We start from the raw sequence: 56,666 nt of genomic DNA, 5'->3' as shown, positions 1-56,666 counted from the left end.
CGGCACGGCCCGGCGATCGGGCCGTCAGCGCGCCGACCACCCGACCGTCCACGCCACCGGGGCTACGCCGTCGCGGCCTCGCCCCACTGCTTCGATGCACCGGCGGGCGCCACCGTCGCCGGGATCCCGACGGCGTCGCTGCGCAAGACCGCCGGGAGGAAGCGGTCCGGCATGTTCTGGAAGGCGACCGGCCGCAGGAAACGGGTGATCGCCGCCGTCCCGACCGAGGTGCTGGAGTCGTTCGTCGTGGCCGGCCACGGTCCGCCGTGCTGCATGGCCGGCGTGACGGCCACACCGGTCGGCCATCCACCGAAGAGCACCCGACCGGCGTGGGCCGACAGCTGTCCGACGAGCTCCACGAGGTCGTCACTTGTCTCCTCTGCACCGGCGTGCAGGGTCGCGGTGAGGTTGCCCTCGCAGAACTCCGCCACGAGCGGCGCGAGCGGGGCGCCTGCCGGGATCTCGACGAGGATCGACAGCGGCCCGAACGCCTCGTCGAGCAGCCGGTCCCGGCCGTCCCGCAAGGCGTCGACGGACACGGCCACGATCGTCGGGGTGGCCCAGCCGTCACCGTCGGCATCGATCCGCAGCGAGCCCTCCGCGATGACGCGGACACCGGGGGTGCCGAGGATCGTGTCGCGGCGCTCGGCGTATCCGGCGGTGATCCGGTCGTTCAGGAGACGGTGCTCCGGCACGGCCTCGGCCGTGGTCCGGATCGTGTCGTCGAGGCCCGCGGCCTCCGGCAGGTAGACGAACCCGGGCTTCGTGCAGAGCTGTCCAGCCGAGCCCGCGACGCTCCCGACGAACCCCGTCGCGATCGCCTCACCCGACTCCTCCACAGCCTGCCCGGTGACGAAGACCGGGTTCACGCTGCCGAGCTCGCCGAAGAACGGGATCGGGTCCGGCCGTGCGGCGGCGATGTCGGCGAGGATGCGCCCGGCGCGGAGGGACCCGGTGAAGGAGCCCGCGCGCACCCGCTCGTCGCGCAAGGCGGTCACGCCGGCGTCCTGGCCGACGATGGTCTGGAAGACGCCGTCCGGTGCGCCGCTCGCCCGCAGGGCGTCCTCGACGACGGCGGCGGTCGCGAGCGAGAGCCCGGGGTGCCCGTCGTGGACCTTGAGGATGACCGGGCAACCGGCCGCGAGGATCGCCGCGGTGTCGCCGCCCGCCACCGAGAAGGCGAACGGGAAGTTGCTCGCGGCGAAGTTCAGCACCGGACCGAGCGGGACGAGCACGCGCCGCAGCTCGGGACGCGCGCCGAGGGCGAAGTCGGGGTCGGCCTCGTCGATCCGGACGTCGAGGTACGAACCGTCGACGACGGTGTCGGCGAAGAGGCGCAGCTGCACGGCCGTGCGCAGGAGTTCTCCGCGCAGGCGCGCCTCGGCGAGACCCGTCTCCCGCATCCCGACGGGGACGAGGTCGTCGGCGTGCGCGAGCAAGGCGTCCGCGACCGCGACGAGCGCCCGGGCTCGGGTGGCCGGCGGCGTCGCGGCCCAGGCCGGTGCGGCGGTCGCAGCGCCGGCCAGCACGGTCTCGAGCTGCTCGGGGGTCGTCTCGGTGGCGGGGGTGGGGGTGGTCGACATGTGATCCTCCGGGATCGTGGAGCGGGTCAGAACTGGAAGCCTGTCGGGAACGGATCGGCGGGGTCGAGCAGGTACGAGCCGATGCCCGTGACCCAGGCCCGACCCGAGATGGTGGGGATCACCGCCGGCCGGCCCGCGACCGTCGTCTCGGCGATGAGGCGGCCGGTGAAGCGGCTGCCGATGAAGGACTCGTTGACGAAGTCCTGGTGGAGCGGCAGCTCGCCGCGAGCCCAGAGTTCGGCCATGCGCGCCGAGGTGCCGGTGCCGCACGGGGAGCGGTCGAACCACCCCGGGAAGATCGCCATCGCGTGGCGGGAGAGCACGGCGTCGGAGCCCGGTGCGATGAACTCGACGTGGTGGCAGTGGTCGAGCCCCTCGATCTCCGGGTGCACGGGCGGCGCCTGCTCGTTGATCGCGGCCATGATCCGCAGGCCGGCGTCGAGGATATCCTGCTGCCGGTCGCGGTCGAATGGCAGACCGACGGCGTCGAGGTCGACCATGGCGTAGAAGTTGCCGCCGAAGGCGAGGCTGTACGGCACGGTGCCGAGCCCGGGCACCTCGATGACGGCGTCCAGGCGCTCGACGTAACTCGGCACGTTCTCGAGGGTGACCCGGTCGGCGTGACCGTCGCTCACGTCGACCCGGGCGATCACGAGCCCGGCGGGGGTGTCGAGCCGGATCGTCGTCACCGGCTCGACCACCTCCACCATGCCGGTCTCGACGAGGACCGTGGCGACCCCGATCGTGCCGTGCCCGCACATCGGCAGGCACCCGGACACCTCGATGTACACGACTCCCCAGTCGCAGTCGGCGCGCGTCGAGGGCTGCAGGATCGCGCCGCTCATCGCCGCATGACCGCGCGGCTCGTTCATGAGGAACAGCCGGAGGTCGTCCAGGTGCTCCATGAAGTGCAGCCGCTTGTCGTTCATCGTCGCACCGGGGATCACGCCGACCCCGCCGGTGACGACGCGGGTCGGCATGCCCTCGGTGTGCGAGTCGACCGCACTGATCATGCGGGAGGACTTCATCGGGTGCTCCTCGGTGCTCGGGTGTCCGGGTGTTCGGCGCTCGGTTAGCGGGCGGCGAGGTAGTCGAGCGCGCGGCGCGTCTGCGTCGTCACCTGCTCCGTCTGCAGCGCGCTGAGCGGTCCGCGCGGCGGCCGCGTCGGTCCACCGTAGCTCTCGCCGGCGATGTCGATCGACAGCTTGATGGCCTGCACGAACTCGGTCTTCGAGTCCCACCCGAAGACGGGCACGAGCTCGCGGTACAGGGTGCGGGCCTCGTCCACCCGGCCGGAGGTGACGAGCGTGTACAGCTCGACCGCTTCGCGCGGGAACGCGTTGGGGTACCCGGCGAACCAGCCGACGGCACCGGCGACGAGGGACTCGAAGAGGAGGTCGTCGGCTCCGGCGATGACGTCGAGGTCGGTCTTGTCCTGGATCTCCAGCACCCGACGGATGTCCGCCGAGAACTCCTTCACCGCGACGACGTGCTCGAGCTTCGCGAGCTCGACGAGGAGGTCGGGCGTGAGGTCGACCTTGGTGTCGATGGGGTTGTTGTAGGCCATGATCGGCAGGCCGACCTCGTTCACGCGGCTGTAGTGCTCGATGACCTCGTCGTCGTTGGCCCGGTAGATGGTGGGCGGCAGGAGCAGGACACCGTCGGCGCCGTCCTCCTTGGCGTACTCGGCCCACTGCTGCGCCTGGTGCCAGCCCACGCCGTGCACGCCGGCGACGACGAGTCCGCGGTCACCGACGGTGTCGACGGCGACCTGGATCACCTTGCGACGCTCCGCGTCCGTGAGCGAGGAGTACTCGCCGAGGGAACCGTTCGGGCCGACGCCGCGGCAGCCGTTCTCGATGAGCCAGTTGCAGTGCTCGGCGAAGCGGTCGTAGTCGACGGCCAGGCCGGCGGGAGCTGACGCGTCCTCCTTGAACGCGAGGGTGGTCGCGACGATGACGCCGCCGAGGTCGAACTGCTGGGCCATGGGTGGTTCCTTTCCGAGGGTGTGACGCGGCGACCGGTCGGTCAGCCGAGGGGTTCGGTCGACGGGGTCGACGTCGGTTCATGCGGGACGGGTTCCGGCCCTTGCGGGGCGAGTTCGCCGATGCGGATCGGGGAGGCGATGGGCCGGCGGTCGCTCGAGACGCCGTCGATGAGCCCGTCGCCGCCGGACTCCCGGGCGACGCGGTGCAGCAGCTCCTCGACCGTGCGGCCGCACATCCGGCCCTGGCAGATCCCGAGGCCCGCGCGGGTGCTGAGTTTCAACGAGCGCAGGCCGGTCGCGCAGGTGGCGGTCGCCGTGCCGCGGAGGGCGCCGTGGTCGACCTCCTCGCAGCGGCAGATGGTGGTGTCGTCCTCGAGCCAGTCACTCCACCCCTCGCGGATGCCGTGCGCCCGTTCGAGGCGTTCGGTGAAGGCCAGGAAGGTGTCGCGACGGCCCACGGCGGAGCGGATGCCGGAGGCTCCCGGCAGACCGCCGGCAGCCGCGTGTCCCGCGATCGCCCCTTCCGCGAGCGCTGCGTCGACCCCGCCGATGCCGGTGATCTCCCCGGCGGCGAAGACGGTCGGGACACTCGTCCGCTGCTCGGCGTCGACCTCGACGAACCGGGTCGGGGTGAGCGCGCATCCGGCGGCGATCGCGAGTTCGAGTCGTGGGGTGAAGCCGTGGCTCACGCAGACGGCGTCGGCCTCCACGGTGCGCTCGGTGCCGGGGATCGGCGACCAGTCGGCGTCGACGGCCGCGATGGTGACCCGTTCGACCCGCTCGGTGCCGTGCGCGGCGACGATGGCGTGACCGACGCGGTACGGGATCCGGTGCCTGAGGTGACCACCGACGTAGCCGATGAGCTCGCCGACCTTCCCGGTGACGCCGAGCAGCTGCCACGGCTTCGGGAGCCAGCCGGCCGCGAGCCCGCCGACGGTCGTGGCCTCGTAGACGCCGAGGACGCGCGATCCGGTCGCGGTGAGGGACGCGGCGACCGGCAGGAGGAACGGTCCGGCTCCGGCGACGACGACCCGCTGACCGACGGCCACGCGCTCGCCCTTCGCGAGGGCCTGGGCGGCACCGGCCGAGAACACGCCGGGGAGGTCCCAGCCCGGGAACGGGAGCGTGCGGTCGTGCGCGCCGGTCGCGAGGACGAGCGCGTCCGGCCGGAGGGTGAGCGGCGTGCGGTCCGCGCCGTCCGGCGGGCCGACGAGGACGTGGAGGCGCAGCCCGGTCGCTGCGGCGTCGGCGGGGACGTCTCGGTCGACGTCGATCGCCCACACCTGGGCCTCGGTCACGACCGTGCAGCCGGTGTCGGCGTCGAGCGCGGCGCGCATGGCGAGGAAGCGCTCGAAGCCGTGGTGCAGGGACGCCTCGGCGGCGGACGGACGACTCGCCGGCAGGTGCCGCCAGTACTGACCGCCGAGTTCGTCGGAGGCGTCGAGCAGTGTCACCGACGCGCCGAGCGCCCGGGCGGCGAGGGCGGCCTGCAGCCCGGCCGGGCCGGCGCCGACCACGACGACGTCGCGCTGCCGGGCGCTCATGATCGACCCTCGAGCGGCTCGGGCTCGGGTGCAGGTTCGGACACCGGCCGTGGCAGGGCGTCGTGCTGGGTCTCGATGCGGTCGCCGTCGCTCGCCCGACGCTGGCACGCGCGCACGTCCCGCTGGCCGTTCACCGTGACGATGCAGTCGAAGCACACGCCGATGCCGCAGAAGACGCCACGGGGTTTCCCGGAACCGCTCGTACGACGCCAGGCGAGGACGCCGGAACCGAGCAGGACGCCGGCGATCGTCTGGCCGCGGAGCCCGTCGACGGGAGTGCCGTCGAGCTCGATGCGCACCGCGTCCTCCGTACCCGGCACGATGCGGTCGCTCGTGGCCGGCAGTCGTCTCGAGACCATCAGGCGACCTCCGCCGCTCGGTCGACGCCGAGGTGGGCGGCGAGCCCCTGGCGGTCGAGTTGGAAGGGGGTGTCGTCGAGGGCCGCGGCTCCGCCGAGCAGCCGCGCGGCGATGAGTTCCGCCGTCGCGAGGGCGAGTCCGATGCCGGCGCCCTCGTGGCCGGTGGCGTGCCAGAGGCCGGCGACGCGGTGGTCCGGGCCGATGACCGGGAGGTGGTCGGGCATGTACGGACGGAACCCGCCGTAGCTGCGCATCACCGAGGCGTCGCGGAGGAACGGGAAGAGGCGCAACGACTTGCCGGCGACCTCGCGGAGCACGTCGACGTCGAGTCGGGCGTCGAAGCCGATCTGCTGCCGACTCGAGCCGATCAGGACGGTCCCCGCGGCCGTCGACTCGACGACACTCGAGGTCTGGAGTGACGCGTCGCTCGACTGGGAGGCGCCGAAGTAGTCGCCGTCGTAGACCTTGTGGTGGACGCGGTGTGGCATACGCGTCGTGACGAGGACCATGCCGCGGCGGGGGCGGACCGGGACGGGCGCGCCGAGGACCGCGCCGAGCTCCGCCGACCAGGGGCCGGCACAGACGAGGACCACGTCGGCCGACACGTCGCCGGCGGAGGTCCGGACGCCCGTGAGCCGACCGGTCACGCTGCGCAGGCCGCCCGTCACCGTGACCCCGGTCCGGACGATCGCGCCCGCCAGCCGCGCCGACGCCAGCAGGGCCTCGGTCGCGATGACCGGCTGGACCTGGGCGTCCTCCGGGTAGTGGACGGCCGCGGTCGACGCCCGGGTGATCGACGGTTCGGCAGCGAGGAGGTCCGCCTCGGTGAGCGGCCTGGCGTCGACCCCGGCGGTGCGCTGCGCGGCGGCGAAGTCGAGGAGTGGTTGTGCTCCGGCCTCGGTGGTGGCGACGACGATCCCGCCCTTGCGCTCGAACTCGACGCTCGGGAAGGTCGGTCCCAGTTCGTCCGTGAGCTCGGCGGTGACGACGGGCCAGAGTCGCGACGCGTACCGGGCGAGGTCGAGTTCGGGGCCCGGTCCCTTGTCGGAGACGAGGAGGTTCCCCTCGCCGGCACCGCTCGTCCCGCCGGCCGCGGCCGACCGGTCCAGCACGATCACCTCGGCGCCGCGCCGGGCGAGGATCCGCGCGCAGGCCGCACCGACGATGCCGGCGCCGACGACGACGATGCGGGTCATGGGCGGTCCTTTCGGTCGATACGGGGAAGGCCTGCTCAGTAATGTGTCACACATTCATCGGCTGGGCAAGCGTGCTCTGCGGCGGATCCGGTCCGGACCACGCGGGGTCGTCGCGTTACTCGGCGTCGGACTCCGGCTTGCCGGCCCACCAGCCCGTGGTGTGGCCGATGTGGCGGTGCATGAGGTCGCGGGCTGCCGCACCGTCGCCGCTTTCGAGGGCGTCGAGGAGCTCGTGGTGTTCGGCCGCCGAGCGGTCGAGCTGCTGGGAGTCGAGCATGGCCGCCAGCCCCACCAGTCGGGTGCGCCCGCGGAGGTCCTCGACGAGTTCGACCAGCAGCGGGTTGCCGAGCATGGCCGTGAGCGCGAGGTGGAAGGCCTGGTCGGCCTCGAGGTAGCGGGTCAGGTCGCCATCGCGTGCACCGGCCACGATGTCGTCGGCCTGACGACGCAGCTCGGGCAGGGACGACGGCTCGAACGTCCCGGCGAGCCGCTCCATCGCCGGCGGCTCCAGCAGCTGCCGGATCTCGGCGGTGTTGCGGAGGGCCGCCTCGCTGACGACCGTGACCCGGAAGCCCTTGTTCCGCACGGCCTCGACGAAGTCGCGCTTCTCGAGGTCGAGCATGGCCTCGCGGACGGGCGTCGCCGAGACGTTGAACTGCACCGCGAGGGTCGGCACCGAGAGCATCGTCCCCGGTGCGAGCTCCCCCGAGATGATCGCCGCCGACACCGCGCGCTCCACCTGTGCTCGCAGGCTCAACCGCTGCTCGGCCGGCCGGATCGCCGTCATGCTCATCGCGACTCCCATCCTTCGTCTCCCACCGTCGTCGCCTCAGATTAGTGGGCGCGCATCCACGCTTCGATGCCCGACGCGTCGATGGGCAGGGCGTCCGACAGCACCTCGGCACCGGTCGCGGTCACGAGGAGGTCGTCCTCCAGCCGGACCCCGATACCGCGGAGCTCCGGCGGCACCGTCTCGTCGAAGGCGTGGAAGTACAGGCCCGGTTCGACCGTGAGCACCATGCCCGGAGCCATCGACCCGCCCTGATAGGCCTCGTAGGAGGACATCGCGCAGTCGTGGACGTCGAGCCCGAGGTGGTGTCCGATGCCGCACACGAGGTACCGGCGATGCTGCTGGCCGGTCGCACTCAGCGCCTCGTCGACGGACACCGGGAGCAGCCCCCAGTCGTGGAGGCCCTGCGCGATGACCTCCATGGCCGCGTGGTGGAAGTCGGTGAAGTCACGCCCTGGCCGCACCGCCGCCATGCCGGCCCGGTGAGACGCCTCGACGAGGTCGTGCACGCTGCGCTGTTCCGGGCTGAACGTCCCGGACACCGGGAAGGTGCGGGTCACGTCCGCCGTGTAGAAGGCCCGCGTCTCCACGCCCATGTCGAGCAGGATCGCGTCCTCCTCCCGGACGGGGCCGTCGCAGCGCACCCAGTGCAGGGTCGGTGCGTGGGCGCCGCTGCCGACGATGGTGGAGTACCCGGGTCCGTTCCCGGTCGTCCGGGCGTGGCGGCCGAAGGTGCCCTGCAGCCACCGTTCCCCGCCGCCCGCCACCGCGGTGGGCAGCTCACGGATCACCGCGGAGAACCCGCCGACCGTCGCGTCCACGGCCCGGCGCAGCTCGGCGATCTCCCACTCGTCCTTGATCATCCGGAGCTCGGACAGGACGCGACCGAGTTCCGGCGAGAGGGTCAGCAGCGCGAGCGCCTCGTGCCGCGACGTCAGACTCCCCGCGAGGAGCGGCCGCTCGGCACCGCGGAGGGCGTCCGGGAGAGCCGACAGCAGCTCGACCCGCAGGTCGAGGACGGCCGACCAGTCGGACGGCCCCGGGGCGGACCCGACCCACAGCTCACCGTGGTTGGCGTCGGCGAAGAAGCCCGTCTCGCCCGGGTGCGCCGGAGCGGGGATGTAGAGCGTCGCATCGTGCCCGGAACCGCTCGGTCGCAGGACCACGACGGCGTCCTCCGCAGAGCACCCCGTTGCCCAGAAGAAGTCGCTGTTCGGCCGGAAGTCGTAGTTCGAGTCGTTGGCGCGGACGGGGGCCCTGCCGGACGCGATCACGAGGGTCCGACCGGGGAAGGCTGCGCTCAGCCGCTCCCGATGCGCTGCCGCCGCCGCGGCGATCCCCGGCTCCACCGGGGGCGTGCGGTCGGGCGTGCCCCACCCGGTGCTGAGGAACTCGCGGAACGCGGACACCTCGGTCAGTCGGGGCAGCCGCGGGTCCGGGGTCGCCGGCTTCGGCATCGAGGCGGCCGGCGCCTCAGCGGTCGCCGGGGCGATACCCGCCACCTGCGCGGTCGTGTCGTCGGGGTCGATCATGCGTGCTCCTCGTCATCGCGACGTCCGCCGCGTTCGTCCACCATCGCGAACAGGCGCCGCACCACGGCGGCGTCCTGGATCCCGTCGTGCTCGTACTCGTTCGTCACCCAGGCTGTGGCGCCTCCCACGGCTTCGACCGTCTCCAACTGGAGCTGGGCGTCGACGTACATGTCGTCGTAGTACACGGCCGCGGCGACGGGCACCGTGCTCGCACGCAGGGCGTCGGGGTCGTACAGCGGATCCCAGTCGGACTTGGTGGCCAGGAGCTCGACGGCGTCCCGGAACGGCCGGAGCGCACGGATCTCCTCGAACATCCACGGGTAGACCATCTCGCCCGTGAAGCGGAGCGGTCTGGCCGTCTCGGCGAAGGCGGGGCGGGCATCGCGTTCGGCCTGCGCGGCCCATCCGGTGGCACCGAAGCCCGCCGAGCCGTAGATGCTCTCCTGCAGGGCGATGAACAGGGGGTTGTCGATGTACGAGGTCCTCCCCCACACCTGGGCGAGGAAGGTGTCGCTCAGACGGTCACCGGCGTCGAACGCCTCGTCGAGCAACCAGTGCAGTCGCTCGTACCCCGGCTTCATGCCGAAGTCGATCCCGAGGTTCTGGAAGCGACGGACCGTCAGCCGGTCCCCGTCGGGCAGGAGCACCTCCTCCTCGGCGAGTCGGTCGGCGATCCGGGAGACGGTGTCGACGTCCTGCGGGTAGCGCTCGGCGAACGCCAGGTTCTTCCGCTCCGTGCGCGGGTAGGTGCGTCGATACACCTCGGCGGCGGAGGGCTGGACGCTCGCGAGACCGCCGGTGACGTAGCAGGCCGCCAAGGCCTCGGGGGCACGGGACAGATAGGTGAGGGTCAGGAATCCGCCGTAGCTCTGCCCGAGTGTCGACCATCGACGGCCGCCGAAGACGGTGCGACGCAGGTACTCGGCGTCGTCGACGATCGAGTCCGCCCGGAAGCGCTCGAGGTACGCGGCCTGCTCGGTCGCGTCGCCGATCGCCGCGATGGCCCGACCGTCGATCCTGGCGCTCCGGCCGGTGCCGCGCTGGTCGAGCAGGAGGACGCGATGGGAGCGGAGCGCCTCCGCGATCCAGCCGTCGCGCGACACCGGACGCGGGCCCTTGCCGCCTGGACCGCCCTGGAGGAACACCAGGACGGGCAGCTCCTCGCCGCGCCGGACGGGGTCGACGAGCTCGCGCGCGAACAGCGAGATGGTGCGCCCGTCGTCCGGGTGTCGCCAGTCGAGCGGGACGTCCACGGTGTGGTCGGTGACCGCGATCCCCGGGAGCAGGTACGTGGTGGTGCGGTGGGTCATGCGTCGGTCCTTCCGGCGGCGCCTGTGGACGTCCGCTCCTGTTCGAGCATGGTGGCACGGGCGGCCTCCCAGCTCGGGTCGATCGTGGGCACGGCGGCGAGCAGGGTCTTCGTGTACTCGTCCTGCGGGTCGTCGAAGATCGCTTCGCGGCTCCCCTGTTCCACGACCCGGCCCCGGTGCATCACGGCGACGTCGTGGGCGATCTGCCGCACCACGGCGAGGTCGTGGGCGATGAACAGGTAGCTGAGTCCGCGTTCGGCCTGCAGGTCGCGGAGCAGGTCGATGATGCGCGCCTGCACCGAGACGTCGAGCGCCGAGACCGCCTCGTCGCAGATGACGAGCTTCGGGGAGACGGCGAGCGCGCGGGCGATCCCGATGCGCTGGGCCTGCCCGCCGGAGAACTGCCGGGGGTAGCGCTGGAGGTGGTCGGGGTTGAGGCCGACCCGGTCGAGGAGGTCCCGCACGAGGGCGCGTTTGCCCTGCTTCGGGGTGATGCCCTGGTAGTCGAGTGGCGCCGAGACGATCCGTTCGACCGTGTGCCGCGGGTTCAGCGAGGAGAACGGGTCCTGGAAGACGACCTGCACCTTGGTGCGGAACGCGGCGAGCGCCGACCCTTTGGCCGTGGTGACGTCCTCACCGTCGAAGGTGATGGTGCCGGCGGTCGGCTCGATGAGTTTGGCGATCATGCGGGCGGTCGTGGACTTGCCGCTGCCCGATTCGCCGACGATGCCGAGCGTCTCGCCGGAGCGCACCGAGAACCCGACGTCGTCCACGGCACGGAACCGGGTCGTCCGTGCGCGGATCGCTCCGTCGCCCTTCGTCGTGAAGTCCTTCGTGAGCCCCTCGGCGCGGAGGAGCACCCCGGTGTCGTTCATGCTCGTGCCTCTCCGGTGGTGGTGGTCCTCGCGGGCCGTTCGGTGAACGCGTCGTCGATCCGCGGGAGGGCGTCGAGGAGGGCGCGGGTGTACGGCTCCCTGGGGTGCGAGAAGATCTCCTCCGCACTGCCCGTCTCGACGGGGTCGCCGCCACGCATGACGAGCACGTCGTCGGCGACCTGGCTGACCACCGCGAGGTCGTGGGTGATGAAGATCATCCCGGCGCCGGTCTCCCGTTGCAGCTCCGAGAGCAGCTCGAGGATCTGGGCCTGGACCGTGACGTCGAGCGCGGTCGTCGGCTCGTCGGCGATGAGGAGGTCGGGTTCCAGACACAGCGCCATCGCGATCATGATGCGTTGCCGCATGCCGCCGGAGAACTGGTGCGGGTAGTGGTCGACGCGTCTGGCGGCGTCCGCGATGCGCACCCGTTCGAGCGCGTCGATCGTGACGGCTCTGGCGGCCTTCCGCGACCCCCCGCGGTGGGCGCGGTACGCCTCCTCGATCTGCAGCCCGACCGTGTAGTACGGATTGAGCGAGGAGAGCGGGTCCTGGAAGACCATCGCGATCCGGTCGCCGCGCACGCGACGCATCTCACGGTCGCTCCGCCCGACGAGTTCGTGACCGCTCAGCCGGACGCTGCCGGTCGTCCGGCCACCGCTCGGGAGCAGGCCCATGATGGCGAGCGACGTCATCGACTTGCCGGAGCCGGATTCGCCCACGATGCCGAGCGTCTGCCCGTGTTGGACGGAGAACGACGCCTTCCGCACCACGTCGACGTCGCCGGCCGTGGTGGGGAAGGTGACCGTGAGGTCGTCGACCTCGAGGAGCGACGCCCCGGGGACGGGCAGGGAGATGGTCCTGGTGACGGTGGGGCTCATGCGCTCTTCACTCTCACTCTCGGGTCGAGGACCGTGTACACGACGTCGACCACCACGTTGCCGATGACGACGAAGAACGCCGCCAGCAGGGTGACGCCCATGATCACGGGCTGGTCGTTCTTGGCGATCGAGTCGGCGGCCAACTTGCCGACGCCGTTCAGGCCGAAGACCGTCTCCGTGATGAGCGCACCGCCGAGGAGTCCGGCGAAGTCCATGCCGAACAGGGTGACGACGGGGGTGAGCGCCGGTCGCAGGGCGTGGCGGCGCAGGATGAGCGGCGCCGGCAGGCCCTTCGCGCGGGCGGTCCGCATGAAGTTCTCACCGAGTGTGTCGATGACGTTGGCGCGGACGAGCCTCGCGTACATCGACGCGTAGCCGAGGGCGAGCACGATCCACGGCATCAGGTAGTTCTGGAACCAGCGCACGGGGTCCTCGGCGAAGGGGACCGCCTGCGGGAACGGCAGGATCTGCAGTTGCACCACGAGGACGTACTGCAGCAGGAGCGCGAGGAAGTAGTTCGGCAGGCTGATGCCGGCGAGGGCGACCATCATCGCCCCGCGGTCCCAGCCGGTGCCCTGCTTGACCGCGCTGAGCAGGCCGCCGCTGACGCCGACGAGCAGCCACAGCACCGCGGCGCCGACGGCGACGGTCACGGTCACGGGGAAGCGCGCGACGATCATGTCCATGACCGACTCGTTGGTCTGGAAGCTGAAGCCGAGGCACGGTGCCGCGCAGGACACGGCCGAAGCACCTTCGCCGTAGCTCCGACCCATGACGAGGCCCCGCAGGAACTCGAGGTACTGCTGCCAGAACGGCTGGTCGAGCCCGAGCTGCGCACGGATCTGGTCGATCCGGTCCGGCGTGCAGGTCTTGCCGCAGATCTGCACCGCCGGGTCCGGCGAGAGCAGGAAGAAGATCATGTAGGTGAAGAGGCTGATGAGCAGGAGGATGCCGATCGCCGAGGCGATGCGACGCAGGAGGTAGAGGGTCATGAGGCGGCGTCTCCCGAGTCGAGGGCCTTGCGCAGGTGGTCGCCGAGCACGGTGAACGACAGCACGGTGAGGAACAGGAAGGTACCGGGGATGAGGAAGTACATCGGGTCGACCGCGTACCAGCCGACCGCGCTGGCGATCATCTGGCCCCAGCTCGGTGTGGGCGGGGTGACACCGACGCCGAGGAAGGACAGGCCGGCCTCCGTGCCGATGAAGCCGGGCACGGCGAGCGTGGCCAGGACGATGATGGTGCCGCGGAGGTTCGGCAGGATCTCGCGGAACACGATGCGGATGCCCCCGGCACCCGAGGCGCGCGCCGACTCGACGAACTCGCTCGTCCGCAGCGACATCGCCTGACCGCGCACCACGCGGGCCGTGTACGGCCAGCCGAAGATGCTCAGCACGACGACCAGGAGGACCGGCCGGTTGCCTGCCGGCAGGGCCGACAGGAGCGCGATCATGAAGATGAGCGACGGGAACGCCATGAGGAAGTCCATGACGCGGGAGACGACCTGGTCGACCCACCCGCCGTAGAAGCCGGCGAGCATGCCGAGCACGACGCCGAGCACGGTCGTGACGATCGTCGCCGAGACGGCGATCGACAGCGACACCTGCGCACCGAAGGCGATGCGCGCGAAGATGTCGCGTCCGTTCCCGGGTTCGACCCCGAACCAGTGCTCGCCGGAGATCCCGCCGAGCGCACCGACCGGCACGCCGCCGAGGTCGGAGTCCACCGCCGACTTGTCGAAGGTGTACGGACCCCAGCCGCTGATCGCGGTGATCAGCGGGGCGAGGATCGCGAGCAGCACGACGAGCACGATGAAGGTGACGCTGAGCAGCACCGGGGGGCTCTTGCGGAGGATGGCGATCACCCGCCGCGCGGGGGTGGGCGCACCGGCCGGTGCACCCACCTCCTCGGCGACGGTGGTCAGCTCACTGGGAACGGACGACGACATCTGCGGCTACCGGCCTTCCGACTACTTGCCGGCCGAGGACAGGCCGACGGACACGTAGTCGATACCGCCGGAGTAGCCGGCGTGGGAGTACGCACCCGCGACGTTGGCGCCGACGACCATGACCGTCTTCTCGAAGAGCAGCGGCACGGTCGGGACGAGCTTCTGGATCTGCTCGTCGAGGGCGCCCCAGGCGGCGTTCGCCTCATCGGTGTCGGTCATCGCGCGGATCTCGGCGATGCGCTCGTTGACGGCCGGGTCGTTCAGCTGGGCGATGTTCGAGTTGCCCTTCGGGAAGATCTGCGAGCCGTCGAACAGCGGCGGCAGGAAGGTCGAGCCTGAGGCCCAGTCCGGGCACCAGCCGGTGATGGCGGCGTCGTTCTGCTGCGACGTCGTGCCGATGACCTCGTAGTAGGTCGAGGTGTCGATGAGGTTGAAGTTCACCGTGATGCCCGCCTTCGCGAGCGCCTGCTGCACCGCCTCGGCCTGGGCCTGCATCTTGGGCTGGCTGCGGATGTCGAGGGTGAAGGAGAAGCCGTCGGGGAGGCCCGCCTCGGCGAGGAGTTCCTTGGCCTTCTCCGGGTCACCGGCGTTGTCCTTGCTCGGGTACAGGTCGAAGTCGGTCTGACCGGCGACGGTCGGCGGCAGCATGGTGGTCGCGATGTCCGCGAGCTGCGAACCGCCCGAGGCGTCCTTCACCGACTCGCGGTCGATGGCGTAGGCGATGGCCTGGCGGACGAGCGGGTTGTCCATGTTGGGCTTCGTGGTGTTCAGGCCCATGTACGTGGTGCAGCCCTGGAGGCCGGAGATGGTGCGCGCCTTGAGCGCAGGCGTCTGGATCCGGGAGATGGAGGCCGCCTGCACGGAACCGGCGATCGCGTTCGCGTCGTCACCCTGGCCGGCGATCATGCGCTCGTCGATGGTCGAGGCGTCGAGCCCGAAGGTGAAGTCGAAGCCGTCGGGGTAGGCCTTGCGGACGTCGTCCGTCTTCGCGTCCCACTCGTCGTTGCGGACGAGCTTCAGTTGCGAACCGCGCTCGTAGCTCTCGACCTTGTAGGGGCCGGAGGAGATCGGCATCTTGTCGAGGCTCGTGGTCGTCACCCGCTCGGTGTCGGCCGGGAACGGGACGAAGCTGTTCTGCCCGACGACGCTCGCGAAGTCGGCGAAGGGTTCCTTGAGGGTGAAGACGATGGTCTTGTCGTCCGGCGTCTGGATGGACGGCAGGTCACCGGTGATGTACGGACCCTCGTACGTGTCCGCGCCGGCGATGGTGAGGCGGGCGTAGGGCGAGCCGACGGCGATGGCCGGGTCGAAGGAGCGCTCGACGCCGAACTTGACGTCGGCGCTCGTGATGGGCGTTCCGTCCTCGAACTTGAGGTCGTCCTTGAGCGTGAAGGTCCACTGGAGGCCGTCGTCGCTCACGGTGCCGAGGTCGGTCGCGAGGTCGGGGACCATCTCGGTGCCCTTGGCCCCTTCGCCCGTGGACTGCGTCGTCAACGTGCGGTAGATGAGGCGGTAGAAGTTGTTCACGCCACCGTCGAAGCCCTGGACCGGGTCGAGGTGGGAGAAGTCCGCGTTCAGGAGGACGTCGACGGTGCCACCCTTGACCGGGGTGCTGGAGGGGCCCTCACCCGCCGAGCCCGAGCCCGCGGAGGTACACCCCGCAAGGAGGAGGACGGCCGCCGCCGCGAGGGCGGGGATGGAGAATCGTTGCTTCATGACGCTCTGCTTTCGTGTGGATCGGGCGGATGCCCGCGGATGGAGAGGGTGGAGCGGTGCGAGGGGAACGGGTCGAGGAAGGTCAGCGAGTGCGGAACCACACGCGCATGGCGCCGGGTCCGCGGTTGCCCCACAGGGCGTAGGGGATGAGGGTCGCGGTGGTCTCGCGCATCGGCTCCGCGGGCGGTGGTGTCGCTCCGGCGGGCGTCGAGCCGCCGCCGGTGAGCGCCGGGTAGAGCACGGCCGGTGCCGGGGCGTCCGCCATGGCCGGGAGGAGGAGCGCGACGGCGTCGATGCGCTCGGTCTCGAGGATGCGGCGGTGCTCGACCACAGCGCGATCGGCGTCCGCCGGTGAGAGGCGGAGCAGGTCGAGGTCGGTCGTGCCGTCCTCCTGCTCGGCGCAGTAGACGACCGGTCCGCGCGCGAACGCCAGTGATCCGCGGAGGGCGTCGACCGAGGGGTGCGCGCCGTGCGCCCGGACCGGCATCGGGAGGTCGAGTTCGACCCGCTCCCCCGCCGTCCATCGGCGGGTGAGGCGGATCCAGCCGTCGACCGGTCGGGCGTCCACGGACTCACCGGCGACACGGACGGTGGCGTCCGTCGCCCAGCCGGGCACCCGCAGGGCGAGCTCGACCTCGGCGGCGTCGGCGGCGTCGACCGTGACGACGACCGAGCCGTCCCACGGGTAGGCGGTGTCGACCGTGCAGCTGAAGCGCTCGGTCTCGACGGTCGCCGCGGTGTACTGGGCGAGCTCGATCCCCACCGGGGTGACCACGGCGAGGTGGTCCTGGAGCTCGGCGGTCCAGCGCACGATGTTCGGCGGGCAGCACGGGCAGCCGAACCAGCTGCGACGGAGCAGTCCGCCGTCGGGCTCCGCCCCGGAACGCTGGAGGTGGTCGGGGCGGCGCTGCAGCGGGTTGTCGTAGAAGAACGCGGTGCCGTCGGCCGAGAGTCCGGCGGCGTAGGCGTTGTAGAGGACGGTCTCGAAGGTGTCGAGCACGGCTGCCGAACCCGTCGCGAGGTACATCCGCCAGGACCACTGCATGACCGCGATGGCGGCGCAGGTCTCGCTGTACGAGCGCTCGGAGGGGAGCTCGTACCGGTCGCCGATCGCCTCGTCGGAGTGGCGACTCCCGAGCCCGCCGGTGAAGTAGAGCTTCGTCTCGACCATGTCGTCCCAGAGACGCTGCAGGGCTGCGAGGAGGCCGTCGTCGCCCTGTTCGAGCGCGACGTCCGCGGCACCGGCGGCCAGATAGGCCATCCGGACGGCGTGGCCGGTCACGGAGTCCAGCTCGCGGAGCGGCGCCGAATCCTGGAAGTACTCCGCCGGGAAGACCCGGAGTTCGACGGTGCCGTGGCCGCGACGGTCCACGAAGGCGGACGCCAGCTCGAGGTAGGACCGCTCGCCCGTCTCACGGAACAGCTCGACGAGCGCCATCTCCACCTCGGGGTGCCCGCACACCTGTGGGTCGCCGTCCGGTCCGAACCGTCGGACGGCGAGATCGGCGAACGCCCGCGCGACGTCCAACAGACGCCCGTCGCCGAGCCTCCGCTGTGCGGCCACGGCTGCCTGGATGAGGTGGCCGAGGTTGTACAGCTCGTGCCCCCACGCCAGGTCCTCCCACGGCTCCTTGTCGATCTCGGGCGCCTGGAAGTAGGAGTTCAGGTAGCCGTCCTCCCGCTGGGCGGCCTGGATGACGCCGACGGCCTCCTCGTAGAAGTCGCGGACCGTTCGGGTGACGTCGTCCTCGGCGTCGTCTGCTGCGAGCAGGTAGGCGAGCCCCTCGAGGGTCTTGAACACGTCGGTGTCGAGGAACGGGTAGCGGCCCCGGAAGGCACCCGTCGCGTCCTCGGGATCGGCGACCCTGGCGAGGTTGTCGAGGTTGCCGGCGAGTCGGAGCTGCTCGATCGCGTGCGGCGCGGTCGCCCGGCGGTTCCGCCGCTGCCACGCGCCGAGTTCACCCTCGCCCAACCGGACCCGTCCGGCGGCCACGGGAACACGGTGTCCGGCGACGGGGTGGACGGCACCTGCCTCGCGATCCGCGCGCACGGCGGCGCTCGCTGTTCGGGCGTCTTCATCGAAGCTCATGGGCGACAGGCCTTTCTGTACCGTGTGACACAGTACACCGATACCGGTTTGTGGTGGGTGACACATTACTCACCCGCTCCGGCGGACTGTCAAGCGCCGACGACCGATCCCAGGAGATGGAAACACCGCCGTAACGCAGGCCACTCAGCGAGTGCGGAGCCTCATGCGCTAGGGTTGAGCCACTTGCGTTCGATCGCACCATCCGGTGCGGGGTTCGCTTGCGTCGTAGAACGCTCCCTCTCTCCCCTACATGACATCCCAGCGGTGCATGCCAGGGTCGATGACACTTCATACGGCGAACGGATGCGCGACCCTGCGCCTTCGCCACCTCCCACCAGCGACGACGCCGACGGAAGCACGCCGTATCACCCATGCGAGAACTCGTGTGAGCGATGCAGCCCGTGAGGAATCACGACGGCCGTGCCCGCCACTGCAGCACTTGTGCGCCCGGCAGCCGTCATCGAAGCTCGTGGCCGTGCCTGAAAGAGACACACACCCATGACCGAAGCAGCCCCCATCACCTTCGACGCCCTCGGCGTCCCGGCACCACTCGTCGCCTCCCTCGCGAAGGACGGCAAGACGAGCGCGTTCCCCATCCAGATCGACACGCTCCCCGACACCCTCGGCGGACGCGACGTCCTCGGCCGCGGCAAGACCGGCTCCGGCAAGACCCTCGCGTTCAGCATCCCGATGGTCGCCCGGCTCGGCGGCGCACTCGCCGGCGGCAAGCGCCGCCCGGGTCGCCCGCTCGGCCTGGTCCTCGCGCCGACGCGTGAGCTCGCCACCCAGATCGCGGCGGTCATGCAGCCGCTCGCCGACGCCTACTCCCTGAAGACCACGACGATCTTCGGCGGCGTCTCGCAGAAGCGTCAGGAAGAGGCCCTCCGCGCCGGCGTCGACATCGTCATCGCCTGCCCCGGTCGCCTCGAGGACCTCATGAAGCAGGGCTTCGTGAACCTCGACGCCGTGGAGATCACCGTCCTCGACGAGGCCGACCACATGGCCGACCTCGGCTTCCTGCCGGTCGTCACGCGCATCCTCGACAAGACGCCTCGCGGCGGACAGCGCCTGCTGTTCTCGGCGACGCTCGACAACGGCGTGGACAAGCTCGTCCGCAAGTTCCTCCAGAACGAGGTGCTCCACTCGGTGGACGAGGCGAACTCGCCCGTCGCCGCGATGACGCACCACGTCTTCACGACCCCCTCGGTGGAGTCGAAGAAGGACCTCATCCAGGCCCTCGCCTCCGGCAGCGGCCGTCGCATCCTCTTCATGCGCACGAAGCACCACGCGAAGAAGCTCGCGAAGCAGCTCACCGACTCCGGCATCCCCGCCGTCGACCTGCACGGCAACCTCTCGCAGGTGGCCCGCGACCGCAACCTCGCCGCCTTCAGCGCCGGGACCGCCAAGGTCCTCGTCGCCACCGACGTCGCCGCCCGTGGGGTGCACGTCGACGACGTCGAGCTCGTCATCCACGTCGACCCGCCGACCGAGCACAAGGCGTATCTGCACCGTTCGGGCCGTACGGCTCGCGCGGGCAGCGCCGGTGACGTCGTCACCCTCGCGATCCCCGGCCAGATGGACGACCTCAAGAAGCTCCTCCGCAAGGCCGAGATCAACGTCACCCCGCAGGCGGTCACCGCGACCTCGCCGGCGGTCCTCGAGCTCATCGGTGATGTCGCCGCCTACGTGAAGCCCGCGCCGCGCGCGGCCGTGCAGCCGCAGGGTGGTGGCGGCGGTGGTCGCTCGCAGGGCGCCAACGCGCAGCGCAAGCGCGCCGCGCGCGACGGCAACGGCCTCGGCAACGGTCACCGCGACCGCGATGGTGCCCGTGCCGGCGCGAGCCGCGACGGCGCTCCTCGCGAGGGCGGTCAGGGCGGCGGCGGTCGTCGTGGCGGTCGTCCCGCAGGCGGTCAGGGTGGCCAGGGCGGTCAGCGCTCCGGCGCCGGCCGTTCCGGTGGCGCCCGCGCCGGAGCCGGTGCAGCCACCGGTGGCAGCCGGACCCACTACAGCACCGGCTACGCCGCGAACTCGGGCGCTCCGGCGGAGTCCTCGCGTCCGCGCACGAACCGCCGCGCGTCCAGCAGCAACTAGCAGCGACCCGCTCGATCGAAGCGCCGTCCCCCTCCGGGTGGGCGGCGCTTCGCCGTTCCCGCGGCCCCGATTTCGTCGGACGGGTGCTGTCGGGATACGGTTCCACCATGAACGCCACCGCAGTCGTCCGCCCGATCCGAGACGTCGACGCCGAGTCCCTGGGCCGTGTACACGCCACGACCTGGCACGAGACCTACGACCACCTGATCAGCTCCGCCACCCTCGCGAACCTCTCTCCTCGCCGCATGGCCGAGCTGTGGACCCATTGGGCCGCGCAGGGCCCCGAGTACACGCACTTCGCCGCGCTCGTCGACGGCGAGATCGTCGGCTTCTCGGGCTCCGGCCCCGGCCGCGACGACGACATGCCGCGCGAGCGTGAGCTGTACTTCATCTACCTGCTGGACGCCTGGCATGGCACGGGCATCGGGCAGCAGCTCTTCGACGCCGCGATCCCCGACGGCCAGCCCGCCTACCTGTGGGTCGCCGCGGACAACCCGCGCGCGCACCGCTTCTACGAGCGCAACGGGTTCCACGCCGACGGCGCGGCGCGGACCGAGCCGTTCCTCGGCGAGACCATCGACGAGGTCCGCCTCACCCGCTGACCCCGCCCGGTCCCTGGCCCTTGAGCCTGTACCGGTCCCTGAGCCGCCCCTCCCGGTCCCTGAGCTTGTCGAAGGGTTAGCGCAGGCGACCGACGGAGGCGAGGGCCGCGCGCAACAGGGCGCCGCGGCCACCCTCCATCTCGGCGGCGATCGCATCGGAGGACGCCGCCTCGGGCGTCATCCAGGTGAGTTCGAGCGCGTCCTGACGCGGCTCGCACGTCCCCGTCACCGGGACGACGTACGCGAGCGCGACGGCGTGCTGCCGGTCGTCGGAGTACGGCGAGAGCCCGGGGAGCGGGAAGTACTCGGCCACCTGGAACGGCACGGGCGACGCCGGGAGCAGCGGGAACGCCATCGGACCGAGGTCCTTCTCGAGGTGGCGGAAGAGCGCGTCGCGGATGGTCTCCCCGTACATGACGCGACCGGAGACGAGCGTGCGCGTCATCTCGCCGAGGGCGGTGGCGCGCAGCAGCACGCCGACCTCCGTCACGACGCCGAAGCCGTCGACCCGGACGGGCACGGCCTCGACGTAGAGCAGCGGGAGGCGGCGTCGGATCTCCTCGAGTTCGACGTCCGACAGCCAGCCCGGATTGGAATTGCCGGGGAGATCGGGTTCCGGGTTGGGATCTGGGGTGCGAACGCTCATAGCTCCTTCATACCGCATGGAGCCGAACGGCGATCCAGGCGGGCGGCGGTTCGACACGGCGTCCCCGGTGGACGCCGCGATCATAGGGGCCCCGCCCAGCGGACGCGATGCCGGTCACGGTGTCGGTGGTGTGCTGGATGATGGAACCCATGACCGAGGTGCTCGAGCGCTTCTCCCCCGCCACGCGCGACTGGTTCGAGGGGGCGTTCGTCGCGCCCACGCCGGCTCAGGCCGGCGCGTGGGAAGCGATCTCGCGCGGGGCGAACGCGCTCGTCGTCGCGCCGACCGGGTCGGGCAAGACCCTGTCGGCCTTCCTGTGGTCGATCGACCGCCTGCTGTCCGAGGCGATCGCGGAACACGGGGCGAAGCGGCGGACGGGCGTGCCGCTCAGCGGGCTCGAGGCCGACGAGGCGGAGGCGGCCGAGGCCCAGCGAGAGCGCTCGCGCGGCACCCGCGTGCTCTACATCTCCCCACTGAAGGCGCTCGGGGTCGACGTCGAGCGCAACCTCCGCACCCCGCTCGTGGGCATCGCCCAGGCGGCACGACGTCTCGGCACCGAACCGCCGACGATCAGCGTCGGCGTCCGCTCCGGCGACACCCCGTCGGCCGACCGCCGGGCCATGGCCAAAGAGCCACCCGACATCCTCATCACCACACCCGAGTCCCTGTTCCTCATGCTGACGAGCGCGGCCCGGGAGACCCTCCGCACGGTCGACACCGTCATCATCGACGAGATCCACGCCGTCGCCTCGACGAAGCGCGGCGCACACCTCGCGGTCTCGCTGGAGCGGCTCGACGCCATGCTCGACAAGCCCGTCCAGCGCATCGGGCTCTCGGCCACCGTGCGCCCGGCCGAGGAGGTCGCACGGTTCCTCGGCGGCCGGGCACCCGTGGAGATCGTCTCGCCGCCGGCGGCGAAGACCTTCGACCTCCGGGTCGTGGTCCCCGTCGACGACATGACCGATCCCGACGCCGGCATGCGGACACCGGGCGAGGCCGACGACGACGGCAGTGGCGGCGGCTTCACGGGCTACACCCCGAACAGCGACGGCGGCGGCGAGGACCGCGTCGGCAGCATCTGGCCGCACGTCGAGGAGGCCATCGTCGACCGCGTGCTCGCCCACCGCTCCACGATCGTCTTCGCCAACTCACGGCGGCTCGCCGAGCGCCTCACCGCCCGACTCAACGAGATCAACGAGGCCCGGCTCAGCGAGAGCGCCCTCGTGACGCCGGGTGCCGGACGCCCACCCGCCCAGCTCATGGCGCAGAGCGGACAGACCCGCGGCTCGGCGAGCGTCGCGGCCGCAGCGGCCCGCCCCACCGCGGAGGAGAGCGACGACGACATCCCGCTGCTCGCCCGAGCCCACCACGGCTCCGTCTCGAAGGAGCAGCGCGCCGGCATCGAGGAGGACCTCAAGTCAGGTCGGCTGCGCTGCGTCGTCGCGACGTCGAGTCTCGAACTCGGCATCGACATGGGCGAGGTCGACCTCGTCATCCAGGTGGAGTCCCCGCCGAGCGTCGCCAGCGGCCTGCAGCGGGTCGGTCGAGCCGGCCACCAGGTGGGCGAGGTCTCCCGAGGCGTCCTGTTCCCGAAGCACCGGGCCGACCTCATCAGCACCACGGTCGCGACCGAGCGGATGGAGGCCGGGCTCATCGAGGCGATCGAGGTCCCCTCGAACCCGCTCGACATCCTCGCGCAGCAGACGGTCGCGGCGGTCGCGCTCGACGAGCTCGGGGTGGAGGACTGGTTCGAGACCGTCAAGCGCAGCGCTCCGTTCGCCTCCCTGCCCCGCTCGGCTTTCGAAGCGACGCTCGACCTCCTGGCCGGACGCTACCCCTCCGACGCCTTCGCCGAACTGCGCCCGCGCATCGTCTGGGATCGCGACGCCGGGGTCCTGACAGGTCGACCGGGAGCCCAGCGCCTCGCGGTCACGAGCGGTGGCACCATCCCCGACCGCGGACTCTTCGGCGTCTTCATGGTGGGCGAGGGCGGCCCTGGTGCCCGGGTCGGAGAGCTCGACGAGGAGATGGTCTACGAGTCCCGCGTCGGCGACGTCTTCGCCCTCGGTGCGACGAGCTGGCGCATCCAGGAGATCACCCACGACCGCGTGCTCGTGACCCCGGCGTTCGGCCAGCCGGGGCGGCTCCCGTTCTGGAAGGGTGACGGCATCGGACGCCCGGCCGAGCTGGGTCGTGCCATCGGCGCCTTCGTCCGCGAGCTCGACACCACGGGAACCGGCTCGACCCCGCGCCTGGAGGCGGCCGGACTCGACGAACGGGCCATCAGCAACCTCGTCGCCTACGTCCGCGAACAGCGCGAGGCGACGGGCGTCGTCCCGAACGACACGACCCTCGTCGTCGAGCGCTCGCGCGACGAACTCGGCGACTGGCGCGTCATCCTCCACTCCCCCTACGGGTTGCGCGTGCACGCACCGTGGGCGCTCGCGGTCGGCGCACGCGTGCAGGAGCGGCTCGGCGTCGACGGCTCCGCGGTGGCGAGCGACGACGGCATCATCGTGCGGCTTCCCGACACCGAGAGCGAGCCGCCGGGAGCCGAACTCTTCGTCTTCGAGCCGGAGGAGCTCGACGCCCTCGTGACGCAGGAGGTCGGCGGGTCCGCCCTGTTCGCCTCCCGGTTCCGCGAGTGCGCCGCGCGTGCCCTCCTGCTTCCGAACTACTCGCCGCAGAAGCGCTCGCCCCTCTGGCAGCAACGCCAACGGTCGGCCCAACTCCTCGAGGTCGCGAAGCAGTACCCGACGTTCCCGATCATCCTCGAGACGCTGCGCGAGTGCCTGCAGGACGTCTACGACCTCCCGGCCCTCGACCAGCTCGCGCGCGAGCTGCAGTCACGCGCGATCCGCATCGTCGAGACCACGACCGATCAGCCGTCGCCCTACGCCCGGTCCCTGCTCTTCGGCTACGTCGGCGCGTTCATGTACGAGGGCGACAGCCCGCTCGCCGAGCGGCGTGCGGCGGCACTCGCGGTCGACAGCACGATGCTCGGTGAACTCCTCGGCCGCGTGGAGCTCCGGGAGCTCCTCGACCCCGGCGTCATCGAGCAGACCGCGCTCGAACTGCAACGTCTCGACCCCGAGCGACGACTCAAGGGGGTCGAGGGGGTCGCGGATGCGCTGCGGATGCTCGGTCCGCTCACCGTGGATGAGATCGCCGCCCGCACGACCTTCGACGGGGTCGCCGTGTCCGCCGACGGCGAGGCGAGCCGCGGTGACGACCCGGACGCCTGGGTCCCCGACCCGGTGCGCTCCGCCGCAGCCGTCGCCGAGCTCGAACGCACGAAGCGCGTCATCCGTGTCCCGATCGCCGGGGAGGAACGCTTCGCCGCCATCGAGGACGCGGGCCGTCTCCGCGACGCCCTCGGGACGCCTTTGCCGATCGGTGTTCCGGTGGCGTTCACCGAGCCGGTCACGGATCCACTCGGCGACCTCCTCGCCCGGTACGCCCGCACCCACGGCCCGTTCACGACCGGGCAGGCCGCCAGGCGGTTCGGGCTCGGCACGGCCGTGGTCCAGCACACCCTCGCGCGCCTCGCCGACGCCGGACGCGTGGTCAAGGGCGAGTTCCTCCCCGCCGGCCGGCAGCAGTCGGGCGACGACGCCGACCGCGGCCCGACCGACGCCACCGAGTGGTGCGACGCCGGCGTCCTCCGCAAGCTGCGCATCCGCTCGCTCGCCGCGCTCCGCCACGAGGTCGAGCCCGTCGAGCAGCAGGCCTTCGCCCGGTTCCTGCCCGTGTGGCAGCACCTCGGCGGTACGCTCCGCGGGGTCGACGGCGTCGCGACGGTCATCGACCAGCTCGCCGGGGCACCCGTCCCGGCCTCGGCCTGGGAGTCGCTCATCCTGCCCTCACGGGTCGCCGACTACAGCCCGGCCATGCTCGACGAACTCACCGCGACGGGCGAGGTCGTCTGGTCGGGCAGCGGCTCCATCCCCGGCAACGACGGCTGGGTCGCCCTCCACCTCGCCGACACGGCGCCGCTCACGCTGCCGCTGACCCCCACCCCGCACACGCCCGACGCCCTGCAGACGGAGTTGCTCGCGACCCTCGGCGGGGGTGGCGCGTACTTCTTCCGGCAGCTCGCGGAATCGGTCGGGTCGACGGACGACAAGCTCCTCGTCGACGCCCTCTGGGAGCTCGTGTGGGCAGGGCTGGTGACCAACGACACCTTCTCCCCGCTGCGCACCCTCGTCGGGTCCGGAGGCGGCACCTCGGCCCACCGGGTGCAGCGGCAGACCCCGCGCGCGAAGCTGTACCGCGGGCGCAACCTGCAGCGCCCATCGATGTCCACGCGCGCGAGCCAGACCCTCGGCGGCCGATGGTCGATCCTGCCGCTCGCCGAGCAGGACGCCACCATCCGTGCCGTCGCGACCGGCGAGACCCTACTGGAGCGCTACGGCGTCGTCACCCGGGGTTCGGTGGTGGCCGAAGGCGTCGTCGGCGGCTTCGCACTCGCCTACCGGGTGCTGAAGCAGTTCGAGGAGAACGGCCGCTGCCGACGCGGGTACTTCGTGGAGCGACTCGGGGGCGCACAGTTCGCCTCCTCGGGCACGGTCGACCGGCTGCGGAGTTTCATCCGTACCGACGACGACCCACCGCTCGCCGCCGTGACGCTCGCCGCGACCGACCCTGCGAACCCCTATGGTGCCGCACTCGCTTGGCCCAGCCAGGAGGTCACCGGGGTGAAGCACCGGCCGGGGCGGAAGGCCGGCGCGCTCATCGTCCTCGTCGACGGTGCGCCCGTCTACTACCTCGAGCGGGGTGGCAAGACCGCACTGGTGTTCACGGAGGACGTGGACCAGCTCCGCTCGGGTGCACGCTCCCTAGCATCGACGGTGACGGCGGGCCGCATCGAGAAGCTCGGGATCGAACAGGTGAACGGCACCTTCGTCCTCGGCACCCCGACGGGCCACGCCCTGCGGGAGGCCGGGTTCGTCGAGACACCGCGCGGATTGCGGCTCCGGCGTGGTTGAGCCGGGACGGCTGGGTGGTGCCACGGGTTGCGCCGGACGCGGTGCCGGTGGCACCGTAGCCGGAACGGACGGAGCGGTTCATGCCAGAGGGTGACACGGTCTTCCAGGCCGCGCATCGGTTGCGACAGGCGCTGGCCGGCGAGGTCGTCTCCGGCTTCGACCTGCGTGTGCCCGCCTTCGCCACCGTCGATCTCCGCGGCGAGGTCGTCCACGACGTCATCCCGCGCGGCAAGCACCTCCTGCACCACATCGGCGACCACACCCTCCACACCCACCTGAAGATGGAGGGGCTGTGGCACGTCTACCAGCCGGGTGAGCACTGGCGGCGGCCGGCGTGGAAGGCCCGTGCGATCGTGTCGACCGAGCACTGGGTGACCGTCGGGTTCGAACTCGGCCTCGTCGAGGTCTTCCCGTCACGCGAGGACGAGGAGCGGTTCGGCTGGCTGGGCCCCGACCTCCTCGGTCCCGATTGGGACGAAGCTCGCGCCATCCGGAACCTCGAGGCCGACGGCCGCGAGATCCACGTCGCGCTCCTCGATCAGCGCAACCTGGCCGGGCTCGGCAACGAGTACGTCAACGAGCTGTGCTTCATCCGCGGGGTGTTGCCCACGAGGCCGAGCGCCGAGGTCGACCTCCCGGGCGCGGTCCGGCTCGGCTACCGCCTCATCAACGCGAACCGCGACCGCCGCAACCGGGTCACGACGGGCGACACGAGGCCGGGCAGGAAGACGTGGGTGTACGGACGCGACGGCCAGCGCTGTCTGCGCTGCGGGACCCGGATCCAGCGCGGCAAGCTCGGTGCCGACCCGACCGCGCTCCGCGACACCTACTGGTGTCCCCACTGCCAGACCTGACCCGGTCACCCGGTGGCCTGCTCAGTCGCCGCGGTGCCTCCGGCCCCCGACCCACCCGAGCGGGATGGACAGGAGCAGCAGGAACAGCGCCTGCGTGCCGAGCCCCGGTACCGTCGCCGCGAGGATGAACGCGAGCAGCATGAGCCCGGTCGGCGCCCAGACGAGCGCCCAGGGGCGGGGCGGCATCGCAGCGGCCTCCTCACTGAGCAGCCCGTCCCGCTGGATCACCAGCTGCTGCAGTCGCACCGCGACCATCGACACGAGCATCGTCGCGATGTACAGCATGGGGGCGCCGCGGTCGTCCCCCGATGAGTCGAAGAGGAGCACTGTCGGCAGTGGCAGGAAGACGATGCCGGCGAGCCAGACGAAGTTGAGCGACACGAGCCGCTTCGAGTAGCCGACGGTGCGCTCGAAGATCCGGTGGTGGTCGCGCCAGAAGTTCGCGATGATCACGAAGCTCAGGGCGGCCGCGGCCAGCCCCGTCCAGTTCTCGGCGAGGAACGCGGCCACGGGGCCACCGCCGTACTCCTGCGCCAGATCGACGAGCGGGAGGATGATGAGCGTGATGGCGATCGCGACGACGGCGTCACTGAAGTTGACGACGCGATCGAGGCCGCGTTCCGTGGTCGGACCGTGGCGACGGTCCCTCGGTGCGCGGTCTCCGTCGTCGGCCATGGTCAGCTCACGTCCGCGTCGTCCGTCGCGGTCCCCTGCACCATCTCGACCCACCGGGCGAGGAAGGCCGCGCCGGCCTCGTCGTGGATGAGCGTCGGGTGGGTCAGGATCGGGTACGGCTTCTCGGGGACGCCGTCGGCCGGCCGCACGTCGACATGTTCGACCGTGTAGCCGTGCTCGAAGAGCCAGTCGGCCATCGCGTAGTCGCTGCGGGAGTCCCCGACCGTCCGCCAGGCGAGCGGGAGCGCACCGCCGTCGGCCTCGAGGAGCTCGAGCGCGCGCTGAGCCCCGAGGTCCTTGCCGAGGCGCACCGACTCGATGTCGGTGGAGATGATGGTCGGGTCGATCCGGTACTGGACGAGGCCGGCGTCGTCGGGGTAGCGCCCGGGGGCGTGGTCGACCCCGAACCCGCGACGGGCGAGCTCGGCCCGGGCGTCGTCGTCGAAGTGCTTCCGCACGACCGCGTAGTCCGCCGCCGGCACCTCCACGTGCTGTTCGACGGAGACCATCGCGCGCTTCGTGTGGTCGAAGAAGACCGTCTCCGCGTACCGTTCGTCGACGAGGCGCTCGATGGCGGCCCCGTATCCTTCGGGCATCGCCACCTCCTCGTCGAGCCGCAGCTCGTCGACGCCTGTCGCGGAAAACCCGAACCAGACGGCGCCCTTCTCGCAGATGCCGTACAGCCGGACGTCGGCGTCGAGCCCGGCGGCGAGCAGCGGCGGGACGACGACCGCCCGGAGGAAGGCGTCGCTGCGGCCGGTGTTGAAGGCGATCGGGATGCCGGCGTTCGCGAGGGTCGCGAGGTCCTGCGCGATGCTCGGGACGTTGATCGTCCGCGTGATGGGACTGGCGATGGGGCCGTCGACGTCGAGGAGGAGACCGAGGATGGGGCGGGGCGCGTTCACGGGTCTCAGCCTAACGAGCACCTGGCGTGAGTAGACTCACTCCACCATCACCGGTGTTCGAAGGAGATCACTCGTGTTCACCAGCCCGCATCCCGACGTCGAGATCCCCGATCTGAGCGTCTACGACACCCTGTTCGGCGGCATCGCCTCGAGCGACCTCGATCGCATCGCCCTCCGGGACGGCACGACCGGCGCCGAGACGAGTTACCGGCAGCTCATCTCGCAGATCAACGCGCTGGCAGGCGCCCTCGCGGCGGCCGGGATCGGCATCGGGGACGTCGTCGCCCTGCACGCCCCGAACGTCCCCGCGTTCGCGACCGTGTTCCACGGGATCCTCCGTGCCGGAGCGACGGCGACGACGGTGAACGGCCTGTACAACGCGGAGGAGATCGAGGCGCAGCTCCTCGACGCCGGCGCGACGATGGTGTTCACCGTCTCCGCCCTCCTGCCCCAGGCGTGGGCTGCGGCGAGCGCCTGCGACATCCCCTCCGACCGCGTCGTCGTCCTCGACGGCGCAGAGGGTCACGCCTCGCTCACCGATCTCCTCGTCCGTCGCCTCCCCGCACCGGACGTCTCGTTCGACCCGGCGACGCACGTGGCGGTGCTGCCCTACTCGTCCGGCACGACCGGGCGGCCGAAGGGGGTGATGCTGTCGCACCGGAACCTCGTGGCCAACGTGCAGCAGTCGATCCCGCAGCTGGGCATGCGGCCCGACGACCGGATCCTCGCGGTCCTCCCGTTCTTCCACATCTACGGCATGACGGTGCTGTTGAACCTCGCACTCGCGTGCCGGGCCTCCCTCGTCACCATGCCGCGGTTCGACCTCGCGGAGTTCCTCCGGATCATCCAGGACTTCCGGTGCAGCTACGTGTTCATCGCCCCACCGATCGCGGTCGCGCTCGCGAAGCACCCGCTCGTCGACGAGTTCGACCTGTCGAGCGTCCACACGATCTTCTCCGGTGCCGCGCCATTGGACGCGACGCTCGGACGGGCGGTCGAGGAGCGCCTCGACTGCCGGCTGCGGCAGGGGTACGGCATGACCGAGCTCAGCCCGGTGAGTCATGCGATCGCGTTCCAGGCGGAGGGCGCCTCCCTCGACAGCGTCGGGACGAGCCTGCCGAACATGCGGTGCCGGATCGTCGACCCGGAGACCGGGGTGGAGGTCGAGTACCCCGCAGCCGGTTCGGACGAGGAGAGCGCACCCGGTGAGCTGCTGTGCGCCGGGCCGAACGTCATGCTCGGGTACCTGGGCAACGAGGAGGCCACGCGCGCGACGCTCGAGGATGACGGCTTCCTCCACACCGGCGACATCGCGACCGTCCGCGGCGACGGCACCGTGCGGATCATCGAGCGGTTGAAGGAGCTCATCAAGTACCACGGCTACCAGGTGGCGCCCGCGGAGCTCGAGGCGTTGCTGCTCGGCCATCCGGCGATCGCCGACGCCGCCGTCATCGGGGTCTCCGACGAGGACGGTCAGGAGGTGCCGAAGGCCTTCATCGTCCTGCAGGCCGGGCAAGACGTTTCCGGGGAGGCACTCATGGCGTGGGTGGCGGAGCGCGTCGCCCCGCACAAGAAGATCCGCCGGGTCGAGGTCGTCGACGTCATCCCGAAATCCACCTCCGGCAAGATCCTCCGGAAGGACCTCCGCGCTGCGGAAGCACTTCGACAGGCTCAGTGACCGACGGCGGCGACCATCCGGTCGAAGGCGGCGTCGAGTTCCGGGTCGGCCGGCTGCCACTGCGGGTTCGCGTCGTGGAACGCGACCATCTCGGCCGCGCCGTCCCAGAACGGGATCGACGGACGGAACTCGGGCACGAGGCTCCGGATCCGGGTGTTGTCGAAGATCATCGGGAACGCCTTGTCGCCGAGGAGCGTCGGGCCGAGTGCCGGGTGGATCTCGTCGATGAGGTCGGACGGAACGTGCACGATCTGCGCCTCCACCCCGGCCGCGTCGGCGATCCACCGGGTGATGTCGTTCCAGCTCGGCGCGTGGTCACCGGTGATGTGGAAGGCCTCACCGAGCACGTCGCGGCGGCCGAGGAGCCCGACGAACCCGACGGCGAAGTCCTCCGTGTGCGTGATGGTCCAGAGGGTCGTCCCGTCGCCGTGCACGACGACGGGCTTGCCGGCGCGCATGCGGTCGAGGTCCGTGCGGCGGCCCATCGTGGGGATGAGCGTGCGGTCGTAGGTGTGCGAGGGGCGCACGATCGTGGCCGGGAACCCCTGCTCGCGGTAGGCGTGGACGAGGACGTCCTCGCAGGAGATCTTGTCGCGCGCGTACTGGGAGAACGGGTTGCGGAGCGGGGTCGACTCGACCACAGGAAGGCGCTGTGGCGGCTTCTGGTACGCCGAGGCGGAGCTGATGAACACGTACTGACCGATGCGTCCGGCGAACCGGTCGATGTCGGCCTGCACGTGCTCCGGCGTGAAGGCCGTGAACTGCGCGACGACGTCGAACTCGCGGGCGCCGAGGACCTCGGTGACGGCGTCCGTGTCGCGGATGTCCGCGCGGAGGAGTTCGACCTCCTCGGGGAGCGGGCGGACGTGGGACAGACCGCGGTTCAGGACCGTCACGTGGTGGCCGAGCGACACGGCTCTGGCGACGGACGCCGAGGAGATGATGCCGCTGCCGCCGATGAACAGGATGCGCTTCGTCGTCATGGCGTCCATCCTCGCGCACGAGGGCCGGTCAGCGCTCGCGCTTGACGTACGACATGGTGGCGACGACGAGGGCGAGCAGGACGCCCGACACGAGCCCCCACACGACCGGTGCTTCAGGCCCGAGGACCACGAGCATGAGCACCGCGGCGAGCGCGAGGACGCCGGCGACGGCGAGGCCCACCGTCCATTCGTTCCATCGCATCCCACCAGCCTAGGCTGCCGGTCGGCGGGACACCGAGCCGCTGGAGCGGCCGGCTGCCGGGACGTCAGCTCAGTGGTGCTCGGCGAGCATCTCCTCGGTCCGTTCCCAGAGCCGCCGCGCGAGGACGACGTCGGACGCGAGCTTGTTGGCCCGCGCAGGCTTCCGCTTCACGAAGTAGCCGCCCGACGTCCAGTCGATGCCCGGCTGGCTCTCGGCCAACCAGAACAGGGTGTCGGCGCCCTCCTCGGGGGTGTTCAGGAGGTGGCGGCCGAGCGGCGTCGCGTACAGGAGTCGCATCGCGCCGTCCGGTGAGCTGGAGAAGTTCGTGGAGATGACGCCCGGGTGGAACGCGGCTGCGGACAGCCCTCGAGCGCCGTAGCGGCGTTCGAGCTCCTTGGTGAAGAGGATCTGCGCAAGCTTCGCGTTGCCGTACGCGCGCGTCGGCGAATACGACCGCTCGGCGTCGAGGTCGTCGAGGTCCAGCTTCCCGAAGAGGCGGTTGGCGACGCTCGAGGTGTTGATGACGGTCGCGTCCGACTCGATGAGGCGGTCGAGCAACAGGTGGGTCAGGAGGGCCGGAGCCAGGTAGTTGATCTGGAACGTCTGCTCGTGGCCGTCCGTCGTGACCCGACGGTCGGCACCGAAGATACCGCCGGCGTTGTTGGCGAGGACGTCGATGCGCGGGTATCGCTCGAGGAGCTGTTCGGCGAGGAGGCGGACCTGCGCCAGCTCGGCGAAGTCGCAGATGAACGACGCCGCCCCGACCCGTTCGGCGACGGCGGCGGTCTTCTCGGGCGACCGGCCGACCACGACGACGTGCTCGCCGGCCTCGGTCAGGGCCTTCGCGGCCGCAGCGCCGATGCCGTCGCTCGCGCCGGTGAGGACGATCACGCGGTCGCTCACGCGGAGGACTTCCGGGGCCGCGGCTCGTTCACGGGCGCCGGTCTCGTCGGCATCGCCTCGGGGACCTCACGACCGATGGCCAGGTCGCCCGTCTTGTTCGCCTCCTGCATCATCGACTCGAGCCAGCTGCGGTTGAGTTCCGGACGCTGCTCCTGGTCGAACTCGAACTGCAGCGAGATCGACGGGTGCACCCAGATCGTCACGCGTCCACCACCGGTCTCGAGCGAGCGGGGCCAGGAGATCGTGAAGGACTCGTTGCGACGCAGTTTCATCACGGCGATCGACTTGACGTGCGCGAGCATCCGGTCGTCGAGTTCGAGCTCCCGCGACGAGCTCCCGTAGATCAGCTTTCCCAACAGATGTCTCCCTCTGAGCCGGTCATCCGCGCGCCCACGAATCCGGGCCGCACGACGCCCGAGCACGACGGGCGTTGTCCCCATCGTAGGCGAACGGGTGATCGCCGTCGTGCCGGTTGACGGACTGGCGACAGCCCAGTTCAGGGGGCCGGAGTGTTGCCCCCCGAGGCCTCGCGAGTACCTCGACTTCCCTGGAAAATCAAGGAATTTCGGTCCTGTTTCGTGGACCTGGCAAAGCTCTGGGCGTCGGCGTCCACGACCAAACCACGGTTCGCGATGAGCCCGAACGGCGTGCATGACCGTGAAGCCCGAATCTTCCGTCGTGCACCCGAGCAAGTCGTCCCTCCCCGAACGATCCGTCGCTCCCGGGACGCGTTCCCGTCGTGCACGCCAGCCGTTGCGTCTCCCCAAGCTCGTCTCCCAGCTGGTCACCTTCGGCCTCGTCGGCGGCACCGCGTTCGTCGTGGACGTCGGCGTGTACAACCTCCTCCGGTTCACCGTGCTCGACGACAAGCCGATCGGCGCGAAGGTGATCTCCGTCGCCGTCGCCACGATCGTCGCGTGGCTCGGCAACCGGGCGTTGACGTTCCGGACCGAGCACCGCCGTGGGGTGTGGAAGGAGGGGGCGCTGTTCGCCCTCATGAACGTCCTCGGCCTCGGGATCGCCGCGGGATGCCTGTTCGTCTCGCACTACGTCCTCGGCTACACGACCGCCCTCGCCGACAACATCGCCGGGAACGGTGTCGGGCTCGTCCTCGGGATGGTGTTCCGGTTCCTCGCCTACCGGCACGTCGTCTTCCGGCCCGCCCGGTCGGCGAGCAGCCGCAGGCACCACGCTGCAACCCCGACGACGCCCGAGCACCCGACGGCCGCGGCGACACCAGCCCCGGCCGTCCGAGCCACGACCGCTCGCCGATCCGCACCGACCCATGCCCTGCCGACCTCTGGAGGCCTGTCCTGATGGCACCCGTCCTCGCACCGCTCCTCGGAGCGCTCGCACACGCGTCCGCCCGCCCGTTCACCAGTGCGGACGAACCCGCTCCCCTGCTCACCCCGCAGCCCACGGCACCAGCGGAACCGCTGCCGAACCGCGGCACCCTCGTGGACCCGACGGCGGTCGGCGATCCCGGCTCCTGGAGCGTCGGCGAATGGCTCGGCTATGGCACCCTGCTGCTGTTCGCCGCAGCGCTGACGATCATCGCGGTCACCACGCTCTACTGGATGCTCCACGCCTGGCGGTCGACCGGCCACCTCAAGAACACGGGCTTCGCAGCGGTCCCGCTGCCCGCGAAGCACTCGTTCACCCTGCTCGTCCCCGGCCGGCACGAGGAGGAGGTCATGGGCCAGACGCTCGACCGCCTCGCCGAACAGGACCACCCCGACTTCGAGATCATCGCGATCGTCGGCCATGACGACCCGGGGACCGAGCGCGTCGTCCGCGAGGCCGCCGCCCGACACCCCGAGCTCATCAAGGTCGTCGTCGACGACAGCGTGCCGAAGAACAAGCCGAAGGCCCTCAACCGGGCCCTGCAGATCGCCCGTGGCGACGTCGTGGGCGTGTTCGACGCCGAGGACGAGGTGCATCCCCGCCTGCTCACCCTCGTCGACTCCCGCTTCACCGAGAGCGGCGCCGACGTCGTCCAGGGCGGCGTGCAGCTCATGAACTTCCAGTCCAGCTGGTGGTCGCTCCGGAACGTGCTCGAGTACTACTTCTGGTTCCGGTCCCGGCTGCACTTCCACGCGAACTCGCGCTTCATCCCGCTCGGCGGCAACACCGTGTTCGTGAAGAAGACGTGGCTCGACTGGTCGGAGGGGTGGGACGACGGCTGCCTCGCCGAGGACTGCGAGCTCGGCGTCCGGCTCTCGAGCGCCGGCGCGACGGTCGTCGTCGCCTACAGCCCGGAGGTCGTCACCCGTGAGGAGACCCCCGGCACCCTGAAGTCCCTGTACAAGCAGCGCACGCGCTGGAACCAGGGCTTCCTGCAGGTGCTGAAGAAGGGCGAGTGGCGGAAACTGCCGACCTTCCGTCAGCGCATGTTCGCCCGGTACCTGCTGTCGATGCCGTTCCTCCAGGCGGCGACCGGCCTCCTCATCCCCGTCTCGGTCCTGCTCGTGCTCTTCGCGAAGGTGCCCGCCCCGATCGCCCTGCTGACGTTCATCCCGCTCGCGCCGACGATCGTCACCCTCGCGGTGGAGGCCTCGGGGCTCGGCGAGTTCGGTCGCCTCTACGGCCAGAAGGTCCGCCTCCGCGACTACGCCCGGCTGATCCTCGGCACCTTCCCGTACCAGATCTTCCTCGGCGCAGCAGCCGTCCGCTCCGTCTTCCGCGAGTGGAAGGGCGACCACTCCTGGGAGAAGACGGAGCACACCGGCGCCCACCGCAGCGACGAGGTCGCCGAGGCGACCGAGGCCGCACCCGTCGCCGTCGACCTGCCCGACCGCGCACCCGAGCTCGTCCTCCAGAACGGAGCAACCCGATGACCGGCATCCTCGAACGACCGGCCGCCCCGGGCCGTCCGCAGCTCCACCTGGAGAGCGACCGCCTCGGCTGGCTCGCCTCCGGACCGCCGACGCAGCGAGGCCCGGGCATCGTGCGCCGCTGGCTCTCGCGCCACGGTCGCACCCTGGCCTTCCTCCTCCCCGTGCTCGCCATCGCCGCCGTCGTGCAGGCGATGAACATGGGCGGATCCCCGCAGCGCATCGACGACGAGGGCACCTACACGGCCCAGGCGTGGAGCGTCCTGAAGCTCGGTGAACTCGCGCACTACACCTACTGGTACGACCACCCGCCGCTCGGCTGGTTGCAGATCGCGGCGTACACCGGGCTGACCGGTGCGTTCGACCGCTACGACATCGCCGTGATCGCGGCGCGTGAAGCCATGCTGGTCGCGACGCTGATCGCCGTCGTGCTCGTCTGGGTCCTCGCCCGACGCCTGCACCTCAGCCGGGCCATGGCCGCCGTCGCCGCACTCGTGTTCGCGATCTCGCCGCTCGCGGTCCAGTTCCACCGCACCGTCTACCTCGACAACGTCGCGGTGCCGTGGCTCCTCGGCGCCTTCGTCCTCGCCGCCAGCCGCAAGCACCAGCTCGTCGGCTTCGCCGGGTCCGCCGCCGCGTTCGGCATCGCCGTGCTGAGCAAGGAGACCTTCCTGCTCGCCCTGCCCTTCCTCGCCTGGACCATGTGGCGCGCGGCCCGCAAGGAGACCCGGCGGTACACGCTGCCGGTGGCTGCGACCATCGTCGTCGTCATCGGTTTCACCTACGTGCTCTTCGCCGCCATCAAGGGCGAACTCTTCCCGGGCCCTGACCGGGTGAGCCTCCTCGGCGGCGTCTTCTTCCAGCTCGGATCGCGCGTCGCGAGCGGCTCGCTGTTCGACCCCGCGAGCCTGTCGGCCAAGACGCTCGGCATGTGGTGGCAGTTGGATGCGGCGCTCCTCGTCGCCGGAGCGGTCGCCGCCGTCGCCGGACTCTTCGTCAAGCGGCTGCGGGTCATCGCGGCCATGACCGTCTTCCTCGGGCTGTTCATGCTGCGTCCGGGAGGATACCTGCCCGTGCCGTACGTCATCATGCTGCTGCCGTTCATGACGATCCTCATCATGGGCGTGACCGGGGTGGCCGTCCGTCGACTCCGTCGGCGCTCCGCGCTCGAGACAGGTGCACCCCGCGGTCGCCGCATCGGTGGACGCGCTGCGGGCGCCGTCTGGATCGCCGCCGTGCTCGCGGCAGCCGTCGTCGCCGTCCCGAACACCGCGACCCAGCTCCGCGGATTCCTCCTCGCCGACCTCGACAAGCCCGTCCGGCAGGCCCAGCAGTGGGTGCAGACGAACGTGCCCCAGGAGTCCCGGGTGATCGTCGACGACGCGATGTGGGTCGACCTCGTCGAGAGCGGCTTCGACCGCGACAACGTCATCTGGTACTACAAGATGGACACCGACTCCGCCGTACAGGCCAAGTCGCCGAACGGCTGGCGCGACGCCGACTACATCGTCACCACCGACTCGATGCGGACGTTCCCGACGACGTTCCCCGAGGTGAAGGGTGCGATCGACAACTCCGAACTCGTCGCGACGTTCGGCTCCGGAACGCAGGCCGTCGAAGTCCGTCGCATCGACGCCGACGGGCTCGACGCCGCAGCGGAGCGGGCTGCCGGACGCACGGCGGCTCGGGCGGCGCTCGGTGCGCAGCTCCTCCAGAACCCCGCGCTGAGTGTCTCGGCCAAGGCGGCGCAGACGCTCAGCGACGGTCAGCTTGACTCCCGCGCCCTGCTCGCCCTCGGACAGGTGCTCGCCACGACGCCGGTCCGGCTCGAGAGCACCCCGGTGCTCGACGGCGAGACCGGAGACGTGCGCCGGACCATGGTGCTCCGCACCGGTGACGAGGCGGGCGACAGCCGCCTGGCCGACTCGATCCGGTCGATCCAGGGCGAATACGCCGCCGACCGGGTCGAGCAGACGGCGGAGGGCGTCCGCGTCACCTACTCCGTCGTCGAACCCGACCTCGTCCGCTGACCACCCACCCGAGTTCCGGCTCCAGCCGGACACCCGAACCGACCGAACCCCCGAACCACCCGAAGAACAGGAGTTCCACCATGCGAACCACCACCACGAGGCGAATCGCCCTCAGCGGCCTCGCCGCCGTCGCGACGGCAGCACTCATCGGCTTCGGCACCACCGCAGCGAACGCCGCCACGACCGACGCGTCCGGCGGCGGCTGGATCCGCGTCGGCCACCTCTCCGCCGACACGAAGTCCGTCGACGTGAAGCTGTCGGCACTCTCCGGCGGCGCGGCCGTCTTCGAACTCGACGACGTCGCCTACGGACAGGTCTCGCCGTACACCGACCTCGCCGCCGGCACCTACGTGGTGTCGATGGTGCCCGCCGGGTCCCCCGACAGCACGAAGCCGGTCATCAGCACCAACGTGACCATCACGGCCGGGGAGGCGGCGACCGTCGCCGCCTACGGCCCCAACAAGGACCTCCAGACGAAGGTCTTCGAGGACGACCTCACCGGTCCGACCGAGGGTGCGGCGCGCATCAGGCTCATCCAGGCGTCGACCGACGTGAAGAGCGTCGACGTCAGCACCTCGACCGGCATGCCCATCGCGAAGGGCGCCACCACCGGGACAGCGACCGACTACGCCAGCGTCCCCGCCGGCCCGTGGGATCTCAAACTGACCGGCGGCAAGCAGGCGGCCGAAGCTTCCGTGAACCTCGCACCCGGCACCGTGAGCACGCTCTTCGTGCTCGACAACGCAGCCGGCGGCGTCACCCTCATGCCCGTGCTCGACAGCTCCGCCGCCGGGAACGCGCCCGAGGGGCCGGTCGAGACCGGTGGCGGCGGGCTCGCGAAGGACTCGTCGGCGCTGCAGAGCGTGTTCGACGACCTCGACGCGAAGCTCGTACGGCTCGTGCAGGAGATCGGGACGGCGGCGAGCTGAGCATGAGCGCCAAGAAGACGATCGGCATCGCGGTGACGGCGGTCGCCGCGGTCGCCGCCACCGCCGTGATCGCCTCGCTGGCCACCGGCTTCCCGGCGGACCTCCAAGGGCCACCGGCGGCGTCACCCGGCACCGTCGAGGCCGGCAGCGGTCCGCAGCCGACCGCGACGGACCGCTCGGCCACCCAGGCCGCCGAGGCGTTCCTCGCGGACTGGGTGGACGACGGCCGGGTCGTGCGCCGCGACCAGGGCGACGACACCGTGAGCGAGGGCCAGGCCTACGGGCTGCTCATCGCCGCGGGCGTCGGCGACAAGAAGGCGTTCACCGGGATCTGGGACTGGACCGAGGCGAACCTGCAGCGACCGGACGGACTGCTCGCCTGGCGGTGGAGTGACGGCGAGGTCGTCGACGAGGAACCAGCCAGCGACGGCGACCTCGATGCCGCCCGAGCCCTCGTCATCGCCGGGAAGCGCTTCGACGAGCCACGGTTCACCGATGCCGGCGTCAAGCTCGCCGGGGTGATCGCGGACCGCATGACCGTCGAGACCGCCGCGGGTCGCATCCTGCTGCCCGGCACCTGGGCCGCGGCGACCGAACCCTACGCGTACAACCCGTCGTACGCCTCCCCCGTCGCCTTCTCGGTGCTGGGCGCGGCGACGGGCGATCCCCGATGGGCCGAGCTGCAGGCCGGTTCCGCTGCGGTCACGTCCGCCCTGCTCGACGAGAGCCCGCTCCCACCGGACTGGGCGCAGGTGCACGCCGACGGCACGGTCGACGCGATGCCCGGTGCCGCCGGGACGGGACAGAGCGTCCGCTACGGCTACGACGCGGCCCGACTCCCGATCCGCTACGCCGAGTCGTGCGTCCCCGCCGATCAGGCGACGGCCGCTCGACTCGTCTCGACGCTCGCACGCTCGAAGGAGCTGCGGGCGGAGACCGACCTCGGTGGTTCGCCGCTCACCTCCGACCAGCACCCGCTCGCCCTGGAGGCCAGAGCCGCCGCGCGCGCCGCGGTGGGCAACCTGCCGGAGGCGGCGGACGACCTGCGGGCGGCCGACGAGCTCGCGCAGGAGGTGCCGAGCTACTTCGGTGCCGCCTGGGCCGCCCTCGCCCCCATGATGCTCACGACCGACGACCTCGACGGCTGCCCGCCACTCATGAACGGAGCCAGCTCATGACCCGGGCACCACGCGCGAGGATCAGCGCCCTCGCCGTCGCCGGAGCGCTCGTCACGGCGCTCGCCCTCTCGGCGTGCGGCGCCACGCACTCCGGGCAGACGCCGTCGTCGCCGAACGCCGCCGACGGGCCGCTCACCGCTTCGGAGGCGACCGACCGCGGGGCCGCCGGGGCCAAACAGGACCCGGCGACCCAGGCGCCGACCGCCGACGTCAGCGCCCTGAGCGTCAGCCGCGTGCAGATCCCGGCGATCGGCGTCGACGCGGCGGTCGAACCGCTCGAACGCGATGCGTCCGGCGTGCTCCTGCCACCCGTCGAGTGGGAGGACGCCGGGTGGTACCGCGCCGGTGTCCTCCCCGGCCAGGTGGGGCCCGCAGTGATCGCCGGGCATCTCGACACGACCCTCCGCGAGGCGGTCTTCGTCCACCTCAAACAGCTCGTCGCGGGCGACCAGGTGACGGTGACGATGTCCGACGGTTCGACCGCCACCTACGCGGTGGACCGCGCCATCGACGTCGAGAAGAAGACCTTCCCGACCGAGGAGGTCTACGGGCCGACGCCCGATGCGCAACTCCGGCTCATCACCTGCAACGGACCCTTCGACGACGCCGCGGACACCTACGCCAACAACTACGTCGTCTTCGCCTCGCTCGTGGGCAAGACCCCGTAAGCCCTCCTCCGGTCCCCGAGCCTGTCGAGGGGCCGCTCCGCTCCGAACCACTCCAACCGACCCGAAAGGAACCGACGTGAACCGCTCCCTCGTCGTCATCCCCACCTACAACGAACTCGACAACCTGCAGCCGATCGTCGACCGGACACTGGCCGTCCCGGGGGTCGACATCCTCGTCGTCGACGACTCGTCGCCGGACGGCACCGGCTTCCTCGCCGACCAGCTCGCCGCGCAGCACCAGCAGGTGCACGTGTTCCACCGAGCCGTGAAGGACGGGCTGGGTGGCGCGTACCTCGCCGGGTTCGCCTGGGCGCTCGCCCGCGGGTACGAGGTCATCGTCGAGATGGACGCGGACGGTTCCCATCACCCCGAGGACCTCCCGAGACTCATCGCGCTGCTCGACGAGCACGACCTCGCCCTCGGCTCGCGCTGGGTCCCTGGTGGCGTCGTCGAGAACTGGCCCGCCCACCGGCTCGCGCTGAGCCGCGGCGGCAACCTCTACACGCGTCTGGCCCTCGGCATCGGTGTCGCCGATGCGACGGGCGGGTTCCGCGCGTTCCGGAGCGAGGCGCTGCGGCGCATCGACCTCGCCGACGTGGCGTCCCAGGGCTACTGCTTCCAGGTCGAACTCCTCTGGCGGGCGTTGCAGCGCGGCCTCCGGGTCGTGGAGACACCCATCGTCTTCACCGAGCGCGTGTCCGGTGAGTCGAAGATGAGCGGCGGCATCGTGTCGGAGTCGTTGAAGAAGGTCACGATGTGGGGCGTGCGCCGCCGCCTGCAGGAACTCCGCGCGCTGCTGCACGGACACCCGTTGCCCTCCGTGCGCGTCCTGTCCACCCGCTGAGTAGGGCCGGTACCTGCACATGTTCCCAGGTCCACCCGGTTCCCCCGTCGTCGCCTGCGTCGTAGCGTGAGGGCATGACCACTCCCACGCGCACCCCGCAGCATCCCATCGACTCCGGCTTCGGCCACTCGAGCACCGCGGCGGAGGTGCTCGAGGGCATCGACCTCTCGGGCAAGCTCGCCATCGTCACGGGTGGCTACTCCGGCATCGGTCGCGAGGCCGTCCGCGCCCTGGTCGACGCCGGCGCCCACGTGATCGTCCCCGCACGACGCCCGGACACCGCCCGTGAGGAACTCGCCGGTATCGAGGGGGTCGAGGTCGACGAACTCGACCTCGCCGACCTCACGAGCGTCGAGGCCTTCGCGGAGCGCTTCCTCGCGAGCGGTCGTGGCATCGACCTGATCATCACCAACGCCGGCGTCATGGCCGCTCCCGAGACGCGCGTCGGCCCCGGCTGGGAACTCCAGTTCGCGACGAACCACCTCGGCCACTTCGCCCTCGTCAACCGCCTCTGGCCCGCCGTCGTGAAGGGCGGCTCCTCGCGGGTCGTCGCACTGTCCTCGAGTGGCCACAAGCGCTCGGGCATCCGCTGGGACGACGTCCAGTTCGAGCACGGTTACGACAAGTGGGAGGCGTACGGGCAGGCGAAGACCGCCAACGCGCTCTTCGCGGTCCAGCTCGACGCGTTCGGCGCCGAGGAGGGCGTCCGCGCGTTCTCGGTCCACCCGGGCGGCATCCTGACGCCGCTGCAGCGTCACCTGCCGCGCGAGGAGATGATGGCGCTCGGCTGGGTCGACGCCGACGGCAAGCTCCTCGTCTCCGGGTTCAAGTCTCCGGAGCAGGGTGCGGCGACCGAGGTGTGGGCGGCGACCTCTCCGTCCCTCGACGGCCTCGGCGGCGTGTTCTGCGAGGACTGCGACATCGCCGGTCCGGCCGACACCGCCGTGTCCCCGGCCTCCGGTGTCGCCGACCACGCGACCGACCCGGACGAGGCCGCCCGACTCTGGGCGCTCTCCGCCGAACTCACCGGCGTGGACGCCTTCGCCACCCGCGCCTGAGCGGGCGGCACCACCCCTTGCACCCGCCCGCCCACGGACCTACCGTGAGAGCGGATCAGCGCGACGACGCGCGAGACAGAGTCCGTCCCAGGCGGATCTCGGAAGGAGCACCCCATGAGTGACCAGAACGCCGACATCAACAACCCGGGTCCGCACGACGAGGCCGTCGACGACACGGCGGCCGAGCGCGTGGCGTCGACGACGAACCCCGGCCCGGACGTCCAAGCTGACGACCCCGCGGCGAGCGGTGAGGCAGACATCACGAACCCCGGTTCGGAGACCGAACGCGACGCCGCCGCCGAGCGCGAGGCGGAGCGTGTCGCGGACGTCACCAACCCCGGCCCGAGTTCCTGACCGCAACGACCCGTACTCAGGAGTTCGCCGGCGCGTCGGTCCGTTTCCTGGGCGGCGCGCCGGAGGACTCCTGAGAACGGTCGAGCTGCCCTAGTGGTCGGCGCGCGGCGGGCGCAGCCGGGTCTCCTCGATGTCGAGCATGGTCTGTGCCTCCGCGAGGATCCGCGACGGGTACGCACCGCGCGCCCGGGCGTCGAGCAGCCGCTCGCGTTCGGCCTGCACGACGGCGAGCCGCAACTGCCGATAGAGCCGGTGCGGAGTCTCGGCATGCGTCTCGCTCGGTGAGACCGACTCCCGCGAGCGCTCCCAGGCCGCCTCGGCCCGGAGGAAGGTCGACTGCCGGACCCGTTCGAGCAGGTCGGGGTCGATGTCCTCCTCGATGCCCACCGCGGACGCCGGATCCTCCAGCACACTGATGCCCGCGTAGCTGATCTCGTCGAGCAGGGTCGCGAGCTGGCGGCGATCCTCCGACTCGTCGATCCCCTGCACCCGCAGCAGTCGGATGAGCCAGGGCAGGGTGCCGCCTTGGACGACGAGCGTCACCACGGCGACCGTGAACGCGATGAGGACGAGCTGCTCGCGGTACGGCGTGTTCTCCGGGAGCGACTGTGCGGCGGCGAGGGTCACCACACCACGCATCCCCGACCAGCTGAGGATGACCCCACCGCGCCAGTCGATCTGTTCCTGCCGCAGCTGCTCGAGGTCGGCGCGCTGGCGCTCGTAGGCCCGCTCGCGGCGGCGTCGACGATGCCATCGACGGTTCTGTCTCGGGAACCGTTCCGAGTATCCCATCGACAGCCACCGTTGCAGCGTCTGGCGTTCCGCCCAACGTTCCCGTGCGCGGAGTCCGAGGACGAGTGGGCCGACCCAGAGGAACCGCAGCGCGATGAGTGCGGCCGTCGCCACCAGGCCGATCCCGATGGACTCCTCGACCGACAGGATCTCGGCGTCGACGGCACCGATGAGGGTGCGGATCTCGAGTCCGATGAGCAGGAAGACCGCGTTCTCCAGGAGGAACTGGATGGTCCGCCAGTTGATGCGGTCGCTGATCCGCGCCTGCGCCGAGAACGCGGCCGAACTCGCATGCCCGGTGTAGAGGCCGGCGACGACGACCGCGAGCACGCCGGAACCGCCGAGCGCCTCCGTCGGCATGAACGCCACGAACGGGACGGCGATCGAGATCGCGGTGTCGAGGACCGAGTCGTTGAGCTTCGACCGCAGCCAGACCGTCGCATACCCCGCGATGAACCCGACGATGATCGCGAGCACGACGGCGTAGAGGAAGTCGCCGACGGTCGCCCACGGCGTGAGCAGGCCACCGGCCGCTGCCGCGCTGGCCGAGCGCAGCAGCACGAGCGCGGTCGCGTCGTTCACGAGGCCCTCCCCCTCGAGGACCGTCAGCAGCCGGGGCGGGAGCCCGAGTCGGCGCCCGATGGACGTCGCCGCCACGGCGTCGGGCGGACTGATGATCGCACCGAGGGCGATGGCGGCAGCGAGGTTGAGGTCGGGCAGCAGACTGAAGAGCAGGAACCCGGCGCCGAACGCGGTGACGATCACGAGGACCACGGACAGGCTCGTGATCGTCGCGAGGTTGCGGCGGAAGTCCATGATCGGCACGCTGATCGCCGCGGCGTAGAGGATCGGCGGGAGGACGACGTCGAGCACGAGCTCCGGCTCGACCTCGATCTCCGGCACACCGGGGAGATAGGAGAGGCCGACGCCGACGATCACGAGGATGATGGGCGCGGCGACCCCGAGCTTGCGGGAGAAGGCCGCGACGGCCACGATCACGGCGATGCCGACGACTGCATACACCCCGAGTTCCATACCGGCCAGGCTATCGCCCGAGGCGCCCGCGGCACTCCTGGCAACCGTCGGTCGGCTGCCGGGGATCACTCCAGGAGGCCTCTGATGTCCTCTGCGGTGAGCGCCTGGCTGAACACCGCGTCGTCGTCGAGGACGGCGGCGAACAACTCCGACTTCTTCGCCTGGAGCGCCATGACCTTCTCCTCGATCGTGTCGGCGGCGACCAGCCGGTAGACCATGACGTTCTGCTGCTGGCCGATACGGTGCGTGCGGTCGATGGCCTGCGCCTCGGCCGCCGGGTTCCACCAGGGGTCGAGGAGGAAGACGTAGTCCGCCTCGGTCAGGTTCAGACCGAAGCCACCCGCCTTCAGACTGATCAGGAAGACCGGCGCATCCCCCTCACGGAACCGGTCGATGACCTCGCCGCGGCGCCGCGTGGACCCGTCGAGGTACTCGTAGGCGATGCCCTGCTCCTCGAGCCGGCGGGCGGCGTTGCCGAGGAACGACGTGAACTGGCTGAAGATGAGCGCGCGGTGCCCCTCGGCGACGATGTCGTCGAGCTGCTCGAGGAGGGCGTCGAGCTTGCTCGACGGGATGCCCGCGTGCTCTTCGGCGTCGATGAGGCTCGCATCGAGGCTCAGCATGCGCAACAGGGTGAGCGACCGGAACACGATGAAGCGGTTGCGGTCGAGGTCGTCGACGAGGCCGAGGAGTTTCTGTCGTTCCCGTTGCAGCACGAGGTCGTAGAGCTTCCGGTGCGCCGGTGCGAGTTCGATGCGGAGCACCTGTTCCTGCTTCGGCGGGAGTTCCGGCGCCACCAGCTCCTTCGTCCGGCGCATGAGCAGCGGACGGATGCGTCGTCGGAGCGTCTGGAGACGGCTCGAGTCGAGCCCCTTGCCGATCGGCTTGACGTAGTGCTCCGTGAACCGTGAAGCGGAGGCGAAGAGGCCCGGCGCGACGATCGACAACAGCGACCACAGCTCCATGAGGGTGTTCTCGATCGGCGTGCCCGTGATGGCGAGCTTGAACGGCGCACGGAGCTCGACTGCGCAGTCGTGCAGCTTGGCGCGATGGTTCTTGACGAACTGGGCCTCGTCGAGGATGAGCCCCGACCAGTCGCTCGCCTGGTACGCCGAGGCGTCGAGCCGGAACAGCGCGTAGCTGGTGACCACGACGTCGGCCCCGGCGGCGAGTTCCGCGATTGAGGCGCTGCCCTTCGCCTGCGTCGCGGTGATGCTGCGGACGACGAGCCCAGGGACGAATCGGGCGGCTTCGGCGACCCAGTTGGACACGACCGAGGTGGGCGCGACCACGAGGAACGGCGGCGTGGGAGCACCGGTCGTCTCGCGGGCATGGGCGATGAGGGCGAGGGTCTGCAGCGTCTTGCCGAGGCCCATGTCGTCGGCGAGGATGCCGCCGAGGCCGTGCTCCCAGAGGAACGCGAGCCAGCGGAACCCGTCGAGTTGGTAGGGGCGGAGCTCCGCCTGCAGCCCGGCCGGCAGCGGGGTGTCCGGAACGGTGTCGATGGCGTTCAGTCCGGCGGCGGCCTCACGCCAGGAGACGGCCTGCTCGGTCTCGTCGGCGAGGTCCTCGAAGTCGGCCCAGAGGCTCGCCTGGTAGCGGCTGATGCTCGGTTTCGTCTCCCATTCGGTGAGCGCCGCAGCCTCCGTGAGCAGCTCGCGTAGGCGGTCGAACGCGGGGTGTTCGAGCGAGAGGTAGGTGTGGTCGACCATGAGCAGTTTCGTGCGGCCCTTCGACAGCGCTTTGAAGAGGGGCTCGAAGGGGATGCTGTAGTCGCCGATGTGGATGACGATCCCGAGGTCGAACCAGTCGCGCTGCTCGGTCTCCACGGTGGTGACCGAGATGTGCGGCGTCCCGGTGAGCTCGGTGTACTCGGGCCGTTCACCGATGATCTCGACGAGGACGTCGTCGAGCGACTCGAGTACCGGGATGGCCCGTTCGGTGACGAGCGCCGCGTCGAACTCCTTCAGCTGCTGCGCTCGGGGCGGCCAGATGCTCGGCGTGATGAGCTCGTCAAGCGCTCCCGCGGTGATCGCCCGTCGCTCCGGCTCAGCAGCTGCGGCGAGGGCGGCACCGACGCGTTCGAGGATCAGCCGTTCGGCCCGCTCGTCGCGGAGGACGTCCCCGCCGTTCCCGGAACCGGACGAACCGGAACCGGACGACGCGGAACCGGCGTCGGCGACCGTCGTCGGGAGCGAACGGCCCGCGGCGAGCGCCGTGGACGTCCCACCGATCGGGACGCGTTGTGCCGGCGCGTACTGCCAGGCCCAAGCGAGCCGGAGGGACTGCTTCGGCTCGAAGGAGGCGGTGAGCACGAGCACGGGCGGCACGATCTCCGGGAGCACGACCGCGCCGTCGGTCGAGCTGAGCGCGATCGTCCGGCGGAGTCGGGGCACGTAGTGCTCCAGGAACTCCGGCACCTCGGCCGCTGGCACGAGGACGGGCTCGCCCGGGCCGAGCAACCCACGCGCTTCGTCGGACGACGGTTCCGCGAGTGGCGCGAGGACGATCGCCTGCCGCGGCTCCAGGACGTAGTGGTACAGGCCGTGGTCGCCGATGGCGCCGCTCGTCGAGGCGTCGACGTCCGTGCCGTCGATCGTCACGACCGGACGGAGGACGACTCCACCCTCGGCGTGCGCGGCGTCCAGCCGGATGGCGGCGGCGGCACCGAGGGCGACCGTGCCCTTGCGCGTGCCGACGAGTTCGATGCCGAGCTGTGCCGCCTCCTCGAGCAGGTGCCAGAGGACCGGGCTGCCGAAGTCGTCGATGACGAGCCAGTCCGCGTCGCCCGCTCCGGCGAACGCCCCGGCCGGCGGACGGGTGGCGCGCAGGAGCGCCTGGAACTGGGTGAACCACTGCTGGTGCGCCGGGTCGAGCGCCAGGCGGTGGCCCTGGTGTGTGAACGACGTCCAGGAGATCGTCGACTTGACGAAGCCGCCCCCGGCCTTCCGGACGACCGGTCGGACGGCGATGCGGCGCGGGTGCCGTGGGTCGGGCGGGCCGTCGGCGGTGCGGGACGTCGGGCCGCGCCAGCGTTCGGCCGTGCGCGGGATGCCCTCCCGGACCTCGAACTGCAGGCCCATCGCGGTGGGTGCGACGGCGCGACCGCCCTCGCCCGTGAGGGAGTCGAGGCGGTTGCGCCAGGTGGGTGGTTCCGGGGGTGTCGGTGGACTCGGCGCCCATCGCGCCGGGCGCTGGCCGGCCGCGGGACGCCACGCCTCGGGCAGGGCCTCGAGCTCGTCGTCCGCGTACATCGGACGATGCTCGGCCGGCTCGTCGAGATCGGGGTCGTTGATCGGCGCGGTCCACCGCCGGTCGGAACGCCAGGACGCCTCCCGCTCCGCAGGTGGCCGTTGTGGGGCCACCCACCGGTCGGAGCGGCCTTCCGCACGGAGGTGCGCCGCGTTGCTCTGGAGCAGGGTGGCGACGATGTGCTTGCAGTCACCGCGCAGGGGGCACGAACAGGCGCTGCCTTCGATGCGTGCGATCCCGCCCGAGTCGTCTCCGAGGTCGACGATGCACGCGTAGGGGATGTCGGTCGACCCTTCGACGATCCCGTGGACCCGGCGCTTGTCCGCGTTCCAGTCCACCGACGTCACGCGGCCGTCTCTCGCGTATCCGCGTCCGCGATCGAACGCCACCCGTCCGACGAGTCTGACGAGGTCGGCCACGTCGACGAGTGGTGCGGGATCGGGGGTCACCGCCCCATGGTCTCACGCACGCCGGACACCGCCCTCCGTCCCCTGGACCTGGTGACGGCGGCGCTCGCCAGCGGCCCGGTGAGGCGCGCTCGGCTCGTAGAATGAAGCAATGACCTCCCTCCCCCACGACGAGCCGACGAGCCCCACGACCGGCGACGACGCGGGCATCGATCCCACCGATCTCGAGGTCACCCTCCGCGTCCTCCAGCACATGGCGACGATGGACGAGGAGCACCCCGACTACCTCCAGGTCCGTCGTGCCACCGCCAAGATGTTCAAGGCCGTCAAGAAGGAACGCCGTCTCGACCGCCGCGCCCGGATCGCGGACGCCGACCGAGCGGTGATCGCCGCGACCGCGACCGGTGCGCCAGACCGCATCGACGACGAGACGCGGGGCATCCCGCTCGCGACCACGACCACCGCGCCGACGGCCGGCGAGCTCCTCGTGCCGCGCAATTGCTACATCTGCAAGCAGCCTTACACGACGGTCGACGCGTTCTACCACCAGCTCTGCCCGCAGTGCGCCGCCATGAGCCACGCGAAGCGCGACGCCCGCACCGACCTCACCGGGAAGCGCGCCCTCCTCACCGGTGGTCGCGCCAAGATCGGCATGTACATCGCGCTGCGGCTCCTCCGCGACGGTGCGCACACGACGATCACGACCCGCTTCCCGCGCGACGCCGTCCGCCGCTTCAGCGCCCTCCCCGACAGCGGCGACTGGTTGCACCGCCTGCGCGTCGTCGGCATCGACCTCCGCGACCCGGCCCAGGTCATCGCGCTCGCGGACTCCGTCGCCGAGCAGGGGCCACTCGACATCCTCATCAACAACGCCGCCCAGACGGTGCGCCGCACGAAGGGCGCCTACCAGCCGCTCGTCGACGCGGAGCTCGCGCCGCTGCCCGACGGCCCGCTGCCCGAGCTCGTCACCTTCGGCCACACGAACGACGCGCACCCCTTGTCGCTCGCGGCGTCCGTCTCCGCGCACCCGATCCTCGCTGCCGCCGCGGCGAAGGCGGACGCCCTCACCGAGGCCGCCATGACCGCCGGTTCGTCGTCGCTCGAGCGGCTCGCCGCCGGGACCGCGATCGACGCGGGCGGACTCGTGCCCGACGTCGACCACAGCAACAGCTGGGTGCAGAACGTCGACCAGGTGGAGCCGATCGAGATGCTCGAGGTCCAGCTCGCGAACGCCACCGCCCCGTTCATCCTCATCAGTCGTCTCCGTGCGTCGATGGCGGCCTCGGACTTCGACCACACCTACGTGGTGAACGTCTCCGCGATGGAGGGTGTCTTCGGTCGCGGCTACAAAGGCCCAGGCCACCCGCACACGAACATGGCGAAGGCGGCGCTCAACATGCTCACCCGCACGAGCGCACGTGAGATGTTCGAGACCGACGGGATCCTCATGACGAGCGTCGACACCGGCTGGATCACCGACGAGCGACCGCACCCCACCAAGGTCCGGCTGGCCGAGGAGGGCTTCCACGCCCCGCTCGACCTCGTCGACGGCGCGGCCCGCGTCTACGACCCGATCGTCCGCGGCGAGGCCGGCGAGCACCTCTTCGGCGTCTTCCTCAAGGACTACCGCCCCAGCTCCTGGTGAGTTCCAGGTGAGCGTCTGGTCGGAGGCCACGCGATGATCGGTCCGGCCGCCGTCCGGTTCCTCCGCGACGCACCGCTCGGCACCCGCGTCGTCGTCCGCTACCGGCTGCCCGAGGGCTCGGAGGCGGGGGCGACCGACGCACTCGGTGAACTCGTCGAGCGGACGACCGCGAGCAGCACGATCGAGACCAGACGCGGACCGGTCACCGTCTCGGACGCCGAGGTCGTCGCGGCGAAGGCCGTCCCTCCCGCACCGGCGCCTCGCGGACGTCGCCGCTCGCCCTAGGCTGAGCGGATGAGCACCGAGGCTTCCGAGGACACCGTGCCGGCGCAGGACCGGATCGAGGTCACGCTCCGTCGCCCCTGGTACGGCGCGCTGCAGCGTCCGACCGTGGTGTTCGACGGCCGCGGGCAACCGGCGCAGTGGGGCACGGGCAGCTGGCGGATCACCGGTGCCGAGGTGTCGTTCGAGGTCTTCCTCTTCAACCGGCTGTGGCGGTACGGAGCCGCCGGCACCACCCTGACCGCGGGGGTCGACACCTCGCTCGTCTACCGCGCTCCCCTGCTCCCGTTCCTGCCGGGTCGGTTCACACGGAGCTGAGCGATCACCCCGAGGGGCGTCGGTGGCCGCACCTAGGCTGTTCCGCGACCCTCAGGCATCAGCATCGGAGCACGACATGGCGAAACGCACCGGAACGACCGCACCACGACTCGACCCGGTCCGGCTCATCGGGCTGACGGACGGCGAGGAACGCGACCTGGAGGCGCACGACGCCGTCGAAGGGCTGCGGTTCGCCGACCTCGACCTGTCGCACCGCGATCTCTCGGGCATCACGATCTCGGAGTCGTCGCTCTCGGGGATCACCGCCGATCAGACGGACTTCCGTGCGGCGTCGTTCCTCGACACCCGACTCGCGCGCTGGGACGCGCCCATCCTGTTGGCTCCGAGGAGTCGGCTGCGCGATGTGGAGCTCGACGGCTCGCGGGTCGGGTCGGCGGACTGCTACGACGCGAACTGGCAGTCCGTGCGCGTCAGCGGGTGCAAGCTCGGCTTCGTCAACCTGCGCGGCGCGGTGCTGCAGGACGTCCTCTTCGAGGGCTGCACCATCGACGAGCTCGACCTCGCGGATACGACGGCCACCCGGGTCCGGTTCGTCGACTGCACGCTGAACAGCCTCGACGTCACCCGGGCCAAGCTCGCCGACGTCGACCTCCGCACGCTCGAGCTGCGGCGGATCGCCGGGGTCGAGCATCTCCGGGGCGCGACGATGACGCCGTTCCAGGTGGGCGAGCTCGCCGCGATGTTCGCCGAGCAGTTCGGCATCCGAGTCGAGGACTGACCTCCCCGGTGCGCCAGCGCGGTGCGCTGACGTCACCGCGGGTCTGTCGCGTGAGCGCGGGTCTCCGGAGACCCGCGCTCACGCGCGTGCCTCGCGCCCACGCCGGGTCCCCCGCGCTCGCGTCAGCGCATCGCGCTGACACCCGATGACCCGCGCTCACGCCGCCGCACCGCGCTGACACCCGGCCCATCAGCACCGGCTACCGGGGCAGGCGGACCCCGATGCGCTCCAGGTGCGCGTTCGTGAAGGTGCCGGCGGGATCCAACCGCTCGAACAGGTCCCGGGCGTCGGCGAGCCGCGGCGTGACCTCGGCGATCCGTTCAGCGGTCAGGAGGTTGAGCTTGCCCCAGTGCGGTCGGGCGCCGAAGGGCGCGAGTGCCTCCTCGATCGCGGGCAGCACGGCCCGCACCTCCTCTGGCAGGTTGCGCCAGGTGAAGTGCACGGCGAGCATCTCGCGATGGTAGGCACCACTCAGCCACAGCTTGTCGGGCGCGGCTGTGCGCAGTTCGGTCACGAGGAGCAGCGGGGCGATGCGGCCGCCGATGGCACGCAGCGCCGTGATCGCCGCGGGACCGTCGGCGCGGTCGATGAAGTACTCGGTTTGGATCTCGTCGCCGTTGCTCGGTGTCGACTCGAGTCGGAAGTGCGGCAGCCGCTCCCACCAGTCGCCGGGCACCCCGCCTTGCAGCGTGAGGTTGTCGGGGTCCGTCTCGACGAGGTTGCCGGCGGTCAGAGCGTCCCGCTGCACGCCGAGCCATGACTCCGGGACCACGGGCAGCTCGTCGTCACCGGCGACCAGCCGGGTCTTCCACCAGATCTGCTCGATGGTGTCGCCGAGCCAGTTCGTGAAGATGCTGACGCTGTAGGCGCCACCGGTGACGCCCTCGAAGTCGGCGAGGACCGCGTCCCACGGGACGTCGCGATAGACGTCCTGGCGCACCCGGTAGGCGGGCTGCACGTCGACGGTGACGCGGACGACGATGCCGTACGCCCCGAGACCGATGACGAGTCCGTCGAACCCAGGGTCTCCGCGACGGACGTGGACGAGATCGCCGGTGGCGTCGACGTATTCGAGGCCGCTCACGGCTGAGGAGAGGATGCCGTTGTCGTTGCCGGAGCCGTGGGTGCCGGTCGCGATCGCGCCGCCGATGGAGATGTGCGGGAGCGACCCCATGTTGTGGAAGGCGAGGCCGTGTTCGGCGAGCCAGGCGGCGGCGATGCCGTAGCGGGTCCCGGCCCCGATCGTGACGGAACCGGCCGCTTCGTCGAACACCGGGTCGGCGGGGATGTCGAGCACGGTGATGAGTGTGCCGTCGGAGTCGGCCAGGTCGGTGAAGGAGTGGCGGGTGCCGAGGGCGCGGACGCGCGTGCCGTCTCGGGCCGCGTCCGCCACCAGGGTGCGGACCTCGTCGATCGACGTGGCGTTCACGATCCGCGGCGCTGCGAAGGTGTGTGTGCCGGCCCAGTTGCGTTCAAGCGTCATGAGCGCAAGCTTGCCAGAGCGGGGACGACCCGCAGGCGTTCCCGAAACATTTCCGCTCAGGTGGCGGGTGGGGTGGCGTGCTTGTTCTCGAGGAGGATGCCGACGGCGACGAGGACCACACCGCCGAGGAACTGGGCGATGACCCAGGGGATGCCGCTGAACGGGAACGGGATGACGGGGTTCCAGACGATCGCCACGAGCAGCGTCGGGATCATCCAGAGCGGCTGCTTCGCCTGCCAGGCGAACACGGCCATGATGAGCGCGAGGATGCTCACGACGAACCGGACGATCGTGAACGCGTCGAGTTCGAGCAGCGCGAGTCCGAGCATCAGCGCGACCGCACCCAGGATGCCCGGGATGAGCGCCGGACGGAGGGCGAAGGGTGCAGGTGCAGGGGTCGGACTCGGCATCCCCCGAGTTTACGCGGAGGGACGTGGTGTCGACCGTCGGTCCGAGCCGCTCACGCCTCCTCGACGAGTGCGGCGAGTTGCTCGGTGACGATCCCCCACCCGGCATGGAATCCGAGCTCCAGGTGCTGGTCGCGCTGCGCGATACCGCTGTGGAGCGCGGTCGCCCGGTACCGGGTGCCGTCGGGGTGATCCTCCATCTCGATCACGGTCGTGATGAACGGGTCCTCGGCAGGCCGCCATCCGGCGACGAGAGCCGTCGTCCACACGAGACGCTGCTCGGGGACGACCTCGAGGACACAGCCGGTGATCTGCGGGACGAACGCCTCCCCGTCCTCGCTGAAATCCGTGCGGAACGACCCGCCGGGCCACAGCTCGAGGTCGAGGACCCGGCAGACGGACGGCGCGGGCACCCACCAACGGCCGAGCGTCGCCGCGTCGGTCCAGGCCGCCCAGACGACGGACCGCGGCGCACGGATGACCCGCTCCACCAGGAGGTCTCGAGCGTCGGCGGGTTCGGGTTGCGGATCGGAAGTCTCGTCCATGCGGTGATCCTCCTCGTTCAGTCGCTGACGCGGGCGAAGCGTGGGCCGTCGTAGCCGTCGCGTGAGACGGGTTCGACGAACATCGCGAGCGGTCGCACCCACGACGTGGGCGGGGTCGTCGTCGTCCGATAGAAGACGTGCGGCTCCTCCGTCTCGCTGTGACGCCCGACGCCGATCACCTCGTACAGCGCACCCTTGAAGTGCCGGTACATTCCGGGTTCGACGCCGAAGTCCGCGCCGTCGTCGGAACTGCTGGTCGTGTCGTCGTTCATGCCGCGATTCTAGCCAGCGGGCGTCGTGGAGTCAGGGTCCCACAGGTCCCGCTGGTACTGCCTGCACACGTACACGCGGGCGAAGCGGGACCTGACTTCCTCTTCACGATCGATCCCGACGTGCACGAACGCCGACACAGGACTGCTGAAGCCGGGCGGGGTGACAAAGCCGTCGGCATCGTCACCGTCGGACAGGTGGACGTGCAGGTAACGGTCTCGTTCGGTGAAGCCCATCCGTCGATACCACGCGTTGGCAGCAGGGTCTTCGCGGGTCCAGGCGTCGAGACTGCTCACGCCGCTGCCGCCCAGTCGCGCAAGCGCAGCATCCAGGAGTCTCGTCGCGATGCCCTCGCCCTGGTGGTCCGGATGCACGGCGACGGTGTCGATCGTCGCCTCCGCGCCGTCGACGCGGACGTCGAGCAGCCCCACCACCTGCTGCTCGGTGTCCACGGCGACGAGGCCGAACGACGGCTCCGACAGCTGGGGACGATGTTGCCGGACGTCGTCGTAGTACTGCGTGGAGAGGAAAGCGAGCACACGACAGCGCAGCCAGCCTGTCTCGTCAGCGGGCGAGAACGCGCGGATGGTGACGTCGTTGAGTGGGGTGGTCACGATGCCATCCATCGTAGGTGCGCCGCCCGCCCACTGCCAGGCTCAGCCGGCGGTCGGCACCACATCCCAGTGCTCGCGGATGAGCTTGTCGTCGACGCGGAAGAGGTCCGCCGCGAGGACCGGGTCGCCCGACTTCGCTCCGACGCTCTGCGAGAAGGTCCAGACGATGTCGCCGTCGCTGAGCGAGATGACCGACTCCTGCGGCGGGAAGCTGGAGGATCCGGAGAAGAACGACTTGAGCGCCGCCGTGCCGTTCGGAGCAACCGGGTTGTGTTGCAGGTACGCGGGGTCGAACGCCTTGTCGAGGATGGAGACGTCCTGGTCACGGAAGAGGGTGTTGTACGCGTCCACCGCGAAGGTCCGGTTCTGCTCCTCCTGCTCCTCGGTCGGCGCGGCCGCGGGCTTCGCCGGTTTGTAGAGGTCGCTGAACATGGTGTTGGTGTTCCCGCTCGCCGGAGTGCCAGTGGCGATGGGCTGATCGAAGGACCAACGTTCGACCACGGCGCCGTCGCGCAGACGGAACAAGTCGACCGCTGCTTCACCGGTCCGCTCGTCGGCCGGATCGGAGGCGACCTGGTAGTGCACGGCGACGAGGTCCCCATCGGCCGCCGTGTGCTTGACGACCGCCTGTGCCCCGGGGACGCGGCCCCGGTCGGCGGTGAACTCGCTGAGCAGCCCGCCCGGCCCGGCCTTCTGCCCCGAACCGTGTGCGACGGCGTCGGCGGCGATGAGCTTGTCGGCGGTCGCCTGCGCCTGCGAGGACGTGGGGTCGGGGAACGCGTCCGTGTACAGCTTGAGGACGGCTGCGAGGTTCTTCTGCTCGGTCTTGGAATCCGCGCGGTCGCCCATCGCGCCGCCGTCGTCGCGGCCGTTCGTCGCCGACGAAGCGGACGACGACGGGTCGGCGGTGGCCGCCGAGGTGGCCTGGCAGCCGGCGAGCATCGAGACGCCGGCGAGGACGACGGCGGTGCGGACGAGCGGAACGAGGACGGCACGTGATCTGGTCATGACTTCACTGTGCGACGCGGTGCTGTGCCTCAGATGAGGCGTCCCTGGGCGTAGCTGAGAATCCGTGTCTTCCAGTTCGATGGCGATACGCGACAACGAAGAAGCCCCCTCCGTCCCGGTGTTGCTCGGGTGGAGGGGGCTTCTGCTGGCGGTACCGGTGGGATTTGAACCCAGACGGACATCGCTCGCGTGAGCACCCGACGGCTGATAGACCCTATGAATTGGCGGAAATACGACCCATCGACACACACCTACTCACAGCGTTTCGCACCTCATCATGCGCCAAACTGCACCATGAAAATCGACGTTCAGCTCGGGGAGGAATTCCCTCCAGAACGATGTAGCCACCCGTCGATGGAAGCCCGGAGGGTCTCCAGATAAGCCTGCGCCTGTTCGCGATCGCTTTCCTTCTCGCTCGCATCCAGGTCTTGGTAGGTGGTCTCGATCTGACGCTTCCAACGCTGAACAAGCCGTGCAGGAATGCGGAGGCTCCCGTCCTCGAGTAGCTCGCATTGCCCATGCAGGTAGCTTTGCCAGTGCACCCAACGATCATGCTCGGCGGCCGCCGTAGCCTCCAGCGCAACGTCAGAGGCGAGAAAGTCCTCAAGATCCCTCGTCATCAGATGAGTCCGTCCTTCACTAGTCGCCAATAGTGTTCGCCCAGGACGGTCAGCTCGCAGGACGTTCTGTTCATCGCTGCATAGTACATGTGAGGAGCACCGACGGCTCGAACAAGGTTGACCTTGACATAGTTCTGGAGAATCCTGAACACCGCCATATTGGCCGCATTAGGTGCTGGGATTTCTGGATCGCGCGCCTGCTCTTCAGACCGGTCCGGCTCAAATGATGGATCGAGTGGCAGCTGATAGTCCGGAGTGGGGAACAGGGCGGCAAGTTGCTGCAGCTCGCTTGTCGCTATCGGGGGCGCCGCCTGTCGGAGAGAAACGAAAGTTTTCACATTCGTCTTGAATACCGGTCGCTGCTGCCACGGCCCCAGGGACTGATCGATGTGAGCATAGACGCTGCCCGGCGTGATGGCGCCAACGAGATTCGCTGCCGCACCGTTCAAAGCGTCCACGAAGAGTTTCGTGAAAACGCCAGACCCATCCTCCTCGAGCGCGTACTGTTCCGCCGTCGAGGCCGCAAGAATGGTGACGCCATTTTGGATGCCAGCAGGTGCACCGCCTGGCGGCGATCCCGCCGAACCGCTGTGGCAACTATCGAGAATTATGATCTTGTTCTTGGCGGGAGAGCTGTTCGCAAACGTCATGACATCAGATAGCGCCAGTCCGTCGTCGCCACTCGAGGCATCGCTGGTACACAAATATCCGCCAGTGTCCTCTAGATATCCGTGCCCAGAGAAGTAGAACAACGCAATCTCGGCATCGTCCTCGAAGAGTTCGCGTACGGCAGACTTCAGGTCGCCGCGACTCAGAGCAGCCGCCGGACCGGTCGCAGTGAGGACACGTGGGTTGGTGAAGTTAGTAGTCCCATCTGCATGGCGTTCCAATGTGCTCTCGACATCATGGGCGTCATTGACACACCCCCGAAGCGATCCGATGTGCTCGTAGAAATCAACACCGACAACGAGAGCTTTCCTCATGTCTCAGAGGGAGTCTATGAAGTCGACGATGTTCCGG

51 protein-coding genes (1 of these 51 cut by a window edge) are annotated in these 56,666 nt (G+C 70.6%); 18 read left to right on the top strand and 33 right to left on the bottom strand.

All coding sequences use genetic code 11. The annotated features are described in order from the left end of the window. Positions 1 to 62: 62 nt before the first annotated feature. From QRN26_RS10755 to QRN26_RS10685, 15 genes are all read right to left on the bottom strand, one after another. Positions 63 to 1,583, bottom strand: a complete 1,521-nt coding sequence (locus tag QRN26_RS10755; protein ID WP_285036681.1) for an aldehyde dehydrogenase (NADP(+)) — start codon at positions 1,581 to 1,583, stop codon at positions 63 to 65. Between the two features lie 26 nt (positions 1,584 to 1,609). After that, complete coding sequence (locus QRN26_RS10750) at positions 1,610 to 2,611, bottom strand: proline racemase family protein (protein ID WP_285036678.1); 1,002 nt, start codon at positions 2,609 to 2,611, stop codon at positions 1,610 to 1,612. Between the two features lie 44 nt (positions 2,612 to 2,655). After that, complete coding sequence (locus QRN26_RS10745; protein WP_056008281.1) at positions 2,656 to 3,570, bottom strand: dihydrodipicolinate synthase family protein; 915 nt, start codon at positions 3,568 to 3,570, stop codon at positions 2,656 to 2,658. A 41-nt stretch (positions 3,571 to 3,611) separates the two neighbouring features. Then, positions 3,612 to 5,114: an FAD/NAD(P)-dependent oxidoreductase gene (locus tag QRN26_RS10740; RefSeq protein WP_285036676.1), complete on the bottom strand. Its 1,503-nt coding sequence runs from the start codon at positions 5,112 to 5,114 to the stop codon at positions 3,612 to 3,614. After that, entirely contained in the window at positions 5,111 to 5,473 is a 363-nt protein-coding gene (locus QRN26_RS10735) for a (2Fe-2S)-binding protein (RefSeq protein WP_056008287.1), read from the bottom strand. The genes QRN26_RS10740 and QRN26_RS10735 overlap by 4 nt, the downstream gene beginning before the upstream one ends. Then, entirely contained in the window at positions 5,473 to 6,669 is a 1,197-nt protein-coding gene (locus QRN26_RS10730; RefSeq protein ID WP_285036674.1) for an NAD(P)/FAD-dependent oxidoreductase, read from the bottom strand. Before QRN26_RS10730 ends, QRN26_RS10735 begins: the two co-directional genes overlap by 1 nt. A 115-nt stretch (positions 6,670 to 6,784) precedes the next feature. After that, on the bottom strand, positions 6,785 to 7,462 hold the full coding sequence (locus QRN26_RS10725; RefSeq protein ID WP_285036672.1) for a GntR family transcriptional regulator: 678 nt from the start codon (positions 7,460 to 7,462) through the stop codon (positions 6,785 to 6,787). A 41-nt stretch (positions 7,463 to 7,503) separates the two neighbouring features. Further along, positions 7,504 to 8,991, bottom strand: a complete 1,488-nt coding sequence (locus QRN26_RS10720; RefSeq protein ID WP_350223918.1) for an aminopeptidase P family protein — start codon at positions 8,989 to 8,991, stop codon at positions 7,504 to 7,506. Further along, complete coding sequence (locus QRN26_RS10715; protein WP_285036670.1) at positions 8,988 to 10,301, bottom strand: alpha/beta fold hydrolase; 1,314 nt, start codon at positions 10,299 to 10,301, stop codon at positions 8,988 to 8,990. Before QRN26_RS10715 ends, QRN26_RS10720 begins: the two co-directional genes overlap by 4 nt. Next, positions 10,298 to 11,176, bottom strand: a complete 879-nt coding sequence (locus QRN26_RS10710; protein ID WP_056778860.1) for an ABC transporter ATP-binding protein — start codon at positions 11,174 to 11,176, stop codon at positions 10,298 to 10,300. Before QRN26_RS10710 ends, QRN26_RS10715 begins: the two co-directional genes overlap by 4 nt. Beyond that, positions 11,173 to 12,054, bottom strand: a complete 882-nt coding sequence (locus QRN26_RS10705; protein WP_056008302.1) for an ABC transporter ATP-binding protein — start codon at positions 12,052 to 12,054, stop codon at positions 11,173 to 11,175. The genes QRN26_RS10710 and QRN26_RS10705 overlap by 4 nt, the downstream gene beginning before the upstream one ends. Further along, on the bottom strand, positions 12,051 to 13,046 hold the full coding sequence (locus tag QRN26_RS10700; protein WP_056008304.1) for an ABC transporter permease: 996 nt from the start codon (positions 13,044 to 13,046) through the stop codon (positions 12,051 to 12,053). The genes QRN26_RS10705 and QRN26_RS10700 overlap by 4 nt, the downstream gene beginning before the upstream one ends. Further along, positions 13,043 to 14,002 carry an ABC transporter permease gene (locus tag QRN26_RS10695; RefSeq protein ID WP_285036665.1) on the bottom strand — a complete coding sequence of 320 codons (960 nt, stop codon included), beginning with the start codon at positions 14,000 to 14,002 and terminating at the stop codon, positions 13,043 to 13,045. The genes QRN26_RS10700 and QRN26_RS10695 overlap by 4 nt, the downstream gene beginning before the upstream one ends. 21 nt (positions 14,003 to 14,023) lie before the next feature. Next, the gene (locus tag QRN26_RS10690; protein WP_285036663.1) at positions 14,024 to 15,718 is read right to left on the bottom strand and encodes an ABC transporter substrate-binding protein; all 1,695 of its coding nucleotides are present in this window, start codon (positions 15,716 to 15,718) and stop codon (positions 14,024 to 14,026) included. Positions 15,719 to 15,800: 82 nt separating this feature from the next. Further along, positions 15,801 to 17,807: a glycoside hydrolase family 127 protein gene (locus QRN26_RS10685; protein WP_285036662.1), complete on the bottom strand. Its 2,007-nt coding sequence runs from the start codon at positions 17,805 to 17,807 to the stop codon at positions 15,801 to 15,803. A gap of 498 nt (positions 17,808 to 18,305) precedes the next feature. On the opposite strand from QRN26_RS10685, the gene QRN26_RS10680 reads away from it, so the two are divergent. Next, a complete protein-coding gene (locus tag QRN26_RS10680) occupies positions 18,306 to 19,898 on the top strand; it encodes a DEAD/DEAH box helicase (protein ID WP_194669259.1) in 1,593 nt (530 codons plus the stop codon). 107 nt (positions 19,899 to 20,005) lie between these two features. Next, positions 20,006 to 20,500, top strand: a complete 495-nt coding sequence (locus tag QRN26_RS10675) for a GNAT family N-acetyltransferase (protein ID WP_285036660.1) — start codon at positions 20,006 to 20,008, stop codon at positions 20,498 to 20,500. Positions 20,501 to 20,576: 76 nt separating this feature from the next. Here the strand turns inward: QRN26_RS10675 and QRN26_RS10670 are convergent, their stop codons facing one another. Further along, positions 20,577 to 21,146 carry an NUDIX hydrolase family protein gene (locus QRN26_RS10670; protein ID WP_056008317.1) on the bottom strand — a complete coding sequence of 190 codons (570 nt, stop codon included), beginning with the start codon at positions 21,144 to 21,146 and terminating at the stop codon, positions 20,577 to 20,579. 149 nt (positions 21,147 to 21,295) lie between these two features. Between QRN26_RS10670 and QRN26_RS10665 the strand changes: the two genes are divergently transcribed. Then, positions 21,296 to 26,134: an ATP-dependent helicase gene (locus tag QRN26_RS10665; protein ID WP_285036655.1), complete on the top strand. Its 4,839-nt coding sequence runs from the start codon at positions 21,296 to 21,298 to the stop codon at positions 26,132 to 26,134. Positions 26,135 to 26,214: 80 nt separating this feature from the next. Continuing rightward, positions 26,215 to 26,988 (top strand): DNA-formamidopyrimidine glycosylase family protein, encoded by a 774-nt coding sequence (locus tag QRN26_RS10660; RefSeq protein ID WP_194669256.1) that lies wholly within the window; start codon positions 26,215 to 26,217, stop codon positions 26,986 to 26,988. Positions 26,989 to 27,009: 21 nt separating this feature from the next. Here QRN26_RS10660 and QRN26_RS10655 read toward each other — a convergent pair whose 3' ends face one another. Both QRN26_RS10655 and QRN26_RS10650 read right to left on the bottom strand, forming a co-directional pair. Then, positions 27,010 to 27,663 (bottom strand): TMEM175 family protein, encoded by a 654-nt coding sequence (locus tag QRN26_RS10655; protein WP_285036649.1) that lies wholly within the window; start codon positions 27,661 to 27,663, stop codon positions 27,010 to 27,012. 2 nt (positions 27,664 to 27,665) lie between these two features. Further along, positions 27,666 to 28,568, bottom strand: coding sequence for a hypothetical protein (locus QRN26_RS10650; protein ID WP_285036646.1), 903 nt, complete (start codon positions 28,566 to 28,568; stop codon positions 27,666 to 27,668). Positions 28,569 to 28,641: 73 nt separating this feature from the next. Between QRN26_RS10650 and QRN26_RS10645 the strand changes: the two genes are divergently transcribed. After that, positions 28,642 to 30,246 (top strand): AMP-binding protein, encoded by a 1,605-nt coding sequence (locus QRN26_RS10645; RefSeq protein ID WP_285036644.1) that lies wholly within the window; start codon positions 28,642 to 28,644, stop codon positions 30,244 to 30,246. On the opposite strand, the gene QRN26_RS10640 is transcribed toward QRN26_RS10645, so the two are convergent. The 4 genes from QRN26_RS10640 to QRN26_RS10625 all read right to left on the bottom strand — a co-directional run bounded on the left by QRN26_RS10640 (position 30,240) and on the right by QRN26_RS10625 (position 32,690). Then, positions 30,240 to 31,229, bottom strand: a complete 990-nt coding sequence (locus QRN26_RS10640) for an SDR family oxidoreductase (RefSeq protein WP_285036642.1) — start codon at positions 31,227 to 31,229, stop codon at positions 30,240 to 30,242. The genes QRN26_RS10645 and QRN26_RS10640 overlap by 7 nt on opposite strands. 28 nt (positions 31,230 to 31,257) lie before the next feature. Continuing rightward, on the bottom strand, positions 31,258 to 31,431 hold the full coding sequence (locus QRN26_RS10635; RefSeq protein WP_285036640.1) for a hypothetical protein: 174 nt from the start codon (positions 31,429 to 31,431) through the stop codon (positions 31,258 to 31,260). A gap of 69 nt (positions 31,432 to 31,500) precedes the next feature. Beyond that, a complete protein-coding gene (locus QRN26_RS10630) occupies positions 31,501 to 32,334 on the bottom strand; it encodes an SDR family NAD(P)-dependent oxidoreductase (protein ID WP_285036637.1) in 834 nt (277 codons plus the stop codon). Beyond that, complete coding sequence (locus QRN26_RS10625) at positions 32,331 to 32,690, bottom strand: DUF7882 family protein (protein ID WP_056778890.1); 360 nt, start codon at positions 32,688 to 32,690, stop codon at positions 32,331 to 32,333. Before QRN26_RS10625 ends, QRN26_RS10630 begins: the two co-directional genes overlap by 4 nt. A 295-nt stretch (positions 32,691 to 32,985) precedes the next feature. Between QRN26_RS10625 and QRN26_RS10620 the strand changes: the two genes are divergently transcribed. The 9 genes from QRN26_RS10620 (at position 32,986) to QRN26_RS10580 (ending at position 42,229) form a co-directional block, all read left to right on the top strand. Then, positions 32,986 to 33,651 carry a GtrA family protein gene (locus QRN26_RS10620; protein WP_285036634.1) on the top strand — a complete coding sequence of 222 codons (666 nt, stop codon included), beginning with the start codon at positions 32,986 to 32,988 and terminating at the stop codon, positions 33,649 to 33,651. Then, a complete protein-coding gene (locus QRN26_RS10615; protein ID WP_082498506.1) occupies positions 33,651 to 35,171 on the top strand; it encodes a glycosyltransferase family 2 protein in 1,521 nt (506 codons plus the stop codon). The genes QRN26_RS10620 and QRN26_RS10615 overlap by 1 nt, the downstream gene beginning before the upstream one ends. After that, on the top strand, positions 35,168 to 37,198 hold the full coding sequence (locus QRN26_RS10610; RefSeq protein ID WP_285036630.1) for an ArnT family glycosyltransferase: 2,031 nt from the start codon (positions 35,168 to 35,170) through the stop codon (positions 37,196 to 37,198). Before QRN26_RS10615 ends, QRN26_RS10610 begins: the two co-directional genes overlap by 4 nt. A gap of 80 nt (positions 37,199 to 37,278) precedes the next feature. Further along, positions 37,279 to 38,127, top strand: a complete 849-nt coding sequence (locus QRN26_RS10605) for a DUF4397 domain-containing protein (RefSeq protein WP_056008349.1) — start codon at positions 37,279 to 37,281, stop codon at positions 38,125 to 38,127. A gap of 2 nt (positions 38,128 to 38,129) precedes the next feature. Beyond that, positions 38,130 to 39,305, top strand: coding sequence for a glycosyl hydrolase family 8 (locus QRN26_RS10600; protein WP_285036627.1), 1,176 nt, complete (start codon positions 38,130 to 38,132; stop codon positions 39,303 to 39,305). Further along, positions 39,302 to 39,973: a class F sortase gene (locus tag QRN26_RS10595; RefSeq protein WP_285036624.1), complete on the top strand. Its 672-nt coding sequence runs from the start codon at positions 39,302 to 39,304 to the stop codon at positions 39,971 to 39,973. The genes QRN26_RS10600 and QRN26_RS10595 overlap by 4 nt, the downstream gene beginning before the upstream one ends. Positions 39,974 to 40,049: 76 nt before the next feature. Continuing rightward, entirely contained in the window at positions 40,050 to 40,817 is a 768-nt protein-coding gene (locus tag QRN26_RS10590) for a polyprenol monophosphomannose synthase (protein WP_285036623.1), read from the top strand. A 74-nt stretch (positions 40,818 to 40,891) separates the two neighbouring features. Further along, positions 40,892 to 41,875, top strand: a complete 984-nt coding sequence (locus tag QRN26_RS10585; RefSeq protein WP_285036622.1) for an SDR family NAD(P)-dependent oxidoreductase — start codon at positions 40,892 to 40,894, stop codon at positions 41,873 to 41,875. A gap of 114 nt (positions 41,876 to 41,989) precedes the next feature. Then, positions 41,990 to 42,229, top strand: coding sequence for a hypothetical protein (locus tag QRN26_RS10580; RefSeq protein ID WP_285036620.1), 240 nt, complete (start codon positions 41,990 to 41,992; stop codon positions 42,227 to 42,229). A gap of 90 nt (positions 42,230 to 42,319) precedes the next feature. On the opposite strand, the gene QRN26_RS10575 is transcribed toward QRN26_RS10580, so the two are convergent. Both QRN26_RS10575 and QRN26_RS10570 read right to left on the bottom strand, forming a co-directional pair. Continuing rightward, the gene (locus QRN26_RS10575) at positions 42,320 to 44,056 is read right to left on the bottom strand and encodes a cation:proton antiporter (protein WP_285036618.1); all 1,737 of its coding nucleotides are present in this window, start codon (positions 44,054 to 44,056) and stop codon (positions 42,320 to 42,322) included. A 65-nt stretch (positions 44,057 to 44,121) separates the two neighbouring features. Further along, entirely contained in the window at positions 44,122 to 47,757 is a 3,636-nt protein-coding gene (locus QRN26_RS10570; protein ID WP_285036616.1) for a DEAD/DEAH box helicase, read from the bottom strand. Between the two features lie 109 nt (positions 47,758 to 47,866). Here QRN26_RS10570 and QRN26_RS10565 point away from each other — a divergent pair, with 109 nt between their 5' ends. The 4 genes from QRN26_RS10565 to QRN26_RS10550 all read left to right on the top strand — a co-directional run bounded on the left by QRN26_RS10565 (position 47,867) and on the right by QRN26_RS10550 (position 50,699). Then, positions 47,867 to 49,360 (top strand): SDR family NAD(P)-dependent oxidoreductase, encoded by a 1,494-nt coding sequence (locus QRN26_RS10565; RefSeq protein WP_056008374.1) that lies wholly within the window; start codon positions 47,867 to 47,869, stop codon positions 49,358 to 49,360. Between the two features lie 33 nt (positions 49,361 to 49,393). Continuing rightward, positions 49,394 to 49,645 (top strand): putative acetyltransferase, encoded by a 252-nt coding sequence (locus QRN26_RS10560; protein WP_285036613.1) that lies wholly within the window; start codon positions 49,394 to 49,396, stop codon positions 49,643 to 49,645. A 9-nt stretch (positions 49,646 to 49,654) separates the two neighbouring features. Beyond that, positions 49,655 to 49,960 (top strand): hypothetical protein, encoded by a 306-nt coding sequence (locus QRN26_RS10555; protein WP_285036610.1) that lies wholly within the window; start codon positions 49,655 to 49,657, stop codon positions 49,958 to 49,960. Positions 49,961 to 50,036: 76 nt separating this feature from the next. Then, positions 50,037 to 50,699: a pentapeptide repeat-containing protein gene (locus QRN26_RS10550; protein ID WP_285036608.1), complete on the top strand. Its 663-nt coding sequence runs from the start codon at positions 50,037 to 50,039 to the stop codon at positions 50,697 to 50,699. Between the two features lie 199 nt (positions 50,700 to 50,898). Here the strand turns inward: QRN26_RS10550 and QRN26_RS10545 are convergent, their stop codons facing one another. From QRN26_RS10545 to QRN26_RS10505, 9 genes are all read right to left on the bottom strand, one after another. Next, positions 50,899 to 52,182 carry an FAD-binding protein gene (locus QRN26_RS10545; protein WP_285036605.1) on the bottom strand — a complete coding sequence of 428 codons (1,284 nt, stop codon included), beginning with the start codon at positions 52,180 to 52,182 and terminating at the stop codon, positions 50,899 to 50,901. 56 nt (positions 52,183 to 52,238) lie between these two features. Then, positions 52,239 to 52,592: a DUF6804 family protein gene (locus tag QRN26_RS10540; protein ID WP_056008389.1), complete on the bottom strand. Its 354-nt coding sequence runs from the start codon at positions 52,590 to 52,592 to the stop codon at positions 52,239 to 52,241. 50 nt (positions 52,593 to 52,642) lie between these two features. Continuing rightward, entirely contained in the window at positions 52,643 to 53,134 is a 492-nt protein-coding gene (locus QRN26_RS10535; protein ID WP_285036602.1) for an SRPBCC family protein, read from the bottom strand. Between the two features lie 17 nt (positions 53,135 to 53,151). After that, entirely contained in the window at positions 53,152 to 53,406 is a 255-nt protein-coding gene (locus tag QRN26_RS10530) for a DUF1653 domain-containing protein (RefSeq protein ID WP_285036600.1), read from the bottom strand. A gap of 9 nt (positions 53,407 to 53,415) precedes the next feature. Then, entirely contained in the window at positions 53,416 to 54,018 is a 603-nt protein-coding gene (locus tag QRN26_RS10525; protein WP_285036597.1) for a GNAT family N-acetyltransferase, read from the bottom strand. A gap of 42 nt (positions 54,019 to 54,060) precedes the next feature. Further along, on the bottom strand, positions 54,061 to 55,026 hold the full coding sequence (locus QRN26_RS10520; RefSeq protein WP_285036594.1) for a nuclear transport factor 2 family protein: 966 nt from the start codon (positions 55,024 to 55,026) through the stop codon (positions 54,061 to 54,063). Between the two features lie 308 nt (positions 55,027 to 55,334). Continuing rightward, on the bottom strand, positions 55,335 to 55,646 hold the full coding sequence (locus QRN26_RS10515) for a hypothetical protein (RefSeq protein ID WP_285036592.1): 312 nt from the start codon (positions 55,644 to 55,646) through the stop codon (positions 55,335 to 55,337). Continuing rightward, positions 55,646 to 56,629: a caspase family protein gene (locus QRN26_RS10510; RefSeq protein WP_285036589.1), complete on the bottom strand. Its 984-nt coding sequence runs from the start codon at positions 56,627 to 56,629 to the stop codon at positions 55,646 to 55,648. The genes QRN26_RS10515 and QRN26_RS10510 overlap by 1 nt, the downstream gene beginning before the upstream one ends. Positions 56,630 to 56,632: 3 nt before the next feature. After that, positions 56,633 to 56,666, bottom strand: partial view of a TIR domain-containing protein gene (locus QRN26_RS10505; RefSeq protein WP_285036587.1) — the end only. The gene runs 338 nt beyond the window's last position; the window shows 34 of its 372 coding nt (coding positions 339-372); its start codon lies beyond the right edge, outside the window — the gene reads right to left on this strand; it ends in the stop codon at positions 56,633 to 56,635.

Origin of the sequence: Plantibacter sp. ME-Dv--P-095, from assembly GCF_030209365.1 — a bacterium.
Classification (GTDB): Bacteria; Actinomycetota; Actinomycetes; order Actinomycetales; family Microbacteriaceae; genus Plantibacter.
This window is presented reverse-complemented; position numbering and strand designations above follow the sequence as displayed.

Excerpts from the sequence above, each read along its gene's own strand:
- QRN26_RS10755 (WP_285036681.1), bottom strand. The coding sequence starts at position 1,583 with ATGTCGACCACCCCCACCCCCGCCACCGAGACGACCCCCGAGCAGCTC.
- QRN26_RS10750 (WP_285036678.1), bottom strand. The coding sequence starts at position 2,611 with ATGAAGTCCTCCCGCATGATCAGTGCGGTCGACTCGCACACCGAGGGC.
- QRN26_RS10745 (WP_056008281.1), bottom strand. The coding sequence starts at position 3,570 with ATGGCCCAGCAGTTCGACCTCGGCGGCGTCATCGTCGCGACCACCCTC.
- QRN26_RS10740 (WP_285036676.1), bottom strand. The coding sequence starts at position 5,114 with ATGAGCGCCCGGCAGCGCGACGTCGTCGTGGTCGGCGCCGGCCCGGCC.
- QRN26_RS10735 (WP_056008287.1), bottom strand. The coding sequence starts at position 5,473 with ATGGTCTCGAGACGACTGCCGGCCACGAGCGACCGCATCGTGCCGGGT.
- QRN26_RS10730 (WP_285036674.1), bottom strand. The coding sequence starts at position 6,669 with ATGACCCGCATCGTCGTCGTCGGCGCCGGCATCGTCGGTGCGGCCTGC.
- QRN26_RS10725 (WP_285036672.1), bottom strand. The coding sequence starts at position 7,462 with ATGAGCATGACGGCGATCCGGCCGGCCGAGCAGCGGTTGAGCCTGCGA.
- QRN26_RS10720 (WP_350223918.1), bottom strand. The coding sequence starts at position 8,991 with ATGATCGACCCCGACGACACGACCGCGCAGGTGGCGGGTATCGCCCCG.
- QRN26_RS10715 (WP_285036670.1), bottom strand. The coding sequence starts at position 10,301 with ATGACCCACCGCACCACCACGTACCTGCTCCCGGGGATCGCGGTCACC.
- QRN26_RS10710 (WP_056778860.1), bottom strand. The coding sequence starts at position 11,176 with ATGAACGACACCGGGGTGCTCCTCCGCGCCGAGGGGCTCACGAAGGAC.
- QRN26_RS10705 (WP_056008302.1), bottom strand. The coding sequence starts at position 12,054 with ATGAGCCCCACCGTCACCAGGACCATCTCCCTGCCCGTCCCCGGGGCG.
- QRN26_RS10700 (WP_056008304.1), bottom strand. The coding sequence starts at position 13,046 with ATGACCCTCTACCTCCTGCGTCGCATCGCCTCGGCGATCGGCATCCTC.
- QRN26_RS10695 (WP_285036665.1), bottom strand. The coding sequence starts at position 14,002 with ATGTCGTCGTCCGTTCCCAGTGAGCTGACCACCGTCGCCGAGGAGGTG.
- QRN26_RS10690 (WP_285036663.1), bottom strand. The coding sequence starts at position 15,718 with ATGAAGCAACGATTCTCCATCCCCGCCCTCGCGGCGGCGGCCGTCCTC.
- QRN26_RS10685 (WP_285036662.1), bottom strand. The coding sequence starts at position 17,807 with ATGAGCTTCGATGAAGACGCCCGAACAGCGAGCGCCGCCGTGCGCGCG.
- QRN26_RS10680 (WP_194669259.1), top strand. The coding sequence starts at position 18,306 with ATGACCGAAGCAGCCCCCATCACCTTCGACGCCCTCGGCGTCCCGGCA.
- QRN26_RS10675 (WP_285036660.1), top strand. The coding sequence starts at position 20,006 with ATGAACGCCACCGCAGTCGTCCGCCCGATCCGAGACGTCGACGCCGAG.
- QRN26_RS10670 (WP_056008317.1), bottom strand. The coding sequence starts at position 21,146 with ATGAGCGTTCGCACCCCAGATCCCAACCCGGAACCCGATCTCCCCGGC.
- QRN26_RS10665 (WP_285036655.1), top strand. The coding sequence starts at position 21,296 with ATGACCGAGGTGCTCGAGCGCTTCTCCCCCGCCACGCGCGACTGGTTC.
- QRN26_RS10660 (WP_194669256.1), top strand. The coding sequence starts at position 26,215 with ATGCCAGAGGGTGACACGGTCTTCCAGGCCGCGCATCGGTTGCGACAG.
- QRN26_RS10655 (WP_285036649.1), bottom strand. The coding sequence starts at position 27,663 with ATGGCCGACGACGGAGACCGCGCACCGAGGGACCGTCGCCACGGTCCG.
- QRN26_RS10640 (WP_285036642.1), bottom strand. The coding sequence starts at position 31,229 with ATGACGACGAAGCGCATCCTGTTCATCGGCGGCAGCGGCATCATCTCC.
- QRN26_RS10635 (WP_285036640.1), bottom strand. The coding sequence starts at position 31,431 with ATGCGATGGAACGAATGGACGGTGGGCCTCGCCGTCGCCGGCGTCCTC.
- QRN26_RS10620 (WP_285036634.1), top strand. The coding sequence starts at position 32,986 with ATGACCGTGAAGCCCGAATCTTCCGTCGTGCACCCGAGCAAGTCGTCC.
- QRN26_RS10615 (WP_082498506.1), top strand. The coding sequence starts at position 33,651 with ATGGCACCCGTCCTCGCACCGCTCCTCGGAGCGCTCGCACACGCGTCC.
- QRN26_RS10610 (WP_285036630.1), top strand. The coding sequence starts at position 35,168 with ATGACCGGCATCCTCGAACGACCGGCCGCCCCGGGCCGTCCGCAGCTC.
- QRN26_RS10605 (WP_056008349.1), top strand. The coding sequence starts at position 37,279 with ATGCGAACCACCACCACGAGGCGAATCGCCCTCAGCGGCCTCGCCGCC.
- QRN26_RS10600 (WP_285036627.1), top strand. The coding sequence starts at position 38,130 with ATGAGCGCCAAGAAGACGATCGGCATCGCGGTGACGGCGGTCGCCGCG.
- QRN26_RS10595 (WP_285036624.1), top strand. The coding sequence starts at position 39,302 with ATGACCCGGGCACCACGCGCGAGGATCAGCGCCCTCGCCGTCGCCGGA.
- QRN26_RS10585 (WP_285036622.1), top strand. The coding sequence starts at position 40,892 with ATGACCACTCCCACGCGCACCCCGCAGCATCCCATCGACTCCGGCTTC.
- QRN26_RS10580 (WP_285036620.1), top strand. The coding sequence starts at position 41,990 with ATGAGTGACCAGAACGCCGACATCAACAACCCGGGTCCGCACGACGAG.
- QRN26_RS10575 (WP_285036618.1), bottom strand. The coding sequence starts at position 44,056 with ATGGAACTCGGGGTGTATGCAGTCGTCGGCATCGCCGTGATCGTGGCC.
- QRN26_RS10565 (WP_056008374.1), top strand. The coding sequence starts at position 47,867 with ATGACCTCCCTCCCCCACGACGAGCCGACGAGCCCCACGACCGGCGAC.
- QRN26_RS10560 (WP_285036613.1), top strand. The coding sequence starts at position 49,394 with ATGATCGGTCCGGCCGCCGTCCGGTTCCTCCGCGACGCACCGCTCGGC.
- QRN26_RS10555 (WP_285036610.1), top strand. The coding sequence starts at position 49,655 with ATGAGCACCGAGGCTTCCGAGGACACCGTGCCGGCGCAGGACCGGATC.
- QRN26_RS10550 (WP_285036608.1), top strand. The coding sequence starts at position 50,037 with ATGGCGAAACGCACCGGAACGACCGCACCACGACTCGACCCGGTCCGG.
- QRN26_RS10545 (WP_285036605.1), bottom strand. The coding sequence starts at position 52,182 with ATGACGCTTGAACGCAACTGGGCCGGCACACACACCTTCGCAGCGCCG.
- QRN26_RS10540 (WP_056008389.1), bottom strand. The coding sequence starts at position 52,592 with ATGCCGAGTCCGACCCCTGCACCTGCACCCTTCGCCCTCCGTCCGGCG.
- QRN26_RS10535 (WP_285036602.1), bottom strand. The coding sequence starts at position 53,134 with ATGGACGAGACTTCCGATCCGCAACCCGAACCCGCCGACGCTCGAGAC.
- QRN26_RS10530 (WP_285036600.1), bottom strand. The coding sequence starts at position 53,406 with ATGAACGACGACACGACCAGCAGTTCCGACGACGGCGCGGACTTCGGC.
- QRN26_RS10520 (WP_285036594.1), bottom strand. The coding sequence starts at position 55,026 with ATGACCAGATCACGTGCCGTCCTCGTTCCGCTCGTCCGCACCGCCGTC.
- QRN26_RS10515 (WP_285036592.1), bottom strand. The coding sequence starts at position 55,646 with ATGACGAGGGATCTTGAGGACTTTCTCGCCTCTGACGTTGCGCTGGAG.
- QRN26_RS10510 (WP_285036589.1), bottom strand. The coding sequence starts at position 56,629 with ATGAGGAAAGCTCTCGTTGTCGGTGTTGATTTCTACGAGCACATCGGA.